Origin of the sequence: Asanoa sp. NPDC049573 (genome assembly GCF_040676615.1) — a bacterium.
Classification (GTDB): domain Bacteria; phylum Actinomycetota; class Actinomycetes; order Mycobacteriales; family Micromonosporaceae; genus Asanoa.
Map to the genome: position 1 here is coordinate 459,056 of NZ_JBFAPI010000001.1, position 50,001 is coordinate 509,056.

Consider the following 50,001-nt stretch of genomic DNA (forward strand, 5'->3'; position numbering starts at 1 on the left):
CCGGACGTGTCGATGCCGGCCGCCGCCAATGCCGCCCGCTTGGCCGACTGGGTGGCCGGGTGGTCGATCTCGACGATCGGCACGCCGGGTAGGTCGAGGCGGTAGGGGGAACTGTCCAGGCCGGCGCCGAGCAGGACGTAGCGCGACGGTCCACGGTGGACGAACTCGGCCAGCGCGGCCTCGGCGAACGCCGAGCGGACCACGGTCTGGGCGCGGGCGCCGGCCAGGATCGGGTGGTCGCCGTGCTGGCGGTGATAGGCGAGCAACTCCCCGGCGCGCGGACCGAGCAGCGCCGTGGCGAGGTGGTCGTCGAGGATGCGGGGCGGGCCGTCGACGAGGAGGTGGGCGGCGCGGGCGGCGGTGGCGAGGAAGGCGGTCTCGGAAGTTTGCACGAGCCGAAGGCTAGCCACCAATCCAGACATCATAGCACAAAGAGGAAATTTATTCAAGACCCGGACGGGTCCGACGGGGTCAGCAGAGCGGCCACCGCGGGCTGGTCGAAGTAGCGGGCCCAGTCGCCGGGCGTCGCGCCGAAGCGGGCGTCGCGGATCGCGGAGTCGGCGCCGCGGGCCAGCAACTCGCGGGCCAGCGCCACGTCGCCAGTCTCGGCCGCCGCGTGCAGCGCGGTCTCCCACGGGTCCTCGCGCGGGACGTCGGTGCGGCCCATCGCGTCGACCTGCCACCCGAAGTCGAGCAGCAGGGCCACCGCGCCCGGGCGGCCGTGCGCGGCCGCCCAGACCGCCAACCCGGGGCGCTCCGTGCGCAGGTCGGCGACAACCCGGGCGGCCACCCGCGCGCAGGCCGCGTGATCGGCGGCCAGCGCCGCCGCGACGAACGCGTCCGGCGCCGCCAGGGCCGGTGCCGGCACGCCGAGCGCCCCGACGATCTCCGGGTAGCCGGTGGTCAGCGCCAGCGCGGCCGGTGTCACGCCGTCGTCGAACGGCGACGTCACGTCGACGCCGCGTCCGGCGAGCAGCCGCACCCGATCGGCCATACCGTGCGTCACCGCCCACCGGAGTTGGTCTCGCAGCAGGGCCGCGTCGGCCAGGCCGTAGGAGAACAGCAGGTCGAGGTGGCTGTCGTCGGCGCCGAACATCCGGTTGTAGAGCGCCTGCCCGTCGTCGGCGCGGGCGCCGGCGTCGAGCAGCAACCGGGCCAGCGCGATCGCGTGCGGGTGCGGCGGCTGACCACGCTCGCCGCCGCCGAACGCCCCGGTCAGCGCCGTGAACGGCGGGTCGAGGCCGCGCCACCGGAAGCTCGCGTTGGGGTCGGCGCCCGCCGACAGCAGCAACCGGGCCGTGCCGAGCACCGCGGCCTCGTCGAGCGCCGGGTCGTGCCGCGCGTAGCAGAGGTAGAGCAGCGGCGGCCAGTCGTGCGGACCACCCGGGCGGTTGGCGGCGCCCGGGTCCGCGGCCAGGATCGCCGCCAACGCGTCCACATCGGACGCCGCGGCCGCGACGTGCGGATCCGCGCGGGTCAGGGACGGATTGTCGGCCAGCACCCGCGCCGCGGCGACGGCCCGCCGGCTGGCCTCGTCGTCCTCCTCGGCGTAGGACAGGCAGGCCAGGCGGAGATAGGCGTCGGAGTGCGGCTGCACGTACCAAAGCTAGCGGGTCTATGGTCGTTTTCGTGACCAGCACCGTCCCTGACCTGGTGAACCGCCCGGAGATCGCGCGCGTCGCCGACCTGATCCGCCCGCACGTCCGCGAAACGCCGGTGCTGCGGCTCGACCGCGCCGACTTCGGCCTGGCGCCGGGGCCGATGGCCGTGAAGCTGGAGTTCCTCCAGCACTCCGGCTCGTTCAAGGCCCGCGGCGCGTTCGCCAACCTGCTGCTCCGCGACGTCCCGGCCGCCGGGGTGGTGGCGGCGTCCGGCGGCAACCACGGCGCGGCGGCGGCCTACGCGGCCCGGGCCCTCGGCGTGCCGGCCCACGTCTTCGTGCCGACCGTCTCCGCACCCGCCAAAATCGCCCGGATCCGCGGGTACGGCGCGGAACTGGTCGTCGTGGGCGACAACTACAACGACGCGCTGGCGGCCAGCGAGCGCTTCCGGGCCACCTCGGGCGCCCTCCGGCTGCACGCCTTCGACGAGATCGAGACCATGCTGGGCACCGGCACGATCGCGGTCGAGGTCGCCGCCCAGATCCCGGGCCCCACCACCCTGCTGGCCGCGGTCGGCGGCGGCGGGCTGCTGGGCGGCCTCGTCGCCGGCCACGACGGCCCGGTGATCGGCGTCGAGCCGACCGGCGCGCCGACGCTGCGCCGCGCCCTCGACGCGGGCGAACCGGTCGACGCACCGGTCGGCAGCGTCGCGATCGACTCGCTGGCGCCGCTGCGGATCGGCGTCAACACCTACCCGGTGATCGCCGCCGGGGTCCGCGACGTGCTGCTGGTCGACGACGACGAGATCGTGGCCGCGCAGCAGGCGCTCTGGGAGACCCTGCGGGTGGCGGTCGAGCCGGGCGGCGCGACCGCCTTCGCCGCCCTGCTCAGCGGCCGCTACACACCGGCACCCGACGAGGTGCCGGTGTTCGTGCTCAGCGGGGCCAACCGCGACATCAGCTAGCGCACCTCGAGCGTCACCCCGTCGGGCCGGGCCGCCACCAGGGAACCGATCACCGGGTAGCCGGGCACCTCGCCGGCCACCAGCAGGCCGCCCGAGGTCTGCGCGTCGGCGAGCAGCAGCAACTCGTCTTCCGGCGCCGTGCCCGGGTCCAGGCGCGGTCGCACCCAGTCGAGGTTGCGCTTCGTGCCCCCGCTGACGTAGCCCGCGGCCAGCGCGTCGCGGGCGCCGGCCAGGTAGGGCACCGCGGCGGCGTCGATCCGGGCGGTCACCCGGCTGGCCCGCGCCAGCTTGTGCAGGTGCCCGAGCAGGCCGAAGCCGGTCACGTCGGTCGCGCACACCACGCCGGCCTTGAGCGCCGCGGCCGCCGCGTCCCGGTTGAGCGTGGTCATCGCCGCCACCGCCTCCGGGAACACCTCGCCGGTCTGCTTGTGCCGGCTGTTGAGCACGCCGACGCCGAGCGGCTTGGTCAGCGTCAGCGGCACTCCCGGCACGCCGGCGTCGTTGCGCATCAGCGCGGCCGGGTCGGCGAGCCCGGTCACCGCCATACCGTACTTCGGCTCGGGATCGTCGACGCTGTGCCCGCCGGCGACGTGACAGCCGGCCTCGCGGGCCACGTCCAGGCCCCCCGCCAGGACCCTTGCGGCCAGTTCCATCGGGAGTACGTCGCGCGGCCAGCCGAGCAGGTTGACCGCGACGACCGGCGTGCCGCCCATCGCGTACACGTCGGAGAGCGCGTTGGCCGCCGCGACCCGGCCCCAGTCGTAGGGGTCGTCGAGCACCGGCGTGAAGAAGTCGGCGGTCGCGACCACCGCGGTGTCACCGTTGATCCGGACCACCGCGGCGTCGTCGCCGTCGTCGAGCCCGACCAGCAACTCACCGGGCCCATCCGGCGCGGTCGTGCCGACCAGACCGGCGACCACGCTCTCCAACTCGCCGGGTGGGATCTTGCAGGCACAGCCGCCGCCGTGCGCGTACTGGGTCAGCCGGTAGGTCATGCCGCAATCCTGCCTCGCCGGTGGCAGAGTTGCGGGGTGCACGTCGTCGCCACGGCGGGTCACGTCGACCACGGCAAGTCGACGCTGGTCCGCGTGCTCACCGGGATGGAGCCCGACCGCTGGGCCGAGGAGCGGCGCCGCGGCATGACCATCGACCTCGGGTACGCGTGGACCGACCTGCCGTCCGGAGCCACGCTCGCGTTCGTCGACGTGCCCGGCCACGAGCGGTTCGTGCCCAACATGCTCGCCGGCATCGGCCCGGTGCCCGCCGCGATGCTGGTGGTCGGCGCCGACGAGGGCTGGAAGCCGCAGTCGGCCGAGCACCTGGCCGCCCTCGACGCGCTCGGCGTGACACACGGCCTGCTGGTCGTCACCCGCTCCGACCTCGCCGACCCCGCCGACGCGATCCGCCGGGCCCGCGACGAGATCGCGAAGACCTCCCTCGGCGTGGTCGAGGCGGTCGCGGTCAGCGGCGCGACCGGCGCCGGGCTCGACGACCTGCGCGCCGCCCTTGACCGGTTGGTCGCCGGGCTGCCGGCGGCCGACCCGCAGGCTCCGGTGCGGCTCTGGGTCGACCGCTCCTTCACCATCCAGGGCAGCGGCACCGTGGTCACCGGCACGCTCGGCGCCGGCACGCTGCGGGTCGGCGACGCGCTCGCGATGGGCGACCGCGAGGTGCGGGTGAAGGGCCTGCACTCGCTGGGCCGGCCGCACACGGACCTGAGCGCCGTCGCCCGGGTCGCGGTCAACCTGCGCAACGTGCCCAAGGACGCCCTGGCCCGCGGCGACGCGCTGCTGACCCCCGGCGCCTTCCGGCACACCGACCTGGTCGACGTGCGGGTGCACGGCGACCCGGTCGCTGACCTGCCCGCGACCCTGGTCCTCCACATCGGATCGGCGGGCGTGGCCGCGACGGTCCGGCCGCTCGGCACCGACACCGCCCGGCTCCGGCTGCGGCACCCGCTGCCGCTGCGGATCGGCGACCGCGCCCTGCTCCGCGATCCCGGCCGGCACCACGTCGCCGGCGGCGTGACGGTCCTCGACCCGCTGCCGCCGGCCCTGCGCCGACGGGGTGCCGCCAAGGCCCGCGCGATCGCACTGACCACCATGGACGGACGACCGGACCCGGCCGGCGAGCTGCGCCGGCGCGGCCTGCTGACGGGCCAGGACCTGCGTACCCTCGGCGCCCCACCGGCGACGCCCCCGCTGGCCGGCGACTGGCATGCCGACCCGGCGCACTGGGCCGACCTCAAGGGCCGTCTGAACGGCGAGGTCGATCGCTACGCCGCCGCGCACCCGCTCGAGCCAGGCATGCCGGTCGAGGCCCTCCGCCGCGCGCTCGGCCTGCCCGACCGCGCGCTGGTCGAGGCCCTCGTCGAGAAGCCGCTGGCGACCCGCGAGGGCAGGGTCACCCGTCCCGGCGGCCCGGCCCTGCCGGCGCCGATCCAGCGGTCCCTCGACCTGCTCGCGACCGACCTGGCCGACCGCCCGTTCCACGCGCCCGACGCCGACCGGTTGCGCGCGCTCGGCCTCGGCCCGCGCGAACTGGCCGCCGCCACCCGGGCAGGCGCCCTGGTGAAGATCGCCGACGGCATCGTGTTGCCGCCCGAGTCGGTGAGCCGGGCCGTCGAGGTGCTCCGGGGGCTACCTCAGCCGTTCACGCTCAGCGCCGCCCGCCAGGCCCTGGACACCACCCGGCGGGTCGCCGTACCCCTGCTGGAGTTGCTCGACCGGCGTGGCGCCACCGTCCGCGACGCCGACGACCGGCGGACCGTCGCGGGTCCGCCGGCCGGCGTGTCCCCGGGGGCGGGAACGGACTAGAAGACCACGAGCGGGTCGCCGAAGAAGTCGGCGATGAAGTTGACGAAGAAGAAGCCGAAGAAGACCACGTTGCAGCCCAGCAGCACGTAGTGCCAGGAGCGCGGTCGGGCGGCCCGGGGGAGTCGGGCGTTGAGGTACATCAGCATGAACGGGTAGATCAGCGCGCCGAGGTTGGACATGTTGGCCGACCACTGCACCAGGTTGACCGGCACCGCGAGGTGCAGGATCACCGCGATGACGACGAGCAGGAGCAGCATGAACGGGTAGTAGAAGCGGCGCGGGTCGCCCTCCAGCAGGCGGCGCAACCGCGGGCTGGTGGCGTTGGCCGCGTCGGTGGTCACCCGCACCATGCCCTCGAAGATGCCGAGCTGCGTGCTGAACAGCACCAGCACGCCGAGGACCAGGGCCAGGTAGAACATCCAGCGGCCGTACTCGGCGTCGAGCGCGGAGGCGACGAACGTCGGCACGTTGGCCGTGGTCGGCTTCTCGCCGGAGACGCTGACCGCGTGCGCCATCAGGATGGTCGGCAGCAGCATGCCGAGCATCGCGCCGATGAAGAAGATGCCCCACATGTCGGTCAGCAGCAGCCGGTACCAGCGCTTCCAGCGGGCCGTGTTGGCTTCGTCGTCCGGGAACGTGACCCCGGTGGCGAGCACCTCGCGCCGCTCGCCGCGCAGCCCGGAGATGTAGCCGGTGCGGTAGCCCATCCCGTAGCCCTTGTCGCGGTAGTGGCCCATGACGTACCAGTTGAGCCCGGACGCGAGGGCGGTGAAGCCGGCCAGCCCGCCGAGTTGGGTCGCGGAGATGCCCGCGGGCGGCGCCGCCGGTGTGAAGAAGCCGCGGATCCCGTCCCACCACAGGTCGAACGGCACCACGAACAGGTCGATCAGCAGCAGGCCGAGCAGGATGGCGCTGACCATCATCCAGTTGGCCAGTTCCAGGGCGCGGCTGATCCGCTTGGCCGCGACGGTGATCAGGAAGACCAGCAGCAGAAGGGCGATCGCCCACAGCCGCGGCTCCTCGGCACCCGCCTTCGGGACGGCGCCGTGGACCAGCGCGTAGACGCCCTGCCCGGCCGACGCCGCCCAGCCGCCCGCGATGAAGGCGAAGATGACCACGAAGACGGACAGCGGGACCCAGAGTTTGAAGCCGGGCGGCACCCGGCCCCACCCGACCACCGGCGCTTCGCCGGTCGCCAGCACGTAGCGCGAACTCTCCACGTTGTAGAACGTCTGGAGCACGGCGGAGACCAGGATGACCCAGCCGACGCCGACGAAGCCGTATTGACCGACGGCCTGCGGGCCGAGCAACCACTCGCCGCTGCCGATCGAGATGCCGAGCGCGATCAGGCTCGGGCCCAGCGCGTATTGGATCAGCTCGCGGGGCCCGATCCTCCGGACCCCGAACACCTCCTCGGGGTCGGGCAGGTCGGCGATGGCCAGCGGTGGGCGGCTGACGCCGAGCTGGGTTGATCGAGGTGTTTCGGGACGGACGTCGAACGCTTGGTCCATGGCGCCTCCTTCGATGGAAGAGCCCCCGGGACAGAGATTCATCTTCGTGTATGGATGGTGGCAATGGCAACAGGCCAGAGCAAGGTCGAACGGCGTAAGGTCAGAAGAATGGACGGGCAGGGTCTGGTCGAGCGGCTGCGCCGGGCGGTCGGCGACCGCTGGCTGCTGACGGGCGAGCACGACCTGCGCACCTACGAGTCCGACGGCCTGCTGCAATACCAGCAGGTCCCGCGGCTGGCCGTGCTGCCCGGCACCGGCGACGAGGTGCGCGAGTGCGTCGCCGCCTGCGCCGAGGCGGGGGTGCCGTGGGTGGCCCGCGGCGCCGGCTCGGGCCTGTCCGGCGGCGCGCTCCCGGTCAAGGACGGCGTGCTGATCGTGCTGTCCCGGCTCAACCGGATCGTCGAGGTCGACCTCGACAACGGCCGGGTCTGCGTCGAGCCCGGCGTCACCAACGCGGCGGTCTCGGCGGCGGTGGCGCCCGACTTCTTCTACCCGCCCGACCCGTCCAGCCAGGTGGTCTGCACGATCGGCGGCAACGTCGCGGAAAACTCCGGCGGCGCGCACTGCTTCAAATACGGCTTCACGACGAACTACGTGACCGGGCTCGAGGTCGTGCTGCCCGACGGCGAGCAGGTCACCATCGGCGGCAAGGAGCTCGACACACCGGGGTACGACCTGCTCGGCGCGTTCGTCGGCTCCGAGGGCACGTTGGGCGTCGCGACGAAGATCTGGCTGCGCGTGGTGCCGGTGCCGGAGGCCACCCGTACCCTCGTCGCGTTCTTCGACTCGACCCGGCAGGCCGGCGAGGCGGTCTCGGCCATCGTGCAGGCGGGCATCGTGCCGGGCGCGATCGAGATGATGGACGCGACCACCATCCGGGCGACCGAGCAGATGGCCCACGCCGGCTATCCGGTGGGTCGCGGCGCGGCCTTGCTGGTCGAGCTCGACGGCGCCGAGGCCGAGTGTGACGCGCAGTTCGCGCAGGTCACCGCCATCTGTGCCGACCAGGGCTCCGACGACGTGCGGGTCAGCCGCGACGAGGCCGAGCGGCAGCTGTTCTGGAAGACCCGCAAGGCGGCGTTCCCGGCGATGGGCCGGATCTCGCCCAACTATTTCGTGCAGGACGGCGTGGTGCCCCGCACGACGCTGCCGGACGTGCTGGTCCGGATCGACGAGCTGGCCGCCGAATACGGTCTCGTGGTGGCCAACGTCTTCCACGCCGGCGACGGCAACCTGCACCCGCTGGTCTGCTTCGACGCCGCCGCTCCGGGTCAGGCGGCGCGGGCCGAGGAGCTGGCCGGCCGGATCCTCGACGTGTGCCTGGAGGCGGGTGGCTCGATCACCGGCGAGCACGGCGTCGGGGTCGACAAGCGCAAGCACATGGGCAAGATGTTCGCCGAGGCCGACCTGGCCGCGTTCCAGCGGCTGCGCTGCGCGTTCGACCCCGACGGCCGGGCCAACCCCGGCAAGGTGATGCCGACGCCGCGGCTGTGCGGCGAGGTGCCCGGGGTCTACCGGCAGCACCCCCTGGAAGCAGCGGGTCTGGCGGAACGGTTCTGATGAGCACCACGTCCGCGGTGCGTCCGGCCGGCATCGACGAGGCGGCGGCCGCGCTGGCCGAGCTTTCGAAGCAGGGCGCCCGCGTACGCCCCGCGGGTGCCGGCAGTCGCGCGCAGTGGGGCGGGGCCGACGCCGAGGGCACCGTGACCGTCCACACCGGAGGGTTGGACCGGATCGTCGCGCACAACCCCGGCGACTTCACCGCGATCGTGCAGGCCGGCGTGCCCCTCGCCGCGCTGCAACGGCACCTGGGGCGGGAAGGTCAGTGGCTCGCGCTCGACCCGCCCGACCTCGGCGGCACCGTCGGCGGCCTGGTCGCCACCGCCGACTCGGGCCCGGCCCGGCACCGCTACGGCGGCGTCCGCGACCTGGTCATCGGCATCACCGTGGTGCTCGCCGACGGCTCGGTGGCCCGCTCCGGCGGCACGGTCATCAAGAACGTCGCCGGGTACGACCTCGGCAAGCTGTTCGCCGGCTCCTACGGCACGCTCGGGCTGGTCGCCCAGGTGGCGCTGCGCCTGCACCCGCTGCCGGCCGGCACCGCGACCCTGGTGGCCAGCGCCGGCGACCCGGCCCGGCTCGCCGCCGCGGTCCGGGCGATGTCCCGGCACCCGCTGGAGGCGCAGGCGCTCGACGTCGCCTGGCGGGCGGGTGAGGGCCGGCTGCTGGTCCGCTTCGGCGGTGTCACCGCGGCCGACCGCGCCGAACACGCCACGACGTTGGTCAGCGACGTGGGCATCGACGTGGTGCGCGACGACGAGGCGATCTGGGCCGCGCAGCGGGCCGCCCAGCGTGGCCCGGCTGTGGTCAAGGTCTCCGCGTTGCCCAGCGACCTGCCCCGGGTGATCGCCGCCGCCGGCGAGGCCTCCGTGGTGTCCCGGGCCGCGCTCGGCGTCTCCTGGATCTCCTTCCCCGAGGGCGCCGACCTGGCCGAGCGGGTCGCCGCCACCCGGGCCGCGCTGGCGCCGCGCCCGACCGTGGTGCTCGACGGTGCCGGTCTGGTCGCCAAGCCGTGGCCCGAGCCCGACCCCGGCGTCGGCGCGCTGATGCGCCGGGTCAAGCAGCGTTTCGACCCGACGGGCACGTTCCGGCCCGGCAGCTACGTGGGAGGCATCTGATGACCGACACCGCGTGGGACGCCCGCCGGCCGCCCGATCCGGAGCTCATCAAGGACTGCGTCCACTGTGGCTTCTGCCTGCCCACCTGCCCGAGCTACGCGGTGTTCGAGAACGAGATGGACTCGCCGCGCGGGCGGATCGTGCTGATGAAGGTCGGCCACGAGTCCGAATCCGTGCTGTCACCGTCCATGATGGAGCATTTCGATCGCTGCCTGGGTTGCATGGCCTGCGTGACCGCCTGCCCGTCGGGCGTGCAATACGACCGGCTGATCGAGCAGGTCCGGCCGCAGCTCGAACGCAGCCCGCTGCGCTCGCGCACCGAGCGGCTGCACCGGGCGGCCATCTTCGCGCTGTTCACCCACCCGGCCCGGCTGCGCGCAGTGGTGCCGGCGATCGCCGCGCAGGGCCGGCTGCGGCTGGCGTCGTTGTTCGGTGACCGCGCGCTGCGTACCCGGATCGGCGCGATGTTGTCGCTGGCACCCAAGGTGCCGATGCGGGCCGCGACCCGCCGGTTGGCGGTGGTGACCCCGGCCGCGACCGACGTCGAGCCGCGCGGGCGGGTGGCGTTCATGCAGGGCTGCGTGCAGCGGGTCTTCTACGGCGACGTCAACGCGGCCACCGTGCGGGTGCTCGCCGCCGAGGGCTGGGAGGTGCACGCACCCCGGCAGCCGCGTTGCTGCGGCGCGCTGCCGCTGCACTCCGGGCTCGAACCCGAGGCGTTGAAGCTGGCCCGGGCGACCATCGCCGCTTACGAGGGCTTCGACGCGGTCGCGGTCAACGTGGCCGGCTGCGGCTCGGCGATGAAGGACTACGGGCACCTGCTCGCCGACGACCCGGCCTGGGCGGCGCGCGCGGCCGCGTTCTCGGCGAAGGTGCGCGACGTGCACGAACTGCTCGACGCCCATCCGCCGCAGGCCACCCGGCATCCGGTCGAGCTGAAGCTGGCCTACCACGACGCCTGCCACCTGGCCCACGCCCAGGGCGTGCGGATCCCGCCGCGGGCGCTGCTGCGCGGCATTCCCGGCGTCACGCTGGTCGAGCCGCGCGAGTGGGAGCTGTGCTGCGGCTCGGCCGGCATCTACAACCTGCTCCAGCCGGAGGCCGCCGCCACCCTCGGCAAGCGCAAGGCCGACAACCTGGCCGCCACCGAGGCCGACGCGATCGCTGCCGCCAACCCCGGCTGTGCGCTGCAGATCACCGCGCACCTCGGCCGCGACCGGGCGATTCCGATCTACCATCCGATGACGCTGTTGGACGCATCGATCCGAGGAGTCGCGCCATGACGCTCCGCCCCGTCGACCATCCTGACCTGAGCGAGCGGGGGCGTGACGAGATCCTCTCCGCGGCGGCGCTGGCGTTCCTCGGCGACCTGCACGACCGCTTCGACGCCCGGCGGCGCGAGCTGGTCGCCGCGCGGCGGTCGCGCCCGGCGCCCAGCGACTTCCTGCCGGAGACCGCCGACGTGCGGTCCGGCGACTGGCGGGTGGTGCCGCCCCGGCCCGACTACGCCGACCGGCGGGTCGAGATCACCGGGCCGACCGACCGCAAGCTGGTGATCAACGCGCTCAACTCGGGCGCCAGGGGCTTCATGGCCGACTTCGAAGACGCCAACAGCCCGACGTGGAGCAACCAGGTCGAGGGGCAGGCCAACCTGGCCGACGCGGTGCGCGGCACGATCTCCTACGACGCCTCCGACGGCCGGCACTACGCGCTGCGCGACGAGATCGCCACCCTGCTGGTCCGGCCGCGCGGCTGGCACCTGCCGGAGAAGCACCTGGCGGCCGCCGACGGCGCCCCGGCGGCCGGTGCGCTGGTCGACTTCGGGCTCTACGCCTTCCACAACGCGCAGGCGCTGCTCGACCGGGGCAAGGCGCCCTACCTCTACCTGCCCAAGATGGAGCACCACCTCGAGGCCCGGCTGTGGAACGAGGTGTTCGTGTTCACCCAGGAGGCGCTCGGGCTGCCGCACGGCACGTTCCGGGCCACCGTGCTGATCGAGACGTTGCCGGCCGCGTTCCAGATGGAAGAGATCCTCTTCGAGCTGCGCGACCACTCGTACGGGCTGAACGCCGGCCGCTGGGACTACATCTTCTCGATGATCAAGTCCTACCGCGACGACCCGGCGTTCGTGCTGCCCGACCGCACCTCGGTGACGATGACCGCGCCGTTCATGCGCGCCTACACCGAGCTGCTCGTGGCCACCTGCCACCGGCGCGGCGCGTTCGCGATGGGCGGCATGTCGGCGCTGATCCCGTCGCGCACCGACGCGGCGGCCAACGAGCGCGCGGTCGACGCGGTCCGGGCCGACAAGCGGCGCGAGGCCGGTGCCGGGTTCGACGGCACCTGGGTCGCACACCCCGACCTCGTCCCGGTCGCCACGGCCGAGTTCGACGCGGTGCTCGGCGACCGTCCGAACCAGATCGACCGGCAGCGCGACGACGTCTCGGTCAAACCCGCCGAGCTGCTGGACGCGGCCGCGACGCCCGGTGCCATCACCGAGGCCGGGCTGCGCAACGACGTCAGCGTCGGCTTCCGCTACATCTCGTTCTGGCTCTCCGGGCGCGGCGCGGCCGGCATCAACAACCTGATGGAGGACGCCGCGACCGCCGAGATCGCCCGCAGCCAGCTCTGGCAGTGGATCCGGCACGGGGTCACCCTCGACGACGGCCGACCGGTCACCCGCGCGCTGGTCGAGCGGGTGCTCGAGGAGGAGATGGCGGCGATCCGGGCCGAGGTCGGCGAAGACGTCTGGCACAAGGGCCGCCCCGACGAGACCAGGGCGGTGTTCACCGCGGTCACGCTCGGCGACACGATGCCGGAGTTCCTGACGCTGGAGGCGTACGACCGGTTGTAAAACGCGATTCGCGTTTGCCGCACCGCTCCGATCGGGTATCAGGCCTCACCCGCGCACCGCGGGAACATGACCTGGGAGGAACCTGTGCGGACAACCGGGATCGGTGGATTGATAGTCGTGATCTGGCTGATCATTGGCGCGATCGCGGCGGGGCAGCGCGGCTACTTCAGCAACGACGACACGAACTGCGCCGAGGCGAGCAACACGATCGTGACGATCATCGCCGGCCCGCTCAACTATTTCGGTGTCAACCCGAAGGTCGACTGCGACCTTCCGCAGCCGTCGAAGTAGCCGGCACCTCGGCCCACCTGATCGCCGGCCGGGTCCAGTCGGAGCCGACCGTGACGCCGCGCAGGTAGGTGTCGACCAGGTGGGCCTCGTCGCACAATCGCACGGGGTCGGCCCGCCCGGTCGACCGTCTCCGGTCGTAGACGCGGCCGAGCACCAGCACGTCGAGCTCGTCGGCGGGCACGGCACGGCTGCACCGGCAGATGTAGCGCCGTAGCCCCCGGATCGTCTCGGCGGTCATGTCGGCGCCGCAGGTGCCGCAGTGAACAAGGCCATTCAGGAGTCCGCGGGCGACCGCGGGCTCCTGTGCTGATTCGGTTCCCATTGGTGCACAGGTTATTCACCTGGCGTTCATCATCACAGTGGGTCGTCCCACCGATGTCATCCTGTCGCCCTATCGCGTCCGCACGGACCGTCGGGCACGCCGATCAACCGATCCCATATGGGTGCTGACCAGGCGCAACTTGCAGATTGGAAGTGCTAGGCCCCCGGACCCGGGCCGCCGGTCGGCTCGCCCGTCGGCTCGACGGTCGCCGGGGGCGTGGTCGGCTGCTGGGTGGGCGGGTTCTTGGTCGGCTTGTCGTCGGGCGTCGGCGTGGCACCACCGGTCGGCTTGGTGGTCGCCGTCGGTTGGCCGCCGTTGCGTGACGAGGTGCTGGTGCGCGGCTTGTTCGGGGTCGTCTGGGCCGCTCCGGTGGGCGTCGCGGCACCGGTGTTCTCCGGACCGGTGCTCACCCCGGCCGGCGGCGACGGCACGGTGCCGCCGTCGGGTTGCCCGTCGTTGCCGGGGTTGGCCACCACGAACGCCATCACCACGGCGGCGACGCCGATCAGCACGGCCGCGACGATGCCGGCCCGGTGGGTCGAGCTGAGCCGCTTACGCCGGCCCGCGGCGGGCACCGCGGTCGGAACGGGCACGGCCGGCGGGAACGGGGGCCCACCGGGCGGGAAGGCGGGGGAGACCGGCGAGACCGGACGGGTGCCGGTGTTGGTCAGGCGCGGGTCGCTCCCGGCGAAGGTGTCGTTCGGGCCCCGGCCGACCGGCGCCGCGCCCGGCGCGTAGCCACCGGGACGTGGGCGGGTCGTCGCCGGGCCGCCGGCCAGCAGGGCCGTCGTGCCCGCGCGGGTCATCGAGGTGGTGGTCGTCTCGGCCGGCGCCGGGCCGAGGGCGGCCTCGGCGATCTGGGCCAGGGCCGCGGCGTTCTTGAACCGGTCGGCCGGCTCCTTGGCCATCGCGGTCGCGATCACCGTGCGGACCGCGTGCGGCACCTCGTCGGGCAGCGGCGGCGGTTCCTCGTCGAGGTGCGAGAGGGCGATGGTCAGGGCGTTGTCGCCCATGAACGGCGGGTGCCCGGCCAGGCAGTGGTAGCCGACCGCGCCGAGCGCGTAGATGTCGGTCGCAGCGGTGATCGTGCGCTTCGCCACCTGCTCGGGCGCCATGTAGAGCGCGGTGCCGACGAGTTCGTTGACGCCGGTCAGGCTGGCCGCCTCGGCCGAGCGGGCGACGCCGAAGTCGACCAGCACGACCTGGCCGTCGGGGCGGACGATCAGGTTGCCCGGCTTGACGTCGCGGTGCACGACGCCGGCGTCGTGCGCGGCCTGCAGGGCGTGTGCGGTCTGCGCCACGATGGCCATCGTCTCGGCCGGGCTGAGCCGTTCGGCGGTCTTGATCCGCTGCGACAGGGGCTCGCCGTCGACGAACGCCATGACCAGGTAGACGACCGTCTTGCCGTCGGGGTCGGTGTCTTCGCCGAAGTCGTAGACGTCGACCACACCCGGGTGGCGGAGGGTGGCCATGGTGCGCGCCTCGCCGCGGAAGCGGGCGCTGAAGCCGGGGTCGCCGACGGCACGGGGATGCAGCACCTTGACCGCGACGGTGCGGCCGAGCACCTGGTCGATGGCACGCCAGACTTCGCCCATACCGCCGCTGGCGATGGGCTCCTCCAGCCGGTAGCGCCCGCCAAGCGCGTCTCCGGGATTGAGCATCATGCCTCCGTACCCCGTGTTGCGAGGTGTTACGCCCCGCCAGGGCAAGACCGTGCCCTCCCCCGGGCAACCTTAGCGGCCCGGTCCCAGCCGGCAGTGCTCGCGGGGGTCCGTCGATATGTCAGCGTCGCCCGCCGGGATGGCGTTACGGGCGATGTCCGATCCGTGACTGCCGTCACGTCTGTCCGCGTCTACCGTCGGTCCGTCCACAGGCGAAGGCGGTGTGCCCGGTGAGTGCGATCTTCGGCGAGACCTTGCGGTTCCAGCAGCGCGACGGCGACGACGTCGCCCTGGTGGTGCTCGGTGACGAGATGTATGCCCGTTACGAGACACCCGAGGGCTACACCGCCGTCTACGACCACGAGACCGGCGCCTACTGCTACGCCGACCTGGAAGGCGGCCAGTTCGCCTCGACCGGGCGGCGGGTCGACGCCGGGCCGCCGCCGGCCACCGTGCAGCGGCACCTGCACGAGGCGGCCGCCGTCCGCAACGACCGGGTCAAGGCCCGCCACGAGGCGATGGTGCCGCCGGGGGAGGTGGCCGGCGGGCGGGAGAAGTTCCTGACCTTCGGCCCGAGCGGCGGGCTGCTGCCCGGGCGCCGGCTCAGCTCCGGCACGGTCACCGGCCTGACCATCCTGATCGACTTCCCCGACACCCCGGCCGCCGTCGGCACCGCCGAGGTCGACGGGCTGCTCAATGCGCCGGCCTACCGGGGCGGCGGCAACGCGACGTCGGTGCGCGGCTACTTCCAGACCATGTCGACCGGCCGGCTCGACTTCGGCAACGTGGTCGTCGGCCCCTACCGGATGAGCCGGCCCCGGCTGGCCTACGCCAACACCGAGGGCCTGCTGGTGCCGGAGGCGATCCAGCTCGCCGTCGACGCCGGTGTCGACCTGTCCCGGTTCGACTCGTGCGACGAGGGCATCGTCGACTCGCTCTGCATCATGTACGCGGGCCAGACCGAATACAAAGGCGACCTCTGGCCGCACAACTTCGTGCACCGCAAGGAATACAACGGCGTCCGCACCGAGCTCTACATCGTCACCAGCGCCGGCCGGACGGCCGACGACCTCAGCATCGGCACGTTCTGCCACGAGGCCGGCCACATGCTCTGCCGCTTCCCCGACCTCTACGACTACGGCCTGGCCGAGCGCGAGGGCGACGACTTCAAGAGCGCCGGGGTCGGCATGTATTGCGTGATGGGCGCCGGCAACCACCTCGACCGGGGCCGCACGCCCGCCCCGATCAGCGCCTACCTGCGGCAGCTGGTCGGCTGGACCGGCACCGAGGTCGACCTGACCACGGGCGGCCGATTCTCGGCGAAGCAGGGCGACTACGACACCGTGCTGCGCTACGCGACCGGGCTCGACAACGAATACTTCCTGGTGGAGAACCGGTCCCGGGCCGGCTTCGACCAGTTCCTGCCGTCCAGCGGGCTGGCCGTCTACCACTGTGACGTGCGCGGCTCGAACGAGTTCCAGCAGGGCACCCGGGAGCAGCATTACCAGTGCGCGGTGCTGCAGGCCGACGGCCACCTCGACCTGGAGGGCAACGTCAACCAGGGCGACGGCGGCGACCTCTTCGGCCGCGTCGAGGGCACCGCGGTCTCGCACGCCACCCGGCCGGCGACCCGCCGCTGGGACGGCACCGAGTCGGGCCTGACCATCTCCGACGTGTCCGCGCCGGGTGAGGTGATCACGTTCCTGGTCGGCGAGGTCGGCGACGCGGGCGCCTCCGTGGTCGGCAAGTCCGAGCCGGCGCTGTCGATCCCCGACGGCGGCTCCAACGGCGTCTCCGACACGATCACCTTCGACTCGCCCGGCACGGTGCGGGCGATGACCTTCGAGGCCGACATCACCCACCCGTTCGCCGGCGACCTGCGGATCGTGCTGCTCTCGCCGACCGGGCGCCGGGCGGTGCTGCACGACCGGGTGCGCACCGGGCGCAACCTGCACCTCGAGCTCGACACCGAGCCGCCGTCGGCGCTGGCGCCGATGGTCGGGCAGCCGGTCGCGGGCACCTGGTTGCTGCGCGTGACCGACGCGTCACCCGATGACGCGGGCACGCTCGACCGCTGGCGGATCGAGATCACCGTCGGCACATAGCCGGATTTGCCAGGAAATTCATAGCCGATCCCCATCGTCTCCCCAGCGGGATGCCGCAGAGTGCTCCGAGTCCCCTATTGGCTTGGAGAGAATTCACATGCGACGACCCAGGAAGCTCGCGCTTGTCGGGGCCGGTGCTGCCGGTGTTCTGGCGATCGGTCTGAGCGTGCCGGCCTTCGCGGCCGGCAACGACAGCCCGTCACCCGCGCCGTCTTCGTCTTCGTCCACCACGTCCGACCAGGGCTCGCACGCGGCGAAGCCGGACCGGGCGCAGGCGAGGAAGGACCGCCAGGAAAAGCTCGCGGCGGCGCTGGCCAAGGAGCTCGGCATCGACCAGCAGAAGGTCTCCGACGCGCTCACCAAGGTGCAGAAGGACCTCGCCGGCGACGCCAAGGCCCAGCGCACCGACCAGCTCAAGAAGCGGCTGGACCAGGCCGTCAAGGACGGCAAGCTGACCCAGGCCCAGGCCGACGCGATCATCGCGGCCGCGTCGAAGGGCGTGCTGCCCGGCGGCGGCGCCTGGGGTGGCGGCGGCTGGGCTGGCGGCGGCCACTGGCGTGGTGGCCAGGGCGGCCACGACAGCAAGTAGTCCCACTGTCCCTACCCAGGGATGCCGAACCCGCGCGCGACCGGTGCTCACCCCCCGACACTGGTTCGCGTGCGGGTTCGGTGGTTGGTGGCGGTGGTCGCGGCGCTGGGCGTCGCGAACTACCTCAACAACGTCGCGCTCCGCTGGGCGTACCCGTGGATCTCGGTCATCGAAGCTCTGGTCCTGCTGGGCCTGGGCCGGGCGGCCGGGCTGACCGCGGCCGATCTCGGGTTGGCCCGCGCGACCTGGCGGCGCGGCCTGCGCTGGGCCGGCGTGGCGGCACTGCTCGTGCTCGCCGGCTATCTGGTCGCCCTGTTCCTGCCGGCCGGTCGGGAGGCGTTCCTCGACCAGCGGGCCCACCTGAGCGCCGGTGGCGCCCTCTACGCGGCGTTCGTCGGTGTGCCGATCGGCACCGTGCTGCTCGAAGAGGTCGGCTTCCGGGGCGTGGTCTGGGGCATGGTCGCGCGGCTGCGCGGGCCGGGCTGGGCCACCGGGGTGTCATCGGTGCTGTTCGGGTTCTGGCATGTGCTGCCGTCGCTCGGGCTCGGCCGGAGCAGCCAGGTGGTCGGCGACGTCTACGGCTCCGCGGCCGGGGCGGTCACCCTCTCGGCGGTGCTCGCCACGATGCTGGCCGGCGTGGTGCTGGCGGGGCTGCGCTGGCGATCGGGAAGCCTGCTGGCGCCGGCGGGACTGCATTGGGCGACGAACGGCCTGGCGTACGTGGTCGGCGCCGCGCTCTGGGCTCTTTCGGGTTAAGCCCCGGAACCACCTCGCGTTTTGGTACGAAGAGGTGTGGGCGATCGCCTGGTGCGCTGGGGGCTCCCACGAGCCGCCAATGCCGTGCCGCTGCTGATGGAGTTCATCGTCGTCGCCGTAGCGACGGTGCTGGCCATCCGCTTCGCCCTGTTCCTCACCGGCTATCCCCAGTTGGGTGGCAACGGCCTGCACATCGCGCACGTCCTGTGGGGCGGCCTGCTGATGGCCGTCGGCGTGATGGGACTGCTGTCGTTTAACGGGCGGGTGATCAGACCCATCGGGTCGTTCCTGGCCGGCGTCGGCTTCGGACTGTTCATCGACGAAGTCGGCAAGTTCCTGACGAGCGACAACGACTACTTCTTCACACCGAGCATCGCGATCATCTACGTGTTGATCGTGCTGCTGGTGCTCGGCATCCACGCCCTGCACGGCCGGCGGCCGCTCGGCAAGCGTGAGTTGTACGTCGCCGCCCTCAACCAGGCGGCGGCCGGCGCGTCGAACGGGATGACCGACAACTCGCGCGCGCTGGCGCTGCGCCGGATCAACGCGGCGGCCGACCTGCCCGGTGCGGCCCAGGCCGCGGCGCTGGTCCGGGAGATGCCGTCCGGGCGTGCCGAACGCTACGACGTGAGCCAGATCGGCTCGCGGGTGGCCGCGCGGATCGCCCGGACGTTGCGCACCCGACCGGCGATGGTCACGACGATCGTCCTGCTGCTGATCCAGACCGTGGTCACCGTGGGTGTCGCGCTGTTGATCGTCTCGGCGTTGATCGCGCGCGAGGTCGGCGCGAACGCCGAACTCCGGTTCACCGAGCCGGTGCCGACCGCGATCGGCGGTGCGAGCGCCATCCTGTCGGCGGCATGCGTCGTCTACGGCGTGGTGCGGTTGCGGCAGCGGCGGCGGGTGACCGGATACCGGTGGCTGCAGCGGGCGGTCCTGATCGACCTGCTGCTGACCCGGGTGTTCGAGTTCGCGGTCTACCAGTTCGCGGCCATTCCCTCGCTGGCGGTCGACCTTTTGTTGCTCGCGGTGCTGGAGTTCGCGATCCGCAACGCCGTCGCCAAGGAGGAGGCCGTCGACGAGGGCTCCGCCGAGGCGGAGGAGTCTGGCCGCCGATCCCCGGCCCGGGTGGCCGCGGCCGCCGGTGTCGCCGCCGGGCTGGGCGCGTCGCCGGTGGCGGGGCGGTCCGGGTTCGCGGGTTCGCTTCCGTCCGGTGCGTCGGCGTCGGCGTCGGCGTCGGCGTCGGCTTCGCTCGGTGACGGGGACGGGGTGCGGAATGCCGCGGACGTCGGGCCTGCGGTGGCCGACCGATCGCCGGGCGGGTATCCCGGTGCGTTGAGCCCGCTCTTCGGCGCGGCCGACGCCGCGTCGCCGTTCGTGGCCGGTCAGCCGTCGGCGGTGGGGGAGCCGTCGCGCTTCGCCGGGGCTGGTGCCGCGTCAGTGACCGGTCAGCCGTCGGCGGTGGGGGAGCCGTCGCGCTTCGCCGGGGCTGGTGCCGCGTCAGTGACCGGTCAGCCGTCGGCGGTGGGGGAGTCGTCGCGCTTCGCCGGGGCTGGTGCCGCGTCAGTGACCGGTCAGCCGTCGGCGGTGGCGGAGCCGTCGCCGGGCCGCGGGCCGCTGCCGGCGGAGCCGAACCCGTTGACGGGGCCGGCGGCGACGCCGGGGCTGGTGGGGCGGATGCGGTCGGCGTTCACGGGCGGGTGTCCGTCGCATGCTGGGGTTGTCGGGGGCGCGATGTCGGCCGGATGCGGCGCCATCGCGGGTGGGCTCGTCGCCGGGGTGTCGACGCGCTCGGCCGCCGCCCACGGCGAAGGCGCGGCGGAGACCGGCGGCGACGCCGGCGAGATCGTCGGCGAGGTCCTGGACGACTCCGCCTCGGGCGACCACCCCGCGCTGCCGGCGCCGGGTGCCCCCGAACCGGACGCCGCTCGCGGCGACGGGCCGCGGCCCGACGCGGGCGCCGGTGCGGTGCGGTCCGCGGCGGGCGTCGACGGCCCGGAGGTCGTGGACGACGCGGGACGCTCGCCGCTGAGTGTGGGTGGGCAGCCGCCGCCGGCCACGTGGATCGGGAGCCGGGCCGGAAACGCCGGAAGTGGGCGCTACCGCCCGGCCGAGCGCGGCGGCGAGCGGGTGGAGAAGGGCAATGCGCGCGGTGGGCGTACTCCCGGATCCAATGTGGAATCTCAGCGGCGGATGACGCCGCCACCCCTGTCCTGAGACGGTTCTAGGGGCGTCGGCGGGCTGCCGACGCGAAACCCTGCGCGGCAATCGCCCCGGGCGTAACGTGAGTTCATGGCGGTCATCGGCATCGACATCGGCGGCTCGGGCATCAAGGGCGCGCTGGTCGACATCAGGCGGGGCGAGCTCTCCGGCGAACGCTTCCGGGTGGATACGCCGCAACCCTCCAACGTCAAGGGAGTCGTCGCCGCCGTCGGTGAAGTGGTCCGCCATTTCCAGACGCGGCCGGAGCGCGTCGGCATCACCTTCCCGGGCGTCATCCAGAACGGCTTCGTCCGCACGGCGGCCAACGTCGACAAGTCGTGGATGAACACCCCCGGAGCCCAGCTCTTCGCCGAAGAGCTGCGCAGCCCCGTGGCGCTCATCAACGACGCCGACGCGGCCGGCATGGCGGAGATGGCGTTCGGCGCGGGCAAGGGCCACAAGGGCAAGGTCGTCATGCTGACCTTCGGCACCGGCATCGGCAGCGCCGTCTTCATCGACGGGGTGCTGGTCCCCAACACCGAGTTCGGCCACATCCGGATGCACGGCATGGACGCGGAGAAGCGCGCCGCCGCCCGGGTACGCCAGGACGAGGACCTCGGCTGGGGCGCGTGGGCGAAGCGGGTCCGGAAATACCTGCAACACCTGGAGCAGCTCCTCAGCCCCGACCTGTTCATCGTCGGCGGCGGGGTGAGCCGCAAGTCCGACAACTTCCTGTCACGCATCGAGGTCGAAACCCCGGTCGTGCCGGCGATGCTGCTCAACGACGCCGGCATCATCGGCGCCGCCCTCGCGTCTCCGCAGGCCCGCAGCCGCAGCGCCACCCCGACCAAGACCAGCGCCGACGGGCGCAAGTCGACGCCGAGCAAGTCGGCGACCGGCGGGGGCGCCCGCAAGGCCTCGACCGCGCGCAAGTCGACCAGCGCCCGCAAGTCGACGTCGGGCCCAAGTTCCACGCCCCGCAAGGCGGCGAAGACCACGACGGCCCGCAAGGCGACCAAGTCGTCCACGGCCCGCAAGTCGACGGGTGCGGCCCGCAAGTCAACGGCGGCGCGCAAGTCGACGGCCGCGGCGCGCAAGTCAACGGCGGCGGCCCGCAAGTCGACGGCGCCGCGTAAGTCGACCACTGCCCGGAAGTCGACGGCGCCGCGTAAGTCGACCACTGCCCGGAAGTCGACGGCGCCGCGTAAGTCGACCACTGCCCGCAAGTCGACGGCGCCGCGTAAGTCGACCACTGCCCGCAAGTCGACGGCGGCGCGAAAGTCCACGGCTGCTGGCAAGTCGACGACGGCGGCCAAGTCCGCTACGGCCGGCAGGTCGACGGCGGCGGCCAAGTCCACGGCGGCGCGTCGGTCGACCTCGACCGGCAAGGCGACCTCGGCGCGGAAGTCCACGACGGCGCGCAAGGCGGCGACGGCGCGCAAGTCGTCCACCGCGCGCAAGGCACCGGCCACCCGCAAGTCGACCACCGCCCGCAAGTCGACCGCGCCGCGCAAGGCGTCGACGGGCCCGGCCCGTCGTTCCGCCGGCTCGGCCCGGAAGGCGGCCGGCTCACGCTCGACGGCGGCGCGCAAGTCGGCCACGACCGGCCGCAAGTCGACCAGCGCCGCCCGTCGGACGGCCTCGACGGCGCGCAAGCGCACGAGCGCGGCGCGGGCGACGACTCCCCGGTCGCGGGCTACCGCTACCGGCACGGTGCGGAAGCCGGCGGCGGCCGCGCGGCGCTCGACCAAGACGGCGACGCGGGCTGGTCGGTAGGCGTTGGTCGGTGGCGGGGTGTCGTGCGGCGGCACCCCGCCACCGGCGTCTCCGCCGATCCGTCCGCCTGTCACCCGACTGGTCTCCATTATGGATCACCCTGGGTCGGTGGCGGCGTCGAGCGGATAGTGTCCGGATAGGACGGAGGGGCGCCTCAGTGATCTCCCGGTGTCCGGCCTGAGCGGTTGGTGATCTCCGATGTCCGGGTCTGGGTGTGACGGTTGCCTCGGGCATGGGGGGTCAGGCGTAGGCCGGATGAGGTGCGACTGTTTTGATCGTCCCAGACCTGGCGTGCGAGTTGGGCGGTCAACCGGATGGTCGCCCGAGCGTAACCGGCTGGTAACGAGGCCCGTGCCCGAGGCGCGGACGGTCTGGATGGGTTATACGCTTGCAGGGTGGCAATGATTGACGACGCCTCCGTCACATTGAGGGTGAGCCGGGTGGACCGGCCCGATGTGGTGGTGTTGCGGCTCTCCGGGGAGCTCGACCTGAGCACCGCCCCTCACCTCAGTGAACGCATCGACGAGGTGGTCGGCGACGGGCGTACCAGCATCGTCATTGATCTTGAAGAAGTGACGTTCTGTGATTCGACCGGAATGTCGGCGTTCATCCGGGGCCACCACCTCAGCTCGGCCGCCGGGGGCTCGCTCCGGCTGACGGGAGCGCAGGGGGTCGTGGCCCGGGTACTCAAGATCAGCGGACTCGACACGCTGCTGGGCGACGACGCCTGAGCCGTCGCGGTCGACACACCCGACCGCGCGGGCCAATGTGGATTTAATTCCGCAAAACGACCCGAAACGGGTTATGCCTCGGGAGGATGGCCGGGAGGGGAAACGACTGGCTACCTGGGGGCGAGCTAATGGACTTCTCCATTGTCGAATCCGGCTACGACCGCGACGAGGTCGACAGTTGCCTTCTGGATCTGGGTGAGCAGCTCGCGAGCGCGACCGCGCAGGCTGAGGGCGCCGCCAGCATGCGGATCGAGCTTGGCATGGTCCGCGCCGAGGCCGAGCGGCTGCACGAGATGCTGCGGGGCCGCCCGGCGGTCTACCGCAACACCCTCCGCATCCAGCAGATGGTCACGCTCGCCGAGGAAGAGGCGGCCGAGATCGTCGCCGAGGCCCGGGAGACCCTCGCCAAGGCCCGCGAAGACGCCCAGCGCATCCGGGCCGAGGCCTACAACGACGCCGTGAAGGCCCGCCGGGACTTCGAACTGGCCCTGGCCGCCCGCCGGCGCCGCCAGGACGGGGCGGAGAAGGTCCTCGCGCAGATCAGCTTCGAGCCCGCGCCGGCCAGCGCGGCGGAGCCGGAGGCCACCCCCGCCACCGCGCCCGCCAAGGCGGTCCGGGCCGCCGCCGGCGGCAAGGCGGCGAACAGCCGGGCAGCCGCCTCCGCCACCGCGCCGGTGGCCAAGGGCGCCGGGCAACGCAACGACGGCGGTCACCACCGCGAGCCCGGCCAGTCGGCCGTCCCGGGCAACGCCGCGGCCGGCAAACACGACGCGCCGGGACGCCCCTCCCCGACGCCGGTCAACGGCGAGATCGCCCCCGTACGCGACGCCGTCCCCCGCAGCGGGTCAACCGCCGCGACGCCGCCGGAGAAGCCCAGCAAGGGTGGCCTGTTCGGTAAGGGTGGCCTGCTCGGCAAGGCCCGCTCGAAGGGCGGCTCGGCCACCTCGAACCCGCCCGCCGCCGGCACGGCCGCGACCACTGCGAACGATGCGCCCGCGGCGAAGGCCACCGGCCGCGCCGGCGTGGCCGGGAGCGCCGGCGCGGCCGGTGGCGGGGCGGGCGCCGACGGCGCCGCCTCGACGGCGGGTGGGGCTGACGCTCCGGCCGGTGGCGGCGGTCCCAACGGCAGCGGTCCGGCTGGTGCTGGCGCCGCGCCCGGTGCGGCGTCGAGCCCGAACGGCAGGAAGTCCCCAGCGGCGGGCGGCGCGGCGGGTCGCGCGGCCGGCAACGTCGCATCGGCCTCTGGCGCGACGGCTCCTGTGGCCGCCAACGGCGCACCGGCCTCGGGCGCGACTGCTCCTGCGGCCGCGAACGGTAGCGGACCGGCTGGCGGCGCCGCGCCCGCGTCGAACGGCGCGAAGTCGCCGGCGGCGGGTGCGGCTTCCAGGGCCGGCGAGGCCGGGGCCGATGGGAGTGCCCAGCGTCCGGTCCCGAGCGCGAACGGTGCCAAGGCGCCTGCGGCGGGTGCCGCGCCTGCGGGTGGGGCGGGGCAGGCTTCAAGCCCGAACGGTGCGAAGGCGCCCGCGGCGGGTGCCGCGTCGTCGGGCACAGGTTCGGGTCCGAGCGCCGCGAAGGCGCCCGCGGCGGGTGCCCAGCCCGCGGGCGGGTCTGGGCAGGCTTCAAGCCCGGGCGGTGCGAAGGCGCCTGCGGCGGGTGCGGCGTCTGCGGCTGCGGCTGGGCAGGCTTCGAGCCCGGGCGGTGCGAAGGCGCCTGCGGCGGGTGCGGCGTCTGCGGCTGCGGCTGGGCAGGCTTCGAGGCCGGGCGGTGCGAAGGCGACCGTGGGCGATGCTGCGCCATCGGGAGGCTCCGGTCAGGCGGGGTCGAACGGCTACGTCGGGCAGTCGGTGGCCAACGCCGGTGCCGGAACGACGCCCAACGGCGCTCCGGCCAAGGGCGCGGCGGCCGCTGGTAAGCCGGCCGCCTCAAGCAGCGGCGCTGCTCCCGCTGGCGGTGGTGCGGGTGGTGCGGCAACGCGCAGCAACGCGGGCGGGTCCGCCGCGGCCGGCAACGGTGCCGGGGCCGCGGGTCGCCGTGCCGCGGCTGGGAACGGTTCGCGTGCCGGGTCGGCGGCCGGCAGCGGCGGCGCCGCCGCGGGGAACGGACCTCGCGCTGGTGCGGGGGAGAGCGGCCGCGCCGGCACCCCGGCGTCCGGCCGACCGGCCGGGGGCGCCGCACGGGGCGGCAGGGCCGGGTCGAGCAGTGGGCGTCCGGCCAACGGCGACGGTCGTAACGGTGGTGCCGCCCGGCCGGCCAACGGCGGTGGGAGCCGGCCCGGTGACAGCGGCTCGCGACAGAGTGGCTCGTCCGGCAGCGGCGGCCAGGGCGCCAGCGGGTCGGGCAATGGCGGCGGGAGCAAGCCTGCCGGCGGGGGCGGGTCCGGCAACGGCAAGGTGGTGGAGAACGCCGACAAAAGCCCAAGTGGCCATACCGCCGCCCGTCGGGCGTCTGAGGTACCGGTAGGAAACGGCCCGCGAGCCGCAAGCACGCCAAGCGACGGCGCCACTGGTAGCAGGACCGGCACCGACGTGCCGCCGACGCCGCAGGAGGCCTCTCCGGGGCCGCGCGGACCGTCCGCCGAGGCGGACGTCGGCGACAGCGGCGTCGCCGGCCCGACGCCTCGACCGGGCGCGACGCCAGGTGCGGACTCGCCGCTGCCCAGGCTGCGCTCGGGCGCACCAGCGGTCGAAGACACCCGCGACGGCGCCGGCCGGCCGGCGACGACCACGCCCGGGACGACCAGGGCAGGGGCGGAGCGGGCCGGCGGGGCGAAGGGGAAACCCGCAGCCGATCAGCCGGCGGCGACCACGCCCAAGGCGCCGAGGTCCGCCGTCCCGGGGGCCGAGGCCACCGAGGCCGGCACGGCGAACCCGGGTGAGGACGAGGACGCGGGCGCCGGCGAAGAGGGGGCCCAAGGCGTGGACGAGAAGGACGGCACGGGCAGGGGACGGTGGCCCCGGCTGCGGGGGCGGCGTACCGCCGTCATTCGCTGAGGGCGCGGAACACCCGAAACGAGAGGACCCGGGCGGCCAGGTGGCCGCCCGGGTCCATACCCGTGACTGGGCTCAGCTGAGCGCCTGCACCACCGTGGTGGCGGCCAGTTCGTGTTGGGCGTACGCGTCGGGGAACGCGGACACCTGCACGGCCTGGGCCGCACCGGCGATGGACATGTTCTGCCAGCCGATTATCTGCTCGAGGGCGCTGAAGAACTTCTGGGCCGAGATGGCCGGCGTCATCAGCTCCTGCACCGTGCCCCAGCCGCTGCTCGTGCGCTGCTGGAACAGGCCGACCGAGTCGTGGTCGTACCCGGTGCCCTCGTTGGGGTAGTTCAGCGACTCCGGCAGGCCGGTGTTGGCCAGGTTGAGCAGGTTGCTCTCCTGCATCGACGTCGCGATCGCGACGATCAGACCGCGCTGGGGGATGCCCATGCTGACGCCGGTCTTGACGATCGTGGCGGCGTTGTTCATCTGCGCCTGGGTCAGGCCGGCGACCGGCGCTACGACGGTCGGTTTCGGCTTGGGCGCGGCCGTGGTGGCCGATTTGGTGGGGGTGGTCGCCCTCTTCGTGGCGGTCTTGCGGGGGGTTGGCTTACGGGCGGGGGGAGTGGTTCTGGCGGGTGCCGGCGGCGCGGGGGTCGTGGCCGTCGGCGTGGGGGATGGAGCCTGTTCGGGGGTGAACGCCTGGCGGATGTTCGACCGCGACGCGCGTTGCTGCGTCTCGGCGATCGACCGGTCCGCGGCGGCTTGCGCCGCCGCCTGTTCCGCGGCTGCCACCGAGGTGGCCGCTCGGGCCGGCGCGCCCGCGTCGCGGGTCTCCACCGCGGCCGCGAGGCCGAGGCAGCAGACGAGACCGGCAGCGAGGCCGATACGCGCGGCGGGCGTGGCGTATATGGGTTTGAGGCGGGTCCGCAGCGTCGTCAGCTGGGTCGACTCGATCTCTCGTCTATGGCGTCCGGTTGGCTGACCGCCTGGGGTGACCTCAACCGAACGGGTAGTCGGGCTAATTCCGTCATGTCGATGTTTTCCTATGTCCTTGCGCGGCACCCGAAGAGGTTAGACAGGGCTCGCCCAGGTTTGACCCGCCAGTTTTGTGGCCTGCGCCACATTTGTCGAAAGGCCACCTAGTCAGGTGGGACGACCCTGGGAGGGCTCGGGCCGGCAGGGTGCCAGACCGGCTTGTCCGTCAAGCCCATGCACGCGCGGACAAGCCTGGCAATTCGGAAGCGTCCGGTCGCAATCGGGGCCCAAGCCGCCGCCTCGGTCGAACGGTGGAGCAGTGGGGCCCGCGCGGATGAGCGCCGGCTCGGCCTGGCGTACATCCGTTGCCTGATAGGCCTTCGCCGTTCACCCACCGACCTGCAGCCGCGACATCATGATTTATCCGTTATGGACGATCAATAGCATAAGAAGCTTTTGCCGGCTTTGACCGCATCCCAAACACCGATCGAGGATCGGACTCAGGAGCCGACCATCTTATATGGAGTCGTACCCGACTGGGGACGATTGCCCGAATCGAGCAGCTTGTCAGGCTTTTCTGGTGTCCTGGGGCTACCGGAGACCGGCGAGGGTGGGTGCGGAATGCGGCGAGATCTGCGCGCTCAGGAGCCGTCGGACGCGGCCGCGAGCGCGGCCCGGGTAGGGCGGCCGGCGGATGCGGGCCGCCCGGCGACGGCGTGGCAGCAGCGGTGCCGCGGTCGAGAGCGAGTCGGCCAGCTCGGCCGCGCGGGCCGGGTCCGGCAGCCCTACGGGCTGGTGCTGCTCGGCGCCGGCCTGGTGTCGCTGTTCGTGCTGGCCGGCGCCGCCCCGGCCGCCGCCGACGCGACGGTCTTCGCGCCCAGGGCGGTGCCCGGCCGGACGACGGTCATCGACGTCTGGTGCGGCGCCCGCGCGACCTCGGCGAGCGTCAATGTCACGCCCTTCGGCGGCCCGCCGGAACTGCCGCTGGAGCCCTACCCGGCCGGCGGCCCAGGCGCGTTCCGCATCTCCTACCGCGTGCCGGCCGACGCGGCTCCCGGCAGCTACGAGCTGGTCGCCCAGTGTGACAACGGCCAGGCCGGCGACGCCGCCCTGCTGGTCGGCCTGCCCACCGGGGTGGACTCCGCCGCACCGGGCGGCGCCCGCACGGCCGCCGCGGTGCTGGCCACCCTGGCGGCCCTGGCCGCACTGATCGCCGGTGTGCTCCTGGCGAGGCGCTACGGCGCCCGGTCCCGCCTGCATACCTGACCGCCAAGCCGCGGCGGAACCGACCACGGCCGGCGGCCTACGCCGGGTGGTGGTCGATGAGGACGATCCAGTCGTCGTCTTCTTTCTCGGCGATGGTGCCGGCCGGCCAGACGTGGGCCTGGTCGGCCGCGGCGCGGACGTGGTCGATGTTGGGGCGGCGGCGCATGGTGGCGCCGGCGAAGCTGGCGCGGCCGTGGAACTCGGCGCGGCCGAGGTTGACGGCGCCCGCGAAGGTGGAGTTCTCGAAGTAGGCGTCGCCGCGAAAGGTGGTCCAGCGGAAGAACGCCATGTCGCCGAAGGTCACCGCGCGGAAGCCGGCGTACTCCGCGAACGAACCGCGTTCGATCGAGAGTCCACTATGGAACACGGCGGCGCCGAACGAGGTCGTCCCCGCGAACGTGCTGTGGTCCAGCGTCAGCGTCTTGTCGAAGACCGCCTCCGCGAAGGACGCGCCGGCGAAGGTCACGCGGCGCGCGGAGACCTCCCCGCCGAAGTGGGCGCGGTCGAAGCTGGCCTCGCCCGTGAACGTCGCGCCGTCGAGGACGACGCCGCCCGACGTGGTCAACCCGTCGAACGTGGCCGCCGCGAACGTGGCGCGGGAGAGCGAGAGCCCGCCCTCGGCGCGGGCGCCCGCGAAGCTGGTGGTGCCCTCGAACGTCGCCCCGGTGAAATCGGCGTCGATCAGGGTGCAGCCGCTGGCGTCGAAGTCGGTCAGCCGGGTGTCGGCCAGGTCGAGCCGGACCTCGGGCCACCAGGCCGACGGCGCGTCGGCGTGCAGGTGTCGGGTCAACAGGCGCTGTGCCGTGCGGCGGATCTCGTCGTCGTCGCTCATCCGTAGGTAGGCGCAGACCACCGCCAGCACCGTCTGGCGGTGGCGGGGGTTGTCCTGCGCCAGGCGCTCCAACGAGTAGAGCCCGCCCAGCCGCACCGCCGCCTTGTCGCTGCCGAGCAACTCGACGGCCGTGGTGAACAGGTCGGTGACGCGGCGCTCGGTCGCGTCGTGTGCGGCGACGCGCGTCTGCTCCGAGGCAGTCCGCGCAGCAGTCGAGGCGACCTGCTCGGTGTGTGCCTGGACCAGTTCGCGGTGGGCGTGGTCACGCGCGGCGACCAGCCGCCGACGGCGCGCGGCCAGCAGCAGGGCCAGGCCACCGCCGGCGGCGGTCACCACGAACAGGGCGGTGCGGATGGCGTCGACCCGCAGCGTGGCCCGGGTGTCGACGCTGGCGGCCCGGTCGGCCTCGGCCAGCAGCCAGTCGAGGACCAGCCAGCCCAGGGCGATGGCCAGCAGCACGCCCACGAGCACGCACCACCATGGCGGGGCGAGCGGGTCGTCGTCGGAGCGTTTGGGGGCTGTCACGGCGGACAGCATCCCATCGACGGGTCAGGCGGGTGGGGTCGGCTGTGGATAAGTCTCGTCTGTGGACAGGGCGATCGCCCGCCGCGACGGTGCCACGGTGAGGCCCACGATCAGGGCCATCAGCACCGCGATCACCTGGGCGGTCGCCGGCACCAACGGGGCGAGCAGGATCAGCCCGGCGCCGACCGGCGCCGTGAACAGCAGCACGCCGTGTTCGTGCGGCAGGATGTGCAACAGCCAGACGCTGACCGTGTAGGTCGCGACCGGGATCGCGAGCGCGTAGCCCGCGGCGGTCTCGGAGATGTGCGCCTCGCCGGTGTGGAACGCGACGTTGACGACCAGCCCGGAACCGACCGCAGCCGCTGCCGCGAAGATCAGATAGTGGCCGTACCCCCAGAGGAAGCTGCTCAGACCACCCAGCTCGCCCTCCCGGTCGAAGTAGAGCCACCACATCGCGAAGACGATCACGATGCCGGCCGCACCCAGCGCGATCACGTCGGCGTTCGCGCCGCTGCCGAGCCCGCTCTCGAACGCCACCGACGCGGCCAGCACCGCCTCGCCGAGCACGATCAGGGTGAACAGGCCGTAGCGCTCGGCGATGTGCCCGGGGTGCCACTGGGTCATGCCCGGTCGCTCCGCCCAGATCGGGATCAGCAGTTCCGCGACGACCAGGATGCCGAAGGTCCAGTAGGCGGCGTCGCCGTGCGCGAGCAACCGCAACCACCAGCCGATCTGGACCACGAAGATCCCGATGGCGTAGCGCGTGCCGTTCTTCCGGTGGGTCGGGTCCGAGACGGCGGCCCGGATCCACTGGCCGACGTTGGCGAGCCGCATCACCGAGTAGCCGACGGTGATGAGCACGAAGTCGACGTTGTCGAAGGCGCGCGGCACGCCCGCGGCGATGATCAGCGCCCCGACGATCGCGATCAGCACCGACAGGCGGTAGACGTCGTCGTCGGTGTCGTAGGCCGACGCGAACCAGGTGACGTTCATCCACGCCCACCAGATGGCGAAGAACACCATCGAGTAGGAGACGACCCCGTGCCAGAAGTGGTGCTCGACGATGTCGTGCTCCAGCAGCGTGGCCGCCTGCGCGACCGCCACCACGAAACAGAGGTCGAAGAGAAGCTCCAGCGGCGTCGACGCGCGGTTCGGCTCGGTCGCGGACCGGGACCGCATCGGCCGGTAGAAACTGCGGCGCGGGGCTGTCGTCACGCAGGAAACTGTGTCATAGCCCGTCGCGCGAAACGGGTAGGGCGCCGGTGGTGGTCAGGATCAGGTCCGCCACCAGATCAGGGTCGTCGCTCATCGGGACGTGGCCGCAGCCGGGGAGGTCGACGTGCCGGGCCAGCGGCAGGCCACGCCGGGCGACCGCGGCCTGCCGGTAGCGCAGGATCAGGTCCCGGGTGCCCCAGGCGACGGTGACCGGCACGGTCGGCGCACCGCTGAAGGCATACCCCCGGCTGGCCCGCGCGACCGCCCGGAACGCGACACCGTCCCGCAGGGCCGCCGTGTCGGCCAGCGAACGTTCGAACGAGATCCGGCCCGGCCGGGACAGCAACATGCCGAACGCGACGGAGCGCAACCGCGATGACCGCAACACGGTACGCACGACCGGGCCGGGCAGGCGCGCGACCAGCCGATGCGCCGTGAGCACCGCGACCGCGTAACGGAGCTGACCCGACGTCGCGAACCCGGCCGGCGACAACGCAGTGGCCGAGGCGACGTGCCCGGCCGCCGCCAACTCCAGCGCGAGCGCCCCACCCAGGCTGTTGCCGGCCACGTGCGGCCGCCCGAGCCCGAGGGATGCGAAGAACGACGCGAGCGCCTCCACCAACGACGGCATCCCAGCGAAGGAGCCGGACACCGGCGAGCGACCGAATCCCGGCAGGTCGACCGCGATCACGTCGTGATGCCCGGCCAGCCGGTCCAGCACCGGCTCCCACGCCCGCCAGTGATGACCGATGCCGTGGAGCAACACCAGCGGCGGCCCGGCGCCCCGGCGCGAGTAGAACAGCGTCACTGCGGTGCGGTGTTGCGTCCGTAGCCACGCCCGAGCGCGCCCAACTGGGCCTCGAGGTCCGGCACCGAGGTGGCCGCCGCCCGCCGGGCGACCCAGCCGCCGAACGGCCCGTTGGCCACCGACCGGAAGGCCGACGCCAGGGCGACCACCCGCGGCACGTACACCCGGCGCTTCCGGCGGGCCACCGCGTCGACGAACGCGGCGGCGCACCGCTCGACCGGCACGCTGCGCCCGAGTGGGCCGGGCAACCGGTCCAGCGCCGCCTGGAACGTCGGCAGGTCGTCTTTGACGTCGCGCACCAGGTCGGTGTCGACCCAGCTCATGTGTGCCGTGCCCACGGCGACGCCGCGGTGCGCGAGTTCGAGCCGGATGGCGTTGCCGAAGTGCTCGACCCCGGCCTTCGCGGCGCAGTAGCCCGACATGCCGGGCAGCGCCGCGAACGCGGCCGCCGACGAGACGAGCAGGTAGTAGCCCCGCCGGGCGGACACCTCGGAGACGGTCGCGCCGACCGTGCGGACGGTGCCGATCAGATCGACCTCGACGGTGCGGACCAGCGCCTCCAGGTCGCCGACCGCGATCGTGCCGCGGTTGGCGATGCCGGCGTTGGCGACCACCGCGTCGATGCCGCCGAACGCGTCGACCGTCCCCCGCACGGCGGCCGAGAGCGCGGCCTGGTCGGTCACGTCGGCCTCGAACCACCGGGCGGCGTCACCGAGCGACGCGGCCAGGTCGGCGAGCCGCGCCGGTTCCAGGCCGACCAGCGCGACCTTCGCACCGCGGGCGACGGCGAGCCGGGCGGTGTGCGCCCCGATCCCGCGCGCCGCGCCGGTGATGAACAGGACCGAACCGTTCACGAGACCACCTCGGAGAGACGACGGTAGGCGCGGCCGTCGAAGCGACGGGTCCGCAGCCAGTAGGACCAGGTGTGCCCGGGCCACAGCGCCGACACCCGGCCGTTGCGGTCCTGGTACCAGCTGTGGCAGCCACCGGACTGCCAGACCGTGCCGGCCATCCGCCGGTCGACGAACCGGGCGAACGACGATTGCGCCGCCGGCGTCGGCTCCCACGCGCCGCCCCCGGCCGCGTCGATGTGCCGCAGCAGCCGTACCAGATGATCGATCTGGCATTCCAGCATGAACAACACCGACGTGTGCCCCAGCCCGGTGTTGGGCCCGAGCAGCAGGAACAGGTTGGGGAACCCCGGCACCGTCGCACCCAGGTAGGCCCGCATGCTGCCGCCCCAGGCGGAGGCCAGCGTCTGACCGGACGGGCCGCGGATCAGCGAAGCCAGCGGCGGCTCGGTCACCTGGAACCCCGTCCCGAAGATCAGGGTGTCGGCGGGATGGGCCGCGCCATCGGCCGTGACCAGGCCGCCCGGCGTCACCGACACGACGCCGGAGGTCACCAACGAGACGTTGGGCCGGGACAGCGCCGGATAGAAGTCGTCGGAGAGCAGGACCCGCTTACAGCCCATCCGGTACGCCGGAGTCAGCGCCCGCCGCAACGCCGGGTCCGCGACCGACGCCGCCAGATGCCGCCGCGCCGCCCGCTCGGCCAGGCGCATCACCGGTGGATGCAGGAACCCGACCGCGGCCAGTTCGCGTCCCCAGTAGACCCCGGCCCGCGCCACCCGCCGGGCACCCGGCACCCGCGCGAACACCCGCCGCTCCCGGTCCGAGAAGTCCCGGTCGCCGCGCGGCATCACCCACGGCGCCGTGCGCTGGAACACGGTCAGCGCGGCCACCTCCGGCGCGATCCGGGGCACGAACTGCACCGCCGAGGCGCCGGTGCCGATCACCGCGACCCGCCGCCCGCGTAGGTCGATCGAGTGATCCCAGCGGGCCGAGTGGAACGCCGGGCCGCCGAACGAGGTCAGACCGGGCAACGGGGGGATGACCGGCGACGAGAGCGGACCACCGGCGGCGACCAGGAAGTCGGCGGTGTAGACCCCACCGGAGGTGTCGATGGCCCACCGACCGCCCTCCCAGCGCGCACCGCGCACCTCGTGCCGCAGCCGCAGGAACGGCCGCAACGGCTCCGCGCACCGCCGCAGGTATGCCCAGATCTCCTCCTGCCCGGAGAAGCTACGGGTCCACCCGGGGTTGGGCATGAACGACAATGAATACATGTGGGACGGCACGTCGCAGGCGCACCCGGGATATGTGTTGTCCCGCCAGGTGCCGCCGACGTCGTCGCCGCGATCGAAGATCACCAGGTCGTCGTGGCCGGCGGCGAGCAGCCGCAGGCCGGCCGCGACGCCGCCGAACCCCGCGCCGATGACGGCGATCCGACTGTGTCGGGCTTGTGCCCGCGCCGTGTGGCCGCCCATGATCGGCTCACCTCCACCAGCATTCCCCCGGAGGCGACACCCATGACCGCCCCGCGCACCGCGGCCGACGTGCGGGCGAGCCTCGAGCTCGCCCTCGCCAACGCCGTTGCCGAGAAAGGCTACGCCGCGACCACGATCGCCGACATCGTCGCGGGCGCGCGCGTCTCCAAGCGCACCTTCTACGAGCACTTCGCCGACAAGGAAGCCTGCCTGATGGCGCTCTACAGCGACGCCTGCGCGCGGATCATGGCCGTCCTGCGCAGCGCCGGGAGTGTCGAGCAGCCCTGGCCCGACCGGATCCGCGCGCTGACCGACGCCTACCTCGGCTCGCTCGACGCCATGCTCCCGGTCAACCGGGCCGTCGTGGTCGAGATGCAGGCCGCCGGGGTTCGCGCCTACCGGATGCGGCAACGGGTCCAGCGCGAGTTCGCGCAGACCCTGGTCGACGTCGTCGCCGGCGCGAGGCAGACCAACCCGAAGATCACGGCGCTCACCCCGGCGATGGCGCTGGCGCTGGTCGGCGGGATCAACGAGCTCATGCTCGACGTCGTGGGCCCGAGCGGCGAGGCCGGCGGCACGTTCGCCGGCCTGGCCGAGAACGTCGTGGCGTTCTTCGCCGCGGTCGTCCCCGAGACACCATGAAGGACAGCCGAGCTCACAGCTGCTACACAGGAAACGCCTAAACGGCACACAGTAACCACCCCCACGATGAGGAGCATGGTCACGATCGGCGACGGGCGACTCATGGACTTCCGGCGCATCGACGGTGCGCCGATCCGGGTGCTCGTCGTCGACGACGAGCCGACCCTGGCCGACCTGCTGACGATGGCCCTGCGCTACGAGGGTTGGGACGTGCGGTCGGCGCTGACCGGCGGCGGGGCGGTGCAGGAGGCGAAGCTGTTCGGCCCCGACGTCGTCGTGCTCGACGTGATGCTGCCCGACTTCGACGGGCTCGAGGTGATGCGGCGGATGCGCGTACACGCGCCCAATGTCCCCGTCCTGTTCCTCACCGCGCGTGACGCGGTGGAAGACCGGGTCGCCGGGCTGACCGCCGGCGGCGACGACTACGTGACCAAGCCGTTCAGCCTCGAAGAAGTGGTGGCCCGGCTGCGGGCGCTGATGCGGCGGGCGGGCGTCGGGGTCAGCGCGCGCGAAGAGGCCGTGCTCACCGTCGGAGACCTCACGCTCGACGAAGACTCCCACGAGGTACGCCGCGCCGGCACCCTGATCACCCTCACCGCGACCGAGTTCGAGCTGCTCCGGTTCCTGATGCGCAACCCGCGACGGGTGCTCAGCAAGGCACAGATCCTCGACCGGGTGTGGAACTACGACTTCGGCGGCCAGGCCAACGTCGTCGAGCTCTACATCTCCTACCTGCGGAAAAAGATCGACGCCGGCCACCCACCGATGATCCACACGCTGCGGGGCGCCGGATATGTCCTCAAGCCCGCCGACTGAGCCGCCGGGGGCGCTCTCCCCAGCGCCCCCGGCGCCTCGTAGGCGGCGGACCCGGTCGCTGCGCGCCCGGCTGCTGCTCGCGGTGATCGCCCTGCTGACGATCGTGCTGGTCAGCACCGGCGTGTTCGCCACCCTGGCGCTGCGCCGGTCGCTGGTCGGCCAGCTCGACCGGCAGCTGACCGCGAGCCAGCTCCGGGCCGGTTTGCCACCGGCTGGCCAGCATCCCGACGACCGGGACGGGAACCCGCCGCCCGGCGGCGGTGACGCCGACGGCAACTCGCCGCCCGGTGGCGCTGACGGCACCCCGCAGGACAGCCGTCCGCCGCGCGACGGGAGCGGCCGGCCCCCGGGCCCGCCGCCGCCCGGCCCGCCGAGCCGGTGGCCCGACGTCGGCCCGGCCATCAACGGCCAGCCGCCCGACACGCTGGCCGCCGTGGTGCGCGACGGCAGGGTGGTGCTCTCGGGCAGGCGCGACCCGGAGTCGACCAGCCAGATCCTCGCGGTGCCCGCCGCGGTCCACCCGGCGCTGGCCGGCGTGCCCACCGACGGCCGCGCGCACAGCCGCGAACTCGGCGACCTGGGGGAGTACCGCCTCACCGCGCGGGTCGACAGCGGCAGCACCGTCGTGATCGGCCTGCCGATGCGACCGGTCGACGACACCGTCCGCGACCTGGTCGTCATCGAGTCCGCTCTGGCCCTGGCCGCGCTGCTGCTGGCCGGCGGCGCCGGCGCGCTGATCGTGCGCCGGTCGCTGCGCCCGCTGGAACGCGTCGCCGCCACCGCCGCCCAGGTCAGCGAACTGCCGCTGGATCGCGGCGAGGTGGCGCTGTCGGTCCGGGTGCCCGCGGCCGACACCGATCCGGACACCGAGGTCGGCCGGGTCGGTGCGGCCCTCAACCGGATGCTCACCCACGTCAGCGAAGCGCTCGCGGCCCGGCACGCCAGCGAGACCCGGGTACGCCAGTTCGTCGCCGACGCCAGCCACGAGTTGCGTACCCCGCTCGCCGCCATCCGCGGCTATGCCGAGCTGACCCGGCGCAACCGCGAGCCGGTGCCGGTAGACGTCCTGCACGCGATCCGCCGGGTCGAGTCGGAGAGCGCGCGGATGACCACGCTGGTCGAAGACCTGTTGCTGCTGGCCCGTCTCGACGCCGGCCGTCCGCTCGCCGCCGGCGCCGTCGACCTGACCGCGATGGTGGTCGACGCGGTCGGCGACGCGCACGTCGCCGGGCCCGACCACCACTGGCGGCTCGACCTGCCGACCGAGGCGGTCCTGGTCGAGGGCGACGCCCTCCGGCTGCACCAGGTGCTGGCCAACCTGTTGGCCAACGCCCGCACCCACACGCCACCGGGCAGCACGGTGGTGACCGCGCTGGCCGCCGACGCCGGCGCCGCGGTGCTGACGGTCCGCGACGACGGCCCGGGCATCCCCGCCGACCAGCAGCGCGAGGTCTTCGAACGGTTCGCCCGGGGCGACTCGTCGCGGTCCCGGGCCGCCGGCAGCACCGGCCTGGGCCTCGCGATCGTGGCCGCCGTCGTCGACGCGCACCACGGCACGGTCACCGTCGACAGCGAGCCGGGCACGACCGTCTTCACCGTACGGCTGCCCCTGTTCCGCGATGGCGAGGCGGAAAGCGGACGTCTCCCGCCCGGATGACGGGCGCGGCGCCTCCGGTTTGCCGGTTACCCCGGCCGGGTATCGCACCCGTGCGGGACATCGACGAGGGGAGCGGCCGTGGCCCGTCGGAGCATGGCAGCGGGAATCGCGTGCGGCCTGGTGATCGGCGTCGTGCTCGGGGTGTTCTTGCTCGACAACGTGGCCACCGGCATCGCGATCGGGATCGGCATCGGCCTGGCCATCGGGATCGCCTTCGGGTCCGGGGAGGCCGGCGACCGCAACGTCGGCGAGAAGGACGAGTGATCTGTCGTACCCCGATGGGACGCTGACCGCCATGAGCGTGCACGAGTCGTCCGCCGCACACACCCGCGGCGCGGTCGTCTGGGAGCGCACGACCACCGGTCCCGGGCAGGCGCGCATCCTGCCCGACGGCTGCACCGACCTGATCTGGTCCAGCCGCGCCGGGCTGACGATCGCCGGGCCCGACACCATCGCGGCGATGTCGGAGCTCGCCCGCGGTGAGCTGATCATCGGGTTGCGCTTCCCGCCCGGCACCGGCCCGGCGGTCTTCGGCGTCCCGGCGGCCGAGCTCACCGACCAGCGGGTGCCGCTCGACGCGATCTGGCCGGCCGCGACCGTCCGCGAGATCGACGACCGGATGGCCGGCGGTGCCGGCGCCGACCTGCTCGACCGGCTCGCGGATGAGCGGCTGCGCGCGGCCGGCGGCGCCGATCCGCGGGCGCGGGTGGTCGCCAGGCGGTTGGCCGGCGGCGCGACGGTGGCGCAGACCGCGGCGGCCGTCGGGCTCAGCGCCCGGCACCTGCACCGGGCCAGCCGCGACCTGTTCGGCTACGGCCCCAAGACCCTGGCCCGCATCCTGCGTCTGCGGCGCGCGCTGGCGCTGGTGCGCTCCGGCATGCCGGTGGCTCTCGCGGCCGCCGAGGCCGGCTACGCCGACCAGCCGCACCTGTCCCGCGACGTGCGGGCGCTGGCCGGCGTCCCGCTCGGTGCGCTGGTTCAGCCCAGCGCGGCGCAGAGGTCGACCGTGTTGCCGTCCGGGTCGCTCAGGCTGGCATAGCGCTGCCCCCAGAAGGCGTCGAACGGCACCAGGTGACCGGCGTGGCCGTCCTTGGTCATCCGCGCGAAGGTCTCGTCGACCTCGGCCGGCGAATCGCACTGGAAGGCGATGGCGGTGCGGGCCGAGCCGGTCGGCGGCTCCCACGACGGGTCGAACGAACGGATCGTCTCGACGGTGTCGAACGCCAGCCGCAGCCCGCCGGGCAACGCGACGTCGACGTGCGGCTCCTTGTCGGCGTCGGCGGGGATCTCCAACCCGAGCGCTCGATAGAACGCCAGCGAGCGGGCCATATCGGCCACAACCAACTCGAACAGGAAGATGCGAACAGTCATGCGGCCACCGTAGGACCGGCGGCGGCGTTGGTCTTGAAGGAATCGGACCCGGGCATGTTGGACAAAACACGTCAAGCGACGCGCCGTGGACGCTGCGCCGATCCGATCTCAAGCGTAGGGTCGGGGCACGGCACGTGACAAACATCCGTCCGGGTGGCAAACGGATGTGGTCGGCGCGATGGCGCGGTGCCGGGGAGGACGGGGCAGACGACACCGCGTGCTCGACACGACCGCGGGGGCGGTCGCGCGAGCGCGGGGTGGCAACAAGAGGGAGGAGAGGGCGGGATGGAGTCGCATCTGGCCTATCTGGACGCGGGTTCAGGAAGCCTGATCGTGCAGGCGCTGGTGGCGGGCACGGCCGGCGTGGTGGTGGCCGCCAAGCTCTACTGGCGGCGGTTGAAGAGCGTGTTCCGCCGCAAGACGCCGGCCGAGGCGACGACGGCCGACCAGGACTGAGCGCTCGGTGACACCTGAAAACCCCCGGCCGCGGGCCGAGCCGGGTTCTTTCCGTGACCCACAGACCCGGGTCTTCTACGCCGGCGGCGAGGTGCTGCGCGGCCTGGGCGCGCAGGCGGCGCAAGACTGGAAGGCGCTGCGGGCCAGCGACTTCTTCGCCCGCGCCCAGGCCGACGGCTCGGTCACCGCGACCGACGAGGTCGACCGGGAACTGCCCGGCGAGCCCGGCACCTGGAGTGCCACGCTGCGCCACACGCCGATCCCGTTCGTGACCTATCCCTACGAGTGGTCGCACGCCATGCGGCAGGACGCCGCCCGGCTCCACCTCGACCTGCTGCGCCGGGCGCTCGCCGCCGGGTTCACGATGAAGGACGGCTCCGCCTACAACCTGCAGTGGCGGGGCGCGGTGCCGGAGTTCATCGACATCGGCTCGTTCGAGCCGGCCCGGCCGGGCGAGCCGTGGGCCGGCTACCGCCAGTTCTGCCAGACGCTGCTCTACCCGCTGATGCTCCAGGCCCACCTCGACCTCGACCCGCGGCCACTGCTGCGGTCGCAGATCGACGGCGTCGAGCCGGCCCAGATGCGCCGCCTGTTCGGCGGCACCCGGCGGCTGGCGGCGGGCGTGCTCAAGCACGTGCACCTGCACGACAGCATCCAGTCGCGCAACGCCGACCGGAGCACCGGCGCGGTCCGCGAGCAACTGCGCGACGCCGGCTTCAACAGCGAGCTCGTCGTGGCCGCGGCGCGAGCGATGGCCAAGCTGGTCGACAAGCTCGACTGGTCGCCGCCGGCCACGCACTGGGGCGACTACCGGGAGACCTGCAGCTACTCCGACGACGACCGGGCGGCAAAGGCCCGCTTCGTCGACGCCGCGCTCGACGCCGCCGACCGCACCGACCTGGTGCTCGACTTGGGCGCCAACGACGGCGTGTTCGCCCGGCAGGCGGCCGCCAAGGCCGGCTACGTGGTCGCCGTCGAGGCCGATCCCGCGGTCGTCGACACGCTCTACCGCCAGTTGCGCGCCGAGGGCGAGAAGCGGGTCCTGCCGATCGTGATGGACCTCGCCGACCCGTCGCCGGGCGGCGGGTGGGCCGGTGCCGAGCGGGCCGGGTTCGCCGCCCGCGCGGCCGGGGCCGACGTCGCGCTGGCCCTCGCGCTCGTGCACCACCTGGCGATCGGGCGCAACGTGCCGTTGCCGGCGATCGTCGAGTGGCTGGCCGGGATGGGCCGGCACGTCGTCGTCGAGTTCGTCCACGCCGACGACCCGATGGCGAAGCGGTTGCTGGCCAACAAGCCCGACGGGCTGTTCCCCGACTACCACGTCGAGACGTTCGTCCGGCTGCTCGGCGAGCGGTTCGACATCGCGCGGCGGGAGACGTTGCCGGGCGGCACCCGTACCCTCATCGCGGGCGTCCGGCGTGACTGAACCACCGGCCAGACCGCACAAGGTCCGGGTCTGGCTCCGCGGCGAGGTCGCGCCGCTGCTGGAGATCATCGCGTTGTGCGGGTTGGCGGTCGCCCAACCGCTGCTCGACGTGACCGGCAAGAGTCCCGACTTCTTCCTGTTCTACGGCGCCGGCCGCGGCGACATCCTCGCGCTGGTCGCGCTGGTCACCGTCGTGCCACCGGCGGCGCTGTGGGCGGTCGGCGCGCTGACCGGGCTGGTCGGCCCGCGTACCCGGAAGATCACCCACGCGGTCACCGTCGGCCTGTTGGTCGCCGCGATCGCGGTGCAGGTCGGCAAGAAGCTGCTGCCGACGCGCGGCCTGCCGCTGGCGGCGCTGGGTCTCGTGGTCGGCGCCGCCATCGCCTACGCCTACTGGCGCTGGCGGGTGCCGGGGCAGCTGCTGCGGATCGCCTCGCTCGGCCCGCTGGTGTTCGTCGCGCTGTTCGCGTTCGCGTCGCCGACCTCGGCCGTGGTGCTGCCCTCGGCCGCGCTCTCGGCGCGCTCCGACGTCACCACCACCAAGGCCAGCCATCCGCCGGTGGTGATGCTCATGCTCGACGAGTTCCCGCTCTTGTCGCTGCTGGGGCCGGACGGGCGGATCGACAGCGCGAAATACCCCAACATCGCCGCGCTGGCCGGCGGCTCGACCTGGTACCGCAACGCGACCGGGGTGAGCGGCTGGACGCCGTACGCCATGCCCGCGATGTTGACCGGCCGTTATCCCGCGAAAGAGGTCGCGCCGCACTACGCGGCCTATCCCGACAACCTCTTCACGCTGCTCGGCGGCACCTACGACACCGACGTGCAGGAGACCATCACCGAGCTGTGCCCGCCCAGCGAGTGCGGCGACCGGGCGGTCAGGCACGGCGGCGGGCTGCCGGTCCTGCTGCGCGAGGTGGCCGGCGTGCTCAAGCAGATCGCCTCGCCGCGCGACGAACCGGCCGACGACCCCGAGGCCACCTACCGCGAGGCGACGATCGCCGAGGCGCGCTCGGGTGTGGCACCCGGCGACCCCAAGTTCCGCTGGGACAGCCTCGACGACAACCAGCCGTCGCGGTTCACCACGTTCCTCGACGGGCTGGCGCCGACCCAGCGGCCGGAGTTGCACTTCCTGCACCTGCTGATGCCGCACACGCCGTGGAACTACCTGCCCTCCGGCACCCGCTACGAGGCGCCGGAAGACTTCCCGCTGGACGGGCCCGGCTGGGTGGAGACCGCGCGCGACCGGCACCTGGCCCAGGTCGGCTACACCGACCTGCTGGTCGGCAAGATGATCGACCGGATGAAGCAGACCGGCCTCTGGGACCAGGCCGTCGTCGTGGTGACCGCCGACCACGGTGTGTCGTTCACGATCGACCACCAGGGCCGGGGGATGGGTGCGGTGACCGCGTCGCCCGAGGAGGTGCTCTGGGTGCCGCTGTTCATCAAGTCGCCGGGCCAGCGGGCCGGCGCGGTCGACGACCGCAACTGGCAACACGTCGACCTGCTGCCGACGGTCGCCGAGATGGCCGGCGTCGCGGTGCCGTGGCAGGTCGACGGGCGCCCGGCGTCCGCACCGCCGCGGACTACGGCCGACCACACCTACTGCGACCTACCCGGCAAACGGGTTGAAATCCCCGATACCAGCACGTTCCAGAAGATCATCTCCGGCCAGGCGGGCCCGCACATGGCGCCGCGGATCCGGCCCGACCTGGTCGGGCGCCGGGTCGACGAGCTGACCGTCAGCGAGGGTGCCGGGCCCAACGTCACGATCGACGACGCCGACGCGTTCGACGACGTCCAGCCCGAGACCGGCACGATCCCGGCGCTGGTCTACGGCGAGCTGCCGGGCAAGATCCGTGACGGCACGCCGATCGCGGTCGCCGTCAACGGGAGGATCGGCGCGGTGACGCAGGCCACCTGGGCCGACAAGAAGGGCCGGCGGTTCGCGGCACTTGTCCCGGACGAGACGCTTTTCGTGCCCGGTGCGAACACGGTGGCGATCTATGAGGTGGCCGGCGGAGAGCTGCGAAGGCTCCCGAACGCCTAGTGTGGCAAATCCCTCGCCGAGGGGGACCTGGGCGCGATTCCGGCCGATCATGTCGAACGATTACCGTTGTACTGAGGCGTAACAACGACGCGACATCCCCCCACCCGTCAAAAGCGAGGACCTGATGACCGATGTCAAGCTAGACCACCCGGCCGGGCAGCTCTCGATGGCGGTACGACCGGCCGTGGAGGGCCCCGCGGGCCTCGACGTCGGCGCGCTGCTGAAAGAGACCGGATACGTCACCTATGACCCGGGCTTCGTCAACACTGCCGCGACCTCGTCGGAGATCACCTACATCGACGGCGACGAGGGGATCCTCCGCTACCGCGGCTACCCGATCGAGCAGCTCGCCGAGCACTCCTCGTTTCTCGAGGTCACCTACCTGCTGATCTACGGCGAGCTGCCGACGGCCGACCAGCTCGGTGAGTTCACCGACAAGATCCGCCTGCACACGCTGCTGCACGAAGACTTCCGCGGCTTCTTCGACGGCTTCCCGCGCGACGCGCACCCGATGCCGGTGCTCTCCTCCGCGGTCAGCGCGCTCTCCACCTTCTACCAGGACAGCCTCGACCCGTTCGACCGCGACCAGGTCGAGATCTCCACGATCCGGATGCTGGCGAAGGTCCCGACCATCGCGTCGTACGCCTACAAGAAGTCGATCGGCCAGCCGCTGCTCTACCCCGACAACTCGCTCGGGTACGTCGAGGACTTCCTGCGGATGACCTTCGGCGTGCCGGCGACCCGGTACGAGGTCGACCCGGTCATGGCCAAGGCCCTCGACATGCTCTTCATCCTGCACGCCGACCACGAGCAGAACTGCTCGACCTCGACCGTACGGCTGGTCGGCTCGGCCAACGCCAACCTGTTCGTCTCGGTCGCGGCCGGCGTCAACGCGCTGATGGGCCCGCTGCACGGCGGTGCCAACCAGGCCGTGCTGGAGATGCTCGACCAGATCCAGCGCGACGGTGGCGACGTCAAGGCGTTCGTCAACAAGGTCAAGAACCGCGAGGCCGGCGTCAAGCTGATGGGCTTCGGCCACCGGGTCTACAAGAACTACGACCCGCGCGCGGCGATCGTGAAGAAGTCGGCGCAGGACGTGCTCTCCCGCATGTCGAAGTCCGACCCGCTGCTCGACCTCGCGATGCAGCTCGAGGAGATCGCGCTGGCCGACGACTTCTTCGTGTCCCGCAAGCTCTACCCCAACGTCGACTTCTACACGGGCCTGATCTACAAGGCGATGGGCTTCCCGACGAAGATGTTCACCGTGCTGTTCGCCCTGGGCCGGCTGCCCGGGTGGATAGCCCAGTGGCGCGAGATGATCGCCGACCCGGCCACCAAGATCGGCCGCCCGCGACAGCTCTACACCGGCGCCGCGAAGCGCGACTACGTGGGGATCGACCAGCGCTGACGGTATTCTGCAAAGATCCGGCAAAGCGCTCGACGAGGTCGTCAGCGGACGATCCGCTGGATTGACGCTACCGTCGGTGGGGCAATATGCGGCACCGGCCGGGATCCCGGCCGGTGCCGCTCTGACACCGCCAACAGGAGGCTGCGTCACATGCAGGTCTGGCCTGGCCAGCGATATCCGCTCGGTGCCACCTACGACGGCACCGGCACCAACTTCGCGATCTTCTCGGAGGTCGCGGAGGGGGTCGAGCTGTGCCTGTTCGACGAGTGGGGGCTCGGCAACGAGCGCCGGGTCAGCATGCAGGAGGTCGACGCCTACGTCTGGCACGCCTACCTGCCCGGCGTGGAGCCGGGCCAGCGTTACGGCTACCGGGTGCACGGCCGCTACGAGCCCCGGGCGGGGCTGCGCTGCAACCCCAACAAGCTGCTGCTCGACCCCTACGCCAAGGCGATCGACGACGACGTCACCTGGGACCCGGCGGTCTACGACTACGACTTCGACGACCCCGACCGGATGTCGACCACCGATTCGGCGGCGTTCGTGCCCAAGGCGGTCGTGGTCAACCCCTACTTCGACTGGGGCAACGACCGGCCGCCGCGCACGCCCTACCACGAGTCGGTCATCTACGAGGCGCACGTCAAGGGGCTGACCCGCCGGCACCCGGCGGTGCCCGAGGAGCTGCGCGGCACGTACGCCGGAATCGGTCATCCCGCGGTCGTCGACCATCTCAAGAAGATGGGCGTGACGGCGATCGAGCTGATGCCCGTGCACCAGTTCGTGCACGACAACCGGCTCGTCGACCTGGGCATGCGCAACTACTGGGGCTACAACACCATCGGCTTCTTCGCGCCCTACCACGGCTACTCCGCGATGGGCCGGCTCGGCCAGCAGGTGCAGGAGTTCCGCGGCATGGTCAAGACCCTGCACGCGGCCGGCATCGAGGTGATCCTCGACGTGGTCTACAACCACACCGCCGAGGGCAACCACCTGGGCCCGACGCTGGGCTTCAAGGGCATCGACAACCCCAGCTACTACCGGCTCTCCGACCAGGACCGGCGCTACTACGTCGACTACACCGGCACCGGCAACAGCCTCAACATGCGCCAGCCGCACTCGCTGCAGCTGATCATGGACTCGCTGCGCTACTGGGTCGAGGAGATGCACGTCGACGGCTTCCGGTTCGACCTGGCCGCGACCCTGGCCCGGGAGTTCTACGAGGTCGACCGCCTGTCCACGTTCTTCGAGGTGGTGCAGCAGGACCCGGTGGTCAGCCAGGTCAAGCTGATCGCCGAGCCCTGGGACATCGGCCCCGGCGGCTACCAGGTCGGCAACTTCCCGCCGGTGTGGACGGAGTGGAACGGCAAATACCGCGACACGGTCCGCGACTTCTGGCGCGGCGAGCCGGCGACGCTGGCCGAGTTCGCCTCCCGCATCTCCGGGTCAGCCGACCTCTACCAGGACGACGGCCGCCGGCCGTTCCACAGCATCAACTTCGTCACCTGCCACGACGGGTTCACGCTGAGCGACCTGGTGTCCTACAACGACAAGCACAACGACGCCAACGGTGAGGACAACCGCGACGGCGAGAGCCACAACCGCTCCTGGAACTGCGGTGTCGAGGGCCCGACCGACAGCCCCGCCGTGCTGTCCCTGCGCGCCCGGCAGCGCCGCAACTTCCTCGCCACCCTGCTGCTCTCCCAGGGCGTGCCGATGATCGGCCACGGCGACGAACTGGGCCGCACGCAGCGCGGCAACAACAACGCCTACTGCCAGGACAACGAGCTGAGCTGGGTCGACTGGGAACACGTCGACGAGCACCTGCTGGCCTTCGTCCGCAAGCTGACCGCGTTCCGGGCCAGTCACCGGGTCTTCCGCCGGCGCCGGTTCTTCACCGGCCTGCCGGTGCAGACCCGCAGCGCCGGCGCCCCACTGCCCGACCTCGCCTGGTTCACGCCCGACGGCCGGGAGATGACCCGGCAGGACTGGGACAACCACTTCGGCCGGGCGGTGATGCTCTTCGTCAACGGCGAGGGCATCCGCGAGCGCGGGCAGTACGGCCAGCGGCACGTCGACGACTCGTTCCTGCTCTGCTTCAACGCCCACGACGACGGCCTGCGGTTCACCGTCCCGGGGCACGAATACGGGCAGAAATGGGCGGCCGTGATCAGCACGGCCGAATACCCGGGGGAGACGCAGCAGGTGATGGAGGCCGGCGCGTCGATCCTGGTGCCCGACCGATCCCTCGTCGTGCTCGACCGCACGGTCTGAGCCCGGGATGGCGACGCCGACCGGCACCTACCGCGTGCAGATCCGTCCCGACTTCACCTTCGACGACACCGCCGCGATCGCCGATTACCTCGCCGACCTCGGTGCCAGCCACCTCTACAGCGCGCCGCTGCTGACGGCCGCGCCCGGCTCGGCGCACAACTACGACGTGGTCGACCACCGGATGGCCAACCCGCGGTTGGGCGGCGAGGCCGGGCGGCTGCGGTTGGTCGCCGCGCTGCGCGCCGCCCGGCTCGGCTTCGTCGTCGACATCGTGCCCAACCACGCCGGCATCGCGGTGCCGGCGGCCAACCCGGCGTGGTGGGACGTGCTGAAGAACGGGCGCGAGTCCGCGTACGCACCCTGGTTCGACATCGACTGGTCCCGCGACCGGATCCTGGTCCCGGTGCTGGGCTCCGACGACGATCTCGACGCTCTCCGGGTGGAAGACGGCGAGCTGCGCTACTACGACCACCGCTACCCGATCGCGCCCGGGACCGGTGCCGGCACGCCGCGCGAGGTGCACGCCCGCCAGCACTACGAGCTGGTCGGCTGGAAACGCGGCGACCTGGAGCTCAACTACCGGCGGTTCTTCGCGGTCAGCGACCTGGCCGGGCTGCGGGTCGAGGAGCAGGCCGTGTTCGACGCGACGCACGCCGAGGTGCTGCGCTGGCTCGACGCCGGCGAGATCGACGGGATCCGGGTCGACCACCCCGACGGGCTGCGCGACCCGGTCGCCTACCTGATGCGGTTGCGCGGCGCGGCCTTGGGCGCCTGGCTGATCGTCGAGAAGATTCTGGAGTACGGCGAGGAGCTGCTGGCCTGGCCGGTCGACGGCACCACCGGCTACGACGCGCTGCGGGAGGTCTGCGGCCTGTTCGTCGACCCGGCCGGGGAGGCGGCCTTCACCGCGCTCGACACCTCGTTGACCGGTGTCGCGGTGTCCTGGCCCGAGTTGACCCACGCCTGCAAGCTCGAGATCGCGCTGCGGATGTTCCCGGCCGAGCTGCACCGGCTGGCCGCGCTGGTGCCGTCGCTGCCGGCCGCCGCGGCGGGCCTGGCCGAGCTGGCGGCCAACTTCCCGGTCTACCGGTCCTACGGCGCCGACGGCCTGCGCCACCTGGCCCGGGCCCGGTCTGAGGCCGGCCGGCGCCGCCCCGACCTGACCGCGACGCTCGACGCGCTGACCGCCCGGCTGCGCGACCCCGACGACGAGCTCGGGCAGCGTTTCTCGCAGCTCACCGGCGCGGTGATGGCCAAGGGCGTGGAAGACACCGCCTACTACCGGTGGACCCGGTTCGTCGCGCTCAACGAGGTCGGCGGGGCGCCGGAGCGGTTCGGTGTCGGGCTGGGCGAGTTCCACGGCGCCGCGGCGCGCCGGCAGCGGCGGTGGCCCCGCGGGATGACGACCCTCTCGACGCACGACACCAAGCGCGGGGAAGACGTGCGGGCCCGGCTCGCCGTGCTGGCGGAGGTGCCGGATCGCTGGGCGCGGGCGCTTTCGTCGTGGATGGCGGCGGCGCCGCTGCCCGACGACCCGGCCTTCGCGCACCTGCTCTGGCAGACGGTCGCCGGCGCGTGGCCCATCTCCCGGGAGCGTCTGCACGGGTACGTGGAGAAGGCCGCCCGGGAAGCCTCGGTGTCGACCAGTTGGGCGTCGCCGTCGGACTCCTTCGAGAGCGCGCTGCACGCGGTCGTCGACCAGATCTACGACGACCCGGCGCTGCACGCGGCGGTCTCGACGTTCGCTTCCGAGATCACGCCGGCCGGCTGGTCCAACGCGCTCGGCCAGAAGCTGGTGCAGCTGGCCATGCCCGGGGTGCCCGACGTCTACCAGGGCACCGAGCTGTGGGAGAACTCGCTGGTCGACCCCGACAACCGGCGGCCGGTCGACTTCTCCGCGCGGGCGGCGCTGCTGGCCCGGATCGACAAGGGGTGGCAGCCGTCGGTCGACGCGTCCGGCGCGGCGAAGCTGCTGGTGGTCTCGCGCACGCTGCGGCTGCGCCGCGACCGCCCCGACCTGTTCACCGGCTACCGGCAGGTGCCGGCGTTCGGTCCGGCCGCCGACCACGTGGTGGCGTTCGACCGCGGCGGCGCGATCGCGGTGGCCACCCGGCTGCCGGTCGGCCTGTCGCTGCGTGGCGGCTGGGACACGACGTATCTGACCCTTCCGGGCAATTCTTCTGTTCCCGATGACTCCGCGTCTTCGCGGCGTTTTACGGATTCGTTCACCGGCCGGGTTTACAGTGGTCAACGGCTGCCGGTGTCCGACCTGCTCGGGCGCTATCCGGTCGCTCTGCTGACCCCCGCCGAACCCGTGGTGGCGCCGTGACTGTGTTCTCCGTGTGGGCTCCGGACGTGTCGCGTGTGCGGGTGCGCGTGGGCTCGTCCGACCTTGCTCTGGCGCGTGATCCGGCGCGGGCCGGGTGGTGGACGCTCGACGTGCCGACCGCCGGTCCCGGCACCGACTACGCCTTCCTGCTGGGCGACGACGACCGGCCGCTGCCCGACCCGCGCTCGGCGTGGCAGCCCGACGGCGTGCACGGCTTCAGCCGCGTCTACGACCAGTCGGCGTTCCGCTGGGCCGACGATTCGTGGACCGGCCGGCAACTGCCCGGCAGCGTGCTCTACGAGTTGCACGTCGGCACGTTCACCGCCGAGGGCACCTTCGACGCGGCCATCGAGCGCCTCGACCACCTGGTCCGCCTCGGCGTCGACCTGGTCGAGTTGCTGCCGGTCAACGCGTTCAACGGCGACCACAACTGGGGCTACGACGGCGTCTGCTGGTTCGCGCCGCAGGAGTCCTACGGCGGCCCGGATGGCCTGAAGCGTTTCGTCGACGCCTGCCACCAGCGCGGCCTGGGGGTGGTCCTCGACGTCGTCTACAACCATTTCGGCCCTTCGGGGGCCTACGCGCCGATGTTCGGCCCCTACCTGTCCGAGGGCCCGGGCAACAGCTGGGGCTCCTCGGTCAACCTCGACGGCCCCTTGTCGGGCGAGGTCCGCGCCTACATCGTCGACAGCGTGCTCGGCTGGCTCCGCGACTACCACGTCGACGGCCTTCGGCTGGACGCCGTCCACGCCCTGGTCGACCGCGGCGCGGTCCATCTGTTGGAGGAGTTGACCGTCGCCGTCGACGGCCTGTCGACCCACCTGGGCCGCCCGCTGTCGCTGATCGCCGAGTCCGACCTCAACGACCCGAAACTGATCACGGCCCGCGAGGGCGGCGGCTACGGCCTGACCGGCCAGTGGAACGACGACGCCCACCACGCGCTGCACACCCTGCTGACGGGCGAGCGGCAGGGCTACTACGCCGACTTCGGCTCGCTGCAGACCCTCTCCGACGTGTTGACCGGCGCCTTCTTCCACGCCGGCACCTGGTCGTCGTTCCGCCAGCGGGTGCACGGCCGCCCGGTCGACCGGGGCCGGATCCCCGGTTACCGCTTCGTCGCCTACCTGCAGAACCACGACCAGATCGGAAACCGGGCGGCCGGCGACCGCTTGACGGCGTCGCTGTCCCCGGGCCTGCTCCGGGTGGGCGCGACCCTGCTCTTCACGGCCCCCTTCACCCCGATGCTGTTCATGGGCGAGGAGTGGGGCGCCACCACACCGTGGCAGTTCTTCACGAGCCACCCGGAGCCCGAGCTGGCCGCCGCGGTGGCCGCGGGCCGCCGCCGCGAGTTCGCCGAACACGGCTGGCCCGAGGGCGACGTGCCCGACCCGCAGGACCCGCAGACCTATCTGCGCTCCCGCCTCGACTGGGCCGAGCGCGACAAGCCCGACCATGCCGAGATCCTGGATTTCTACGTCCGCCTGATCGCCTTGCGCAAGGCCACCCCCGACCTGTCCGACCCCCGCCTGGACAAGATCGAGGTGACCCACGGCGACCACTGGCTGGTCATGCACCGCGGCTCAGTAGCGGTGGCCGCCAACCTGGCGACCAAACCCCAGCGCATCACCGTGCCGGGTTTCATCCGCTCGGTCCTCCTGGCAACAGAATCCGGCGCCACCGTCATGCGCGACGGCATCCAACTCCCCGCCGAATCCGCGGTCGTCCTCGCCCTCGCCTAGCCGGCGTGTCGCTGCTTCGCGGGGTGTCCCTCTTGGCGCGCACATGTTCTCGCA

Annotated in this window: 40 protein-coding genes (1 of these 40 running past the window's edge); 27 read left to right on the plus strand and 13 right to left on the minus strand. The window is 72.8% G+C overall.

Going from position 1 to position 50,001, the window contains the following annotated elements; translation table 11 throughout:
• Positions 1-392, minus strand: the start of a protein-coding gene (locus tag AB0J74_RS02125) for an SAM-dependent methyltransferase (protein ID WP_363443327.1). It extends 415 nt beyond the left edge of the window; 392 of the gene's 807 nt are visible here — the first part of the coding sequence; the start codon lies at positions 390-392; its stop codon lies off the left edge, out of view.
• Positions 393-445: 53 nt separating this feature from the next.
• Positions 446-1,597 (minus strand): ankyrin repeat domain-containing protein, encoded by a 1,152-nt coding sequence (locus tag AB0J74_RS02130; protein WP_363443329.1) that lies wholly within the window; start codon positions 1,595-1,597, stop codon positions 446-448.
• A 32-nt stretch (positions 1,598-1,629) separates the two neighbouring features.
• Between AB0J74_RS02130 and AB0J74_RS02135 the strand changes: the two genes are divergently transcribed.
• Entirely contained in the window at positions 1,630-2,565 is a 936-nt protein-coding gene (locus AB0J74_RS02135) for a serine/threonine dehydratase (RefSeq protein WP_363443331.1), read from the plus strand.
• Here the strand turns inward: AB0J74_RS02135 and selD are convergent.
• Positions 2,562-3,560 carry a selenide, water dikinase SelD gene (selD, locus tag AB0J74_RS02140; protein WP_363443333.1) on the minus strand — a complete coding sequence of 333 codons (999 nt, stop codon included), beginning with the start codon at positions 3,558-3,560 and terminating at the stop codon, positions 2,562-2,564. The two genes, AB0J74_RS02135 and selD, sit on opposite strands and share 4 nt — an antisense overlap.
• Positions 3,561-3,596: 36 nt before the next feature.
• Here selD and selB point away from each other — a divergent pair, with 36 nt between their 5' ends.
• The gene (gene selB, locus AB0J74_RS02145; RefSeq protein ID WP_363443335.1) at positions 3,597-5,381 is read left to right on the plus strand and encodes a selenocysteine-specific translation elongation factor; all 1,785 of its coding nucleotides are present in this window, start codon (positions 3,597-3,599) and stop codon (positions 5,379-5,381) included.
• Here selB and AB0J74_RS02150 read toward each other — a convergent pair.
• Positions 5,378-6,892: an Nramp family divalent metal transporter gene (locus tag AB0J74_RS02150; protein ID WP_363443337.1), complete on the minus strand. Its 1,515-nt coding sequence runs from the start codon at positions 6,890-6,892 to the stop codon at positions 5,378-5,380. The two genes, selB and AB0J74_RS02150, sit on opposite strands and share 4 nt — an antisense overlap.
• 108 nt (positions 6,893-7,000) lie before the next feature.
• Between AB0J74_RS02150 and AB0J74_RS02155 the strand changes: the two genes are divergently transcribed.
• The 5 genes from AB0J74_RS02155 (at position 7,001) to AB0J74_RS02175 (ending at position 12,715) form a co-directional block, all read left to right on the plus strand.
• Positions 7,001-8,452, plus strand: a complete 1,452-nt coding sequence (locus AB0J74_RS02155) for an FAD-linked oxidase C-terminal domain-containing protein (protein WP_363443339.1) — start codon at positions 7,001-7,003, stop codon at positions 8,450-8,452.
• Positions 8,452-9,570, plus strand: coding sequence for an FAD-binding oxidoreductase (locus AB0J74_RS02160; protein WP_363443341.1), 1,119 nt, complete (start codon positions 8,452-8,454; stop codon positions 9,568-9,570). Before AB0J74_RS02155 ends, AB0J74_RS02160 begins: the two co-directional genes overlap by 1 nt.
• Positions 9,570-10,853 (plus strand): heterodisulfide reductase-related iron-sulfur binding cluster, encoded by a 1,284-nt coding sequence (locus AB0J74_RS02165; RefSeq protein WP_363443343.1) that lies wholly within the window; start codon positions 9,570-9,572, stop codon positions 10,851-10,853. Before AB0J74_RS02160 ends, AB0J74_RS02165 begins: the two co-directional genes overlap by 1 nt.
• Positions 10,850-12,424, plus strand: a complete 1,575-nt coding sequence (gene aceB, locus AB0J74_RS02170) for a malate synthase A (RefSeq protein WP_363443345.1) — start codon at positions 10,850-10,852, stop codon at positions 12,422-12,424. Before AB0J74_RS02165 ends, aceB begins: the two co-directional genes overlap by 4 nt.
• An 84-nt stretch (positions 12,425-12,508) precedes the next feature.
• The gene (locus AB0J74_RS02175; protein ID WP_116077155.1) at positions 12,509-12,715 is read left to right on the plus strand and encodes a hypothetical protein; all 207 of its coding nucleotides are present in this window, start codon (positions 12,509-12,511) and stop codon (positions 12,713-12,715) included.
• Here AB0J74_RS02175 and AB0J74_RS02180 read toward each other — a convergent pair.
• Positions 12,672-13,037 carry a zinc ribbon domain-containing protein gene (locus tag AB0J74_RS02180; RefSeq protein ID WP_363443347.1) on the minus strand — a complete coding sequence of 122 codons (366 nt, stop codon included), beginning with the start codon at positions 13,035-13,037 and terminating at the stop codon, positions 12,672-12,674. The two genes, AB0J74_RS02175 and AB0J74_RS02180, sit on opposite strands and share 44 nt — an antisense overlap.
• A 155-nt stretch (positions 13,038-13,192) precedes the next feature.
• Entirely contained in the window at positions 13,193-14,698 is a 1,506-nt protein-coding gene (locus AB0J74_RS02185; RefSeq protein ID WP_363443349.1) for a serine/threonine-protein kinase, read from the minus strand.
• A gap of 230 nt (positions 14,699-14,928) precedes the next feature.
• Here AB0J74_RS02185 and AB0J74_RS02190 point away from each other — a divergent pair, with 230 nt between their 5' ends.
• The 7 genes from AB0J74_RS02190 to AB0J74_RS02220 all read left to right on the plus strand — a co-directional run bounded on the left by AB0J74_RS02190 (position 14,929) and on the right by AB0J74_RS02220 (position 25,847).
• Positions 14,929-16,803, plus strand: a complete 1,875-nt coding sequence (locus AB0J74_RS02190) for a M6 family metalloprotease domain-containing protein (RefSeq protein WP_363443351.1) — start codon at positions 14,929-14,931, stop codon at positions 16,801-16,803.
• A gap of 97 nt (positions 16,804-16,900) precedes the next feature.
• Positions 16,901-17,392 (plus strand): hypothetical protein, encoded by a 492-nt coding sequence (locus tag AB0J74_RS02195; RefSeq protein ID WP_363443353.1) that lies wholly within the window; start codon positions 16,901-16,903, stop codon positions 17,390-17,392.
• A gap of 69 nt (positions 17,393-17,461) precedes the next feature.
• Positions 17,462-18,148, plus strand: a complete 687-nt coding sequence (locus AB0J74_RS02200; RefSeq protein ID WP_363443355.1) for a CPBP family intramembrane glutamic endopeptidase — start codon at positions 17,462-17,464, stop codon at positions 18,146-18,148.
• 36 nt (positions 18,149-18,184) lie between these two features.
• The gene (locus tag AB0J74_RS02205) at positions 18,185-20,365 is read left to right on the plus strand and encodes a hypothetical protein (protein WP_363443357.1); all 2,181 of its coding nucleotides are present in this window, start codon (positions 18,185-18,187) and stop codon (positions 20,363-20,365) included.
• Positions 20,366-20,440: 75 nt separating this feature from the next.
• Positions 20,441-22,126, plus strand: coding sequence for a polyphosphate--glucose phosphotransferase (ppgK, locus tag AB0J74_RS02210; protein WP_363443359.1), 1,686 nt, complete (start codon positions 20,441-20,443; stop codon positions 22,124-22,126).
• 401 nt (positions 22,127-22,527) lie between these two features.
• Positions 22,528-22,857 (plus strand): STAS domain-containing protein, encoded by a 330-nt coding sequence (locus AB0J74_RS02215; RefSeq protein ID WP_363444049.1) that lies wholly within the window; start codon positions 22,528-22,530, stop codon positions 22,855-22,857.
• Between the two features lie 128 nt (positions 22,858-22,985).
• A complete protein-coding gene (locus AB0J74_RS02220) occupies positions 22,986-25,847 on the plus strand; it encodes a hypothetical protein (protein WP_363443361.1) in 2,862 nt (953 codons plus the stop codon).
• A 72-nt stretch (positions 25,848-25,919) separates the two neighbouring features.
• Here AB0J74_RS02220 and AB0J74_RS02225 read toward each other — a convergent pair whose 3' ends face one another.
• On the minus strand, positions 25,920-26,897 hold the full coding sequence (locus tag AB0J74_RS02225) for a hypothetical protein (RefSeq protein WP_363443363.1): 978 nt from the start codon (positions 26,895-26,897) through the stop codon (positions 25,920-25,922).
• A 534-nt stretch (positions 26,898-27,431) separates the two neighbouring features.
• Between AB0J74_RS02225 and AB0J74_RS02230 the strand changes: the two genes are divergently transcribed.
• The gene (locus AB0J74_RS02230; RefSeq protein ID WP_363443365.1) at positions 27,432-28,076 is read left to right on the plus strand and encodes a hypothetical protein; all 645 of its coding nucleotides are present in this window, start codon (positions 27,432-27,434) and stop codon (positions 28,074-28,076) included.
• A 37-nt stretch (positions 28,077-28,113) separates the two neighbouring features.
• Here AB0J74_RS02230 and AB0J74_RS02235 read toward each other — a convergent pair whose 3' ends face one another.
• Genes AB0J74_RS02235 through AB0J74_RS02255 form a run of 5 tightly spaced genes read right to left on the minus strand, consistent with a single transcriptional unit; the run spans position 28,114 to position 33,785 of the window.
• A complete protein-coding gene (locus AB0J74_RS02235) occupies positions 28,114-29,433 on the minus strand; it encodes a pentapeptide repeat-containing protein (protein WP_363443367.1) in 1,320 nt (439 codons plus the stop codon).
• A 24-nt stretch (positions 29,434-29,457) separates the two neighbouring features.
• Positions 29,458-30,648, minus strand: a complete 1,191-nt coding sequence (locus AB0J74_RS02240) for a low temperature requirement protein A (RefSeq protein ID WP_363443369.1) — start codon at positions 30,646-30,648, stop codon at positions 29,458-29,460.
• A gap of 13 nt (positions 30,649-30,661) precedes the next feature.
• Positions 30,662-31,456, minus strand: coding sequence for an alpha/beta fold hydrolase (locus AB0J74_RS02245; protein WP_363443371.1), 795 nt, complete (start codon positions 31,454-31,456; stop codon positions 30,662-30,664).
• A complete protein-coding gene (locus tag AB0J74_RS02250) occupies positions 31,453-32,310 on the minus strand; it encodes an SDR family oxidoreductase (protein WP_363443373.1) in 858 nt (285 codons plus the stop codon). The genes AB0J74_RS02245 and AB0J74_RS02250 overlap by 4 nt, the downstream gene beginning before the upstream one ends.
• Positions 32,307-33,785 carry an NAD(P)/FAD-dependent oxidoreductase gene (locus tag AB0J74_RS02255; RefSeq protein ID WP_363443375.1) on the minus strand — a complete coding sequence of 493 codons (1,479 nt, stop codon included), beginning with the start codon at positions 33,783-33,785 and terminating at the stop codon, positions 32,307-32,309. The genes AB0J74_RS02250 and AB0J74_RS02255 overlap by 4 nt, the downstream gene beginning before the upstream one ends.
• A 42-nt stretch (positions 33,786-33,827) precedes the next feature.
• On the opposite strand from AB0J74_RS02255, the gene AB0J74_RS02260 reads away from it, so the two are divergent.
• The 5 genes from AB0J74_RS02260 (at position 33,828) to AB0J74_RS02280 (ending at position 37,939) form a co-directional block, all read left to right on the plus strand.
• Positions 33,828-34,427, plus strand: coding sequence for a TetR/AcrR family transcriptional regulator (locus AB0J74_RS02260; RefSeq protein ID WP_363443377.1), 600 nt, complete (start codon positions 33,828-33,830; stop codon positions 34,425-34,427).
• Between the two features lie 66 nt (positions 34,428-34,493).
• Positions 34,494-35,243, plus strand: coding sequence for a response regulator transcription factor (locus tag AB0J74_RS02265; protein WP_363443379.1), 750 nt, complete (start codon positions 34,494-34,496; stop codon positions 35,241-35,243).
• On the plus strand, positions 35,221-36,900 hold the full coding sequence (locus AB0J74_RS02270; protein ID WP_363443381.1) for a HAMP domain-containing sensor histidine kinase: 1,680 nt from the start codon (positions 35,221-35,223) through the stop codon (positions 36,898-36,900). Before AB0J74_RS02265 ends, AB0J74_RS02270 begins: the two co-directional genes overlap by 23 nt.
• A 93-nt stretch (positions 36,901-36,993) precedes the next feature.
• A complete protein-coding gene (locus tag AB0J74_RS02275) occupies positions 36,994-37,164 on the plus strand; it encodes a hypothetical protein (RefSeq protein ID WP_363443383.1) in 171 nt (56 codons plus the stop codon).
• A 31-nt stretch (positions 37,165-37,195) separates the two neighbouring features.
• Complete coding sequence (locus AB0J74_RS02280; RefSeq protein WP_363443385.1) at positions 37,196-37,939, plus strand: helix-turn-helix domain-containing protein; 744 nt, start codon at positions 37,196-37,198, stop codon at positions 37,937-37,939.
• On the opposite strand, the gene AB0J74_RS02285 is transcribed toward AB0J74_RS02280, so the two are convergent.
• Positions 37,879-38,271 carry a VOC family protein gene (locus tag AB0J74_RS02285; protein WP_363443387.1) on the minus strand — a complete coding sequence of 131 codons (393 nt, stop codon included), beginning with the start codon at positions 38,269-38,271 and terminating at the stop codon, positions 37,879-37,881. The genes AB0J74_RS02280 and AB0J74_RS02285 overlap by 61 nt on opposite strands.
• Before the next feature lie 285 nt (positions 38,272-38,556).
• Between AB0J74_RS02285 and AB0J74_RS02290 the strand changes: the two genes are divergently transcribed.
• The 7 genes from AB0J74_RS02290 (at position 38,557) to treZ (ending at position 49,947) form a co-directional block, all read left to right on the plus strand.
• Positions 38,557-38,727, plus strand: a complete 171-nt coding sequence (locus AB0J74_RS02290; RefSeq protein ID WP_363443389.1) for a hypothetical protein — start codon at positions 38,557-38,559, stop codon at positions 38,725-38,727.
• Between the two features lie 7 nt (positions 38,728-38,734).
• Positions 38,735-40,153: a methyltransferase gene (locus tag AB0J74_RS02295; protein ID WP_363443391.1), complete on the plus strand. Its 1,419-nt coding sequence runs from the start codon at positions 38,735-38,737 to the stop codon at positions 40,151-40,153.
• Positions 40,146-42,203 (plus strand): sulfatase-like hydrolase/transferase, encoded by a 2,058-nt coding sequence (locus tag AB0J74_RS02300; protein ID WP_363443393.1) that lies wholly within the window; start codon positions 40,146-40,148, stop codon positions 42,201-42,203. Before AB0J74_RS02295 ends, AB0J74_RS02300 begins: the two co-directional genes overlap by 8 nt.
• 124 nt (positions 42,204-42,327) lie before the next feature.
• Positions 42,328-43,611: a citrate synthase gene (locus AB0J74_RS02305; RefSeq protein WP_363443394.1), complete on the plus strand. Its 1,284-nt coding sequence runs from the start codon at positions 42,328-42,330 to the stop codon at positions 43,609-43,611.
• Between the two features lie 150 nt (positions 43,612-43,761).
• A complete protein-coding gene (gene glgX / locus AB0J74_RS02310) occupies positions 43,762-45,879 on the plus strand; it encodes a glycogen debranching protein GlgX (protein ID WP_363443396.1) in 2,118 nt (705 codons plus the stop codon).
• A gap of 7 nt (positions 45,880-45,886) precedes the next feature.
• Positions 45,887-48,208: a malto-oligosyltrehalose synthase gene (gene treY, locus AB0J74_RS02315; protein ID WP_363443398.1), complete on the plus strand. Its 2,322-nt coding sequence runs from the start codon at positions 45,887-45,889 to the stop codon at positions 48,206-48,208.
• Positions 48,205-49,947 carry a malto-oligosyltrehalose trehalohydrolase gene (gene treZ / locus AB0J74_RS02320; protein WP_363443400.1) on the plus strand — a complete coding sequence of 581 codons (1,743 nt, stop codon included), beginning with the start codon at positions 48,205-48,207 and terminating at the stop codon, positions 49,945-49,947. Before treY ends, treZ begins: the two co-directional genes overlap by 4 nt.
• The last annotated feature ends 54 nt before the right edge of the window (positions 49,948-50,001 follow it).

Coding starts and splice junctions, on each gene's coding strand:
- selD (WP_363443333.1), bottom strand. CDS start 3,560: ATGACCTACCGGCTGACCCAGTACGCGCACGGCGGCGGCTGTGCCTGC.
- AB0J74_RS02150 (WP_363443337.1), bottom strand. CDS start 6,892: ATGGACCAAGCGTTCGACGTCCGTCCCGAAACACCTCGATCAACCCAG.
- AB0J74_RS02155 (WP_363443339.1), top strand. CDS start 7,001: ATGGACGGGCAGGGTCTGGTCGAGCGGCTGCGCCGGGCGGTCGGCGAC.
- AB0J74_RS02160 (WP_363443341.1), top strand. CDS start 8,452: ATGAGCACCACGTCCGCGGTGCGTCCGGCCGGCATCGACGAGGCGGCG.
- AB0J74_RS02165 (WP_363443343.1), top strand. CDS start 9,570: ATGACCGACACCGCGTGGGACGCCCGCCGGCCGCCCGATCCGGAGCTC.
- aceB (WP_363443345.1), top strand. CDS start 10,850: ATGACGCTCCGCCCCGTCGACCATCCTGACCTGAGCGAGCGGGGGCGT.
- AB0J74_RS02180 (WP_363443347.1), bottom strand. CDS start 13,037: ATGGGAACCGAATCAGCACAGGAGCCCGCGGTCGCCCGCGGACTCCTG.
- AB0J74_RS02185 (WP_363443349.1), bottom strand. CDS start 14,698: ATGCTCAATCCCGGAGACGCGCTTGGCGGGCGCTACCGGCTGGAGGAG.
- AB0J74_RS02195 (WP_363443353.1), top strand. CDS start 16,901: ATGCGACGACCCAGGAAGCTCGCGCTTGTCGGGGCCGGTGCTGCCGGT.
- ppgK (WP_363443359.1), top strand. CDS start 20,441: ATGGCGGTCATCGGCATCGACATCGGCGGCTCGGGCATCAAGGGCGCG.
- AB0J74_RS02215 (WP_363444049.1), top strand. CDS start 22,528: ATGATTGACGACGCCTCCGTCACATTGAGGGTGAGCCGGGTGGACCGG.
- AB0J74_RS02220 (WP_363443361.1), top strand. CDS start 22,986: ATGGACTTCTCCATTGTCGAATCCGGCTACGACCGCGACGAGGTCGAC.
- AB0J74_RS02230 (WP_363443365.1), top strand. CDS start 27,432: ATGCGGCGAGATCTGCGCGCTCAGGAGCCGTCGGACGCGGCCGCGAGC.
- AB0J74_RS02255 (WP_363443375.1), bottom strand. CDS start 33,785: ATGGGCGGCCACACGGCGCGGGCACAAGCCCGACACAGTCGGATCGCC.
- AB0J74_RS02260 (WP_363443377.1), top strand. CDS start 33,828: ATGACCGCCCCGCGCACCGCGGCCGACGTGCGGGCGAGCCTCGAGCTC.
- AB0J74_RS02265 (WP_363443379.1), top strand. CDS start 34,494: ATGAGGAGCATGGTCACGATCGGCGACGGGCGACTCATGGACTTCCGG.
- AB0J74_RS02270 (WP_363443381.1), top strand. CDS start 35,221: ATGTCCTCAAGCCCGCCGACTGAGCCGCCGGGGGCGCTCTCCCCAGCG.
- AB0J74_RS02275 (WP_363443383.1), top strand. CDS start 36,994: ATGGCAGCGGGAATCGCGTGCGGCCTGGTGATCGGCGTCGTGCTCGGG.
- AB0J74_RS02280 (WP_363443385.1), top strand. CDS start 37,196: ATGAGCGTGCACGAGTCGTCCGCCGCACACACCCGCGGCGCGGTCGTC.
- AB0J74_RS02285 (WP_363443387.1), bottom strand. CDS start 38,271: ATGACTGTTCGCATCTTCCTGTTCGAGTTGGTTGTGGCCGATATGGCC.
- AB0J74_RS02290 (WP_363443389.1), top strand. CDS start 38,557: ATGGAGTCGCATCTGGCCTATCTGGACGCGGGTTCAGGAAGCCTGATC.
- AB0J74_RS02305 (WP_363443394.1), top strand. CDS start 42,328: ATGACCGATGTCAAGCTAGACCACCCGGCCGGGCAGCTCTCGATGGCG.
- glgX (WP_363443396.1), top strand. CDS start 43,762: ATGCAGGTCTGGCCTGGCCAGCGATATCCGCTCGGTGCCACCTACGAC.
- treY (WP_363443398.1), top strand. CDS start 45,887: ATGGCGACGCCGACCGGCACCTACCGCGTGCAGATCCGTCCCGACTTC.